Source organism: Cupriavidus sp. 05N38, from assembly GCF_056397345.1.
Window position 1 is genome coordinate 1 of record NZ_JBFTNF010000036.1, and the last position, 57,222, is coordinate 57,222.

Genomic DNA, 57,222 nt, shown 5'->3' on the forward strand with positions numbered 1-57,222 from the left:
CCACATGACCTTTGTAATTCCGCCCATTCCTGCCGTTACGATTCCCGTGGTTGGCGGCAACGACCAGTTTCCCGTTCGCCGCATCTACTGTGTTGGCCGCAACTACGCCGCGCACGTGCGCGAGATGGGCATGGACCCGAGCCGGGAGCCGCCGTTCTTCTTCTGCAAGCCTGCCGATGCCATTGTGGTCGCACCAGTGGGCGCCGGCGCGCAAATCGCCTATCCGCCGGCGACCGAGCAGTTCCACTTCGAGATTGAACTCGTGGTGGCGATCGGCCGCGCGGGCCGGAACATACCGGTCGAGCATGCCAATGCGCACATCTGGGGCTATGGGGTCGGTATCGACATGACGCGGCGCGACCTGCAGATCGCGGCGCGCGACCGAGGCCGCCCCTGGGAACTCGGCAAGGGCTTCGATCAGTCCGCGCCAGTTTCGCTGCTGCATCCCGCCAGCGCGGTCGGCCATCCCGCCGCCGGAGAGATCTGGCTGCAGGTCGATGGACAGGACCGCCAGCGCAGCGACCTGGAGAACCTGATCTGGTCGGTGCCTGAAATCATCGCCAACCTGTCGACGTTCTTTGAACTGCAGCCTGGCGACCTCGTCTTCACCGGCACGCCCGAAGGCGTCGGGCCGGTGCGCAGCGGCGATGTCATGCGCGGCGGCGTCGCCGGGCTCACCGATGTTGAAGTGCGCGTAGCCTGAAGGCGGCCTGAGCATGGATCTGCACAACTTCTTCAACAGTTCCGCGGCGTATCGGGTGCGCATCGCCATGGCGCTGAAGAACATCCCCTGGAACCATATCGGCGTGAACCTGCGCGCCGGCGAGCAGAACCGGCCTGAGTATCAGGCGCTCAATCCGAACCGGCTGGTTCCGACGATGCACGATGGCGAGCAGACCATCACGCAATCACTGGCGATCATCGACCATCTCGATCGCAAGTGGCCCGTGCCGCGGCTGATTCCCGCCGATGGTCCGGCTCGCATACGTGTAATGGAGTTCGCGTTGACCATCGCCTGTGACTTGCACCCGTTGAACAATATGCGCGTGCAGAAGTATCTCAGCGCCCGCCTTGGTATTGCCGACGCTGACAAGGCCGAGTGGGTCGCACACTGGCTCACGGCCGGCTTCAGCGCGTTGGAGCCGTGGCTGCCCGCGGACGGCGGCTGGTGCGTCGGCGACGCGCCCACCCTGGCCGACTGCTGCCTGGTTCCGCAAGTCGCCAATGCGCAGCGTGCAGCGTTCAGCCTCGACCCTTTCCCCCGTGTGCGCCGTGCCTACGAGCACTGCATGCGTCACGAGGCCTTTCGTGTGGCAGCGCCGAGTGCCCAGCCAGATTACGTAGTCGCCCACTGATATCGATGCAACATCCGATCATGACAATCAACCCCACTCCTGACCTGTTGACCCGGCGCGACGCGTTCTACCGCGAACTGGAACCGCATGCGATGGGTGCCCTCTGGACGCGGCTGCGCAAGCTGATTCCTTCGGAACCCACACCCGCTGGCGTGGCGCACCGCTGGTCCTACGCCACGGCCCGTCCCTACCTGATGGAATCGGCGACGCTGATTTCGGCCGAGGAAGCAGAACGGCGCGTGCTGCTGATGGAGAATCCGGGCCTGCCAGGCTCCTCGCGCATCACCAGCACGATGTATGCCGGACTTCAGCTGCTCCTGCCTGGTGAGGTCGCCCCCGCGCACCGCCATACCCAATCGGCATTGCGCTTTATCGTCGAAGGCTCGGGCGCCTACACTGCCGTGGACGGCGAGAAGACCTATATGGAACCCGGCGATTTCGTCATCACGCCGGCCTGGACATGGCACCATCATGGCCACGAGGGCAACGCGCCCATGGTCTGGCTGGATGGCCTCGATATTCCCATCGTGTCATTCTTCAACGGTGGCTTCCGCGAGGAGTTCGATTCGGGCGAAGCACCGGTCACGCGACCCGCGGGCGATGCACTCGCACGCTACGGCACAGGTCTGTTGCCGGTAGGCTACCAGGCGTCCACGTTGAATTCCCCGGTCTTCAACTATCCCTACGCGCGCACGCGGGAGGCGCTGTTCGCGTTGCCACACGCCGGCGCGCCCGATCCGCACACCGGTCATCTCATGCGCTACACAAATCCGGTGGACGGCGGCTGGGCCATGCCGACGATCGCCACCATGATCCGGCTGCTGCCATCCGGCTTCGCGACCTTGCCGTACCGCTCGACCGACAGCATGGTCTTCGTCTGCGTGGAAGGCAGCGGCCATGTGATGATCGGCGACCAGCGGCTCGAGCTCGCGCCGCACGATATCGCCGTGGTGCCGGGCTGGAGCCGTTACACGCTGCATGCCAGTCGGGACCTTGTGTTGTTCTCGTACTCGGATCGCGTCGCGCAGGAGAAGCTCGGCCTGTTCCGCGAGCAACGCTTCTGAAGCGGGGTGGCCGGCATCATGACCACCGTCGTTTCGTATGGAGACTTTGTCGACAGCATCGCCGCGGCCCTGCAGTTCATCAGTCACCATCATCCTCCCGACTATATCCGGCACCTCGCCGCCGCCTACGAACGCGAGGCCAGCGAGCCGGCGAAACAGGCGATTGCCCAGATCCTGATCAACTCGCGGATGTGCGCGGAAGGCAGGCGTCCGATCTGTCAGGATACGGGCATCGTCAACATCTTCATACGCGTCGGCATGGACGTCCGGCTCGACGGATTCCCGTCGRGCGTMGTTGACGCTGCCAATGCAGGCGTGCGTCGTGCGTACCTCGATCCCGACAATACGCTGCGTGCCAGCATCGTCGARGATCCGCTGTTCGCGCGGCGCAATACCGGCGACAACACACCGGCGGTCGTCCATGTCGAACTCGTACCCGGCAACACCGTAGTGGTCGACGTGATGGCCAAGGGCGGCGGCAGCGAGAACAAGAGCAAGTTCGCGGTGCTGATGCCTAGCGATTCGGTCGCGGACTGGATCGTCAGCATGGTGCCGTCGATGGGYGCCGGCTGGTGTCCGCCGGGCATGCTTGGCATCGGCGTCGGCGGCACGGCCGAGAAAGCCATGCTGCTGGCCAAGCAGAGCCTGACGGCGCCGCTCGACATGCTCGATCTCAAGGCYCGGGGCCCGCGCAATGCGTTGGAAGCGCTACGCATCGACATCCATGACCGCATCAATGCGCTYGGYATCGGGGCACAGGGCCTYGGCGGATTGACCACCGTGCTCGATGTCAAGATCGCTACCTACCCCACGCATGCGGCGAGCATGCCTGTCGCCGTCGTGCCGAATTGCGCGGCAACGCGGCATGCCCGCTTCGAACTCGATGGCAGCGGCCCGGTCATGCTGGCTCCACCGTCTCCCGAYCTCTGGCCGGACCTGCCCTTGCCCGACGGCACAGCGAGCCGCCGGGTCGATCTGAACACCCTGACCCGGGAGGAAACCTGCACCTGGCTAGCCGGCGAGACCCTGCTCCTGTCGGGGCGCATGCTGACCGGACGCGATGCCGCACACMAGCGTATCGACGRGATGCTCTCGCGTGGCGAGCGCCTGCCAGTGGACTTCCGCAATCGCATGATCTATTACGTCGGGCCCGTTGATCCTGTGCGTGATGAGGTAGTGGGTCCCTGCGGCCCGACCACATCAACACGAATGGACAAGTTYGCGGAGCGCATGCTTGCGTCCACCGGCTTGATCGGCATGATCGGCAAGGCCGAGCGCGGACCGGATGCGATCGGCGCGATCGTGAAAAACGGCTGCGTCTATCTGGCGGCGACCGGAGGCGCCGCCTATCTGATCTCCAAGGCGGTCCGGTCCTCTCGCGTCCTTGCGTTTGGCGATCTCGGCATGGAAGCCATCTACGAGTTCGATGTGGAGAACCTGCCCCTCGTCGTCGCCGTGGATGCCAGCGGCAATAGCGTCCACGAAAGCGGACCGCGGACCTGGCGCATTGCGGCGGCATGATACTGACGCTACCCCGCATGTTTAGCTGCGCTGCGCCCTTCGTGGCAGAGTGCTTTTCAAAGCCTGGTAACGTCCCATGCTGACAACTGTTGTTGTCAGCATGGGGGTTTCAGGCCGCAGAACGGACCGGTTTGAATCTGGGGATCCCGCAGCGCCTTTGGCTCGAAGGCGTTCACGCATCTACGTCGGAGCCGTGCGAACGGCCGTCGAGGGCGGGAGCCGCGGATCAGAATGACAGCGGGCCGGCGGGTGCTCTCGGCGTCACTCATCGAGCAATGTCCCTGCGCAACGAGGCGTGCCACTGTACGTCCGGCTCGGTCTGCAGGTTTCTCGCGATCTCCGTGGCCCCGTTCTACGGTGCCTTGCTTGCGCTCGAATACTTCGGTTCCGCACTTGGCGCGTTCGCCGCCCATGGCTCAAGCCACCTGCACAATGGCGCTTCCCGGCCCAAGAACCGTCATTCACCGCCATGTTCGCCGGCTTTTCAGCCGGAACGCCCGGTGCGCCAGCGCCTGCCTTGCTTTGTGGCCGGTGGGCGCTGCAAGGCGCAAGCGGCTCTTCAGGCGTGCGGCCAGAAAAGAGACGGGCCTGCACGTCCGGTCGGCTATGATGCCGATCTTCTCCGAAGTGGTTCCCTATGATTTCCGTCCGTAATGTCACGCTGCGCCGCGGCGTCAATGTCGTACTCGACAGCGCGTCCGCCACCTTCAACCCCGGCGAAAAGATTGGTCTTGTCGGCCGCAATGGCGCCGGCAAGTCGTCCTTCTTCGGTCTTCTCAACGGCACGCTGCACGAAGACAGCGGCGAGTTCTCGATTCCCGCTGCATGGAAGATGGGGCAGGTCGCACAGGATATGCCGGAGACCGAGCAGAGCGCGACCGACTTCGTGGTCGAGGGTGACACCGTGCTGCTGGCCGCGCAGGCCGAAGTAGCCGCCGCCGAGGCCAGCGACGACGGCATGCTCATGGCGCACGCCTACATGGCCCTGCACGACGCCGGTGCACACGACGCCCCCGCACGTGCCCAAGCGCTGATCCTGGGCCTTGGCTTCAGTGCCGAGCAGCTCAGCCACCCGGTCAACAGTTTCTCCGGCGGCTGGCGCATGCGACTGCAGCTGGCGCGCGCGCTCATGTGCCCGTCCGACCTGCTGCTGCTCGACGAGCCGACCAATCACCTTGACCTCGACGCGCTGGTCTGGCTGGAAGCGTGGCTCAAGCGCTATCAAGGCACCCTGGTAGTGATCAGCCACGACCGCGAATTCCTCGACGCGGTGACGCAGGTGACGGTGCACGTCGACAACGCCAAGCTCGTGCGTTATGGCGGCAACTACAGCAAGTTCGAAGACATGCGCGCCGAGCAGCTCGTGTTGCAGCAGGCCGCGGTGGCCAAGCAGGCGGACAAGATCGCCCACCTGCAGAAATTCATCGACCGTTTCAAGGCCAAGGCCTCGAAGGCGAAGCAGGCGCAGAGCCGGGTCAAGGCGCTCGAACGCATGGAGAAGATCGCACCGGTGCTTGCCGACGCAGAGTTCAACTTCGAGTTCAAGGAACCGCTCAACGTCCCGAACCCGCTGTTGTCGATGCTGGACGCGAGCTTCGGCTACCCGGCGCCGGCCGGCGCACTGCCGGGCACGCCGCCCACGGTCATCGTGCGGGGCATCAACCGTTCCGTGCTGGCCGGGCAGCGCATCGGCATTCTCGGTGCCAACGGCCAAGGCAAGTCCACGCTGGTGAAGACGGTGGCGCACGCGCTGGCGCCGATTGCCGGCGAAATCAGCGAAGGCAAAGGCCTGAACATCGGCTACTTCGCACAGCAGGAACTCGACGTGCTGCGCCCGCTCGACACGCCGATGGAACACATGATCCGCCTTGCCAAGGACACGCCGCCGCACATGCGCGCCCCCGGCCAGAGTGGCACCGAACAATCGCTTCGCACCTTCCTCGGCACCTTCAACTTCAGTGGCGACAGGGTCCATCAGGCGGTTAGCACGATGAGCGGCGGCGAAAAGGCACGGCTCGTGTTGTGCATGATCGTGTGGCAGCGCCCCAACTTGCTGCTGCTCGACGAGCCTACCAACCACCTCGACCTGGCCACGCGCGAAGCGCTAGGCATGGCGCTCAACGAATTCGAAGGCACGGTGATGCTGGTCAGTCACGACCGGGCCCTGCTGCGCGCCGTATGCGACGAGTTCTGGCTGGTCACCAAGGGCGGCGTCGAGCCCTTCGACGGCGATCTGGACGATTACCAGCAGTTCCTGCGTGAGGAAGCCCGTCGCATGCGCGAGCAGCCTGTCGCAGAGTAGAAGGTCATCGCCTGAGATAGCCCCTGGCGGCGACCCGCGCCGATGGGCCGCAGCTTGCCGCGTTGGGCGCGCTCCATGTGGATGTGGCCGCTTAGTGAGTGCCTACGTGCCGAAACGGACCGCCGGCGAGAGCGTGAACGACTCGCGCATGTCGCGCACTTCCTCGACCGGCGTCCGGCCAAACAAGCGCTTGAACTCCCTGCCGAACTGGGACGCGCTTTCGTAGCCGACGCGCCCCGCTGCCGCCGCGGCGGTCACGCCGTCGCGGATCATCATCAATCGCGCCTGATGAAGGCGGGTGGACTTGATGTACTGGATCGGGGATGTCTGCGTCACCGTGCGAAAGTTGGCGTGAAACGCCGGCACGCTCATGCCGGCTTCCTCGGCAAGACGCGCGACGTTGAGCGGCGTCGCGTAATCGGTGTGAATCCGCTTGAGTGCCCGCGCCACGCGTCCGAACCGGCCGTGATGCGCCAGCGCCGCACGCATCGACCCGCCTTGCTCGCCCGTCAGCACGCGATAGCAGATCTCTCGCACGATACCTGGCCCCAGCACCTGTGCATCGAGCGGCACCGTCAATACTTCCAGCAACCGTATCGTGGCGCCGGCAAGGTCGCCCTCCAGCCGCGTGGACACGATGCTTGTCGGCAGCGGCATTCGCGCCACGGTGGTCTATCCCGGTCCGGTCCGCACCGATTTCCTGTCGAGCGGTGCGCTTGCAGTGGCCAAGCGCCAGATCGACGACTACTCGGAGGCCAAGGCTTCGCTCGACTTGCATCTCGGCACGCTGCACGGCCACCAGGCTGGAGATCCTGACCAGCTGGCACGATTGATCATCCAGGCCGCCAGCGTCGAATCGCCGCCGCTGCATCTGTTTGCGGGCAAGATCGCCAACGAACTTGCGGCAGACAAGGCCAGGGCCGTCGCGAAGGACCTCGAAGTGTGGAGGGGTTCCTCCGAGGCCACCGATTTCGCGGATTGATTGAGAGGAATGCGGATGCCCCGGCGGCAACGCCGGGGCATCCGCTTGGAGGCTTCAGAGTGCATCGCGAAATGGCCGAAGCCGTGCTCAGAGCTGACGTCCCAGTCAAGCGCCGAATATGTCGCGCATCCATGAAACCATGTTCTCCGGAAGTCGAACTTCGGGAGGCCACAATGCAAAAACCCCTTCCTGCCTGTCGGCCGAAAGGGGTTTTCACATGATGCGTACTGCTTGCCAGCCTTCTCTGTCGCAAACGAAGAGAGAGCCAGAAATATGGTGGCGAATCAGGGATTCGAACCCCGGACCTGCGGATTATGATTCCGTCGCTCTAACCGACTGAGCTAATTCGCCGTTGAAGACCGAAATTATACCTTGGCTTTCGATCCTGTCAACACCTTCCGCAAAAAAGTTTCGAGGACCTCCGGAAGCCGCCTGCGCCAGCCGGAAAAAAGCCGGCGGACCTTGCGGCCCGCCGGCTGGAGCGACTGATTACCGGATCAGTCCTGTACAACCATCAGTCTCAGTCGTTCGCGTAGATATTCACGTCCTTGGTCTCGCGGACGAAGAGCGAGCCGATGACCAGGGTCACGCCGGCGATGATGATCGGGTACCAGAGGCCGTAGTAGATATTGCCGTTCTGCGCCACCAGGGCAAAGGAGATGGTGGGCAGCAGGCCGCCGAACCAGCCGTTGCCGATGTGRTACGGCAGCGACATGGAGGTGTAGCGGATGCGGGTCGGGAACAGTTCGACCAGCATGGCGGCGATCGGGCCGTACACCATGGTCACGTAGATGACCAGGATGACGAGGACCACCAGCACCATGATGGTGTTCATCTGCGCCGGGTCTGCCTTGGTCGGGTAGCCGGCCGAGGCCATCGAGCCGCCCACTTCCTTCTTGAACGCGGCGATCTGTTTCTTGCTGGCGTCGTCGAAGCTGTGGCCAGCGGAATCCAGCGAGGCGTTGAAGGCGTTGATCTGCTTGTCGCCGATCTTCACCGAGGCCACCGTGCCGGCCGGGGCTTCCACCACTTCATAGCTGGCGGAGGCTTGTGCCAGGGTCCGCTTGACGATGTCGCAGGAGCTGCGGAAATCGATCTCGCGGGCGATCGGGCTGCCCTGGAAGGAGCATTGCTTGGGATCGGCGGTGACGACGATCTGGGCGGTCTGCTGAGCGCGTTCCAGTGCCGGGTTGGCGTAGTGGGTGAGGGCCTTGAACAGCGGGAAGTAGGTCAGCATCGCCAGCGCGCAGCCGGCCATGATGATCCACTTGCGGCCGATCTTGTCGGACAGCGAGCCGAAGAAGATGAAGAACGGCGTGCCGATCACCAGGGCGCCCGCGATCAGCAGGTTGGCGGTGGTGGCGTCGACCTTGAGCACCTGGGTCAGGAAGAACAGCGAGTAGAACTGGCCCGTGTACCAGACCACGGCCTGGCCGGCGGTCAGGCCCACCAGCGCCAGGATCACGATCTTCATGTTGCGCCATTGGCCGAAGGCTTCGGTCAGCGGTGCCTTGGAGGTCTTGCCCTCGGCCTTCATCTTCTGGAAGGCGGGCGATTCGCTCATCGACAGGCGGATATACACCGACACGGCCAGCAGCAGGATCGAGACCAGGAACGGGATGCGCCAGCCCCACACGTCGAAGTTGGCTCCGGTCAGGTTGCGGCACAGCAGGATCACGATCAGCGACAGGAACAGGCCGAGCGTGGCGGTGGTCTGGATCCACGCCGTGTAGGCGCCGCGCTTGCCGTGCGGCGCGTGCTCTGCTACGTAGGTGGCGGCACCGCCGTACTCGCCGCCGAGCGCGAGGCCCTGCAGCATGCGCAGCGCGATCAGGATGATCGGCGCCGCCCAGCCGATGGTGGTGAAGCCCGGCAGCAGGCCCACGATGAAGGTCGACACACCCATGATCAGGATGGTCACCAGGAATGTGTACTTGCGCCCGATCATGTCGCCGAGGCGGCCGAACACCAGTGCGCCGAACGGCCGCACGATGAAGCCGGCGGCGAATGCCAGCAGCGCGAAGATGAAGGCCGCGGTGGGATCGAGCCCGGCGAAGAACTGCTTGGCGATGATGGCCGCCAGCGAACCGTACAGGTAAAAGTCGTACCACTCGAATACCGTGCCGAGCGAGGAGGCGAAAATCACCTTCCTCTCTTCGGCCGTCATCGCCGTGCCCTGGGCGCTGCCGCCAGGCATCGCCACGTTCTGCGCATTAGCCATTTGTCTCCTCCGTTTTGTCATCGGAATCTTTCGGGTGGACAGCCGGAACGCGCTTGCGGACACGGGACAGTCACCGAAGTTCAATGGATTGTGGGAGGCGAAACTTACTGAGTTCTGACAATTTCCGCCGAGTTCGCCACTAAACGCTCGGGGTATACGCTAGCGAAATGCGGGGTGCGGGATTGTTGCGGCGCGACGTCCGGGGTCCGGGTTGGGCGCGGGAGGGTTCATCGCGACGCGGCGCAGGCGCCTTCTTGCTATGCAGCATCCTCCCGCCGCGCGTCCATCCCGGGCCGGGCGGCGGCTTCGTCCTCGCCGGCTTCGTCGTCAGCCAGGTTCATGCGCCAGGCGTAGAGGGCTGCCATCAGTACGTAGATGATCAGCGCACCCTGCGCGCCTACCCAGAACGAGAAGGGCCAGCCGAAGAAGTCGAAACGCAGCTCGCGCGCGAACCAGCTGACCACGAAGGTGACCACGAACCAGATTGCCAGCAGCGCGGCGATCCAGCGCAGGTTGCGGCGCCACGCGTGCCGCGCGGCCGAACCGGGCTGGCCTGCCGCGGCGCGCGGGCCGGGCGGGCGGGCGGCGCCGCTCATGCCGTATCTCCGGCGACGGGCCGGCGCAGCGTGATGCGGAAGCAGGCGCCGGCCAGGCGCGGCTCGGACTGGTAGACGTTGTCGACGATGCTGACATCGCCGCCGTGCTGCTGCACGATCTCGCGCACGATGGCCAGGCCCAGGCCGCTGCCCTGGGTCTGCGTGCCCAGCACGCGGTAGAAGCGCTCCATCACGCGCTCGCGCTCGGCCACCGGGATGCCCGGGCCGGTGTCCTCCACCTCGAGGTAGGCGAACGGTTCGAAGGCGTCCGCCCTTGCGCGCACGGTGGCGTGGCCGCCCGCGGGGGTGTAGCGGATCGCGTTGTCGATCAGGTTGTTCAGCATTTCAGTGAGCATCAGGCGGTTGCCCTGCACCATGACGGGATGATCGTCGGCGTCGACGCCGAGATCGATGCTGCGGGCCCAGGCCTGCGGCAGCCAGTCCTTGACCACCTCGCGCGCCAGCGCGCCCAGGTCCAGCGGCGCCATGCTGCCGGCACCGGCCAGGTTCTCCGTGCGCGCCAGCGACAGCAGCTGCGTCACCAGGTGGGCCGTGCGTTCCGAGCTGCCGGCGATCTGCGCCAGCGACTTGCGCAATTCCTCGGGCGACTGTTCGCGCTGCGCCAGTTCGGCCTGCATGCGCAGCCCGGCCAGCGGGGTCTTCATCTGGTGCGCGGCATCGGCGATAAAGCGCTTCTGTGTCTGCACCGACATGTCCAGGCGCGCCAGCAGGTCGTTGAAGGACGCCACCAGCGGCGTGATCTCCTGCGGCGCGGCGTGCTCGTCGATGGGGCTGGTATCGCCGGGATTGCGCGCGCGGATGCGTTGCTGGATCGCGGTCAGCGGCGCCAGCCCGCGCGTCAGGCCGAACCACACCAGCACCACCGCGAGCGGCAGGATCACGAACTGCGGCAGGATCACGCCCTTGATGATCTCGTTGGCCAGGCGCGCGCGCTTGTCCAGGGTCTCGCCCACCTGCACCAGCACCGGCTGCGTGTCGCCGCCGTGCTTGAGATCGACATAGGTGTAGGCGACGCGCACGTCGTTGCCGGCCACCCGGTCGTCGCGCAGCGACACCAGCCCGGCGTGGCCGCGGTCGTCCTCGCTGGGCAGCGGCAGGTCGTTGTCGCCGGCCACGAACTCGCCGTGCGTGCCGACTACCTGGTAGTAGATGTTGTCGCTCTCGTCGGCACGCAGGATCTCGCGCGCGGACAGCGGCAGCTGCAGCGTGACGCGCCCGTTGACCTCGCGCACCTGCTGCGAGAGCACGATGGCGCTGGCTTCCAGCGAGCGGTCGAACGGGCCGTTGGCGATGGATTTGGCCACCAGGTAGGTCACCGCGATGCTCATCGGCCAGAGCAGCAGCAGCGGGGCCAGCATCCAGTCCAGGATCTCGCCGAACAGCGAGCGCGGGGACGGATGGCCGGCGCTGTCCTCAAGGTGCGGCAGGGCTTCGGCCAGCGCTTCGTCGGCGACGCCGGCATCCGGCGAGGCGGATCCGTCCGGGGACGATGCGGGCGGCGCGGGCCGTGCGGCCCGCGCGCGCCGCCGGGGCAGTCGCAGCAGGCTCATGAGACGGGAGTAGGGTGGTCCGGAGTGGCCGGAGTGGCGTAACCAGGGTAAGCAGGGGAAGGCAAGGCGCGGATGGTGTCTCCTAGCCGTGGACCGCGGCAGCCTGGAATTTCTCCAGGCAATAGCCCAGGCCGCGAACCGTGGCGATGCGGATGCCGCCCACCTCGATCTTCTTGCGCAGCCGGTGCACGTAGACTTCGATGGCGTTGTTGCTGACCTCCTCGCCCCATTCGCACAGGTGGTCCACCAGTTGCTCCTTCGATACCAGCCGCCCGGTGCGGGTCAGCAGGATTTCCAGCAGCCCCACCTCGCGCGCGGAAAGGTCCAGCATCTGTTCGTTCAGGTAGGCGATGCGGCCGACCTGGTCGAAGGCGAGCGGCCCGTGCCGCGTCAGCGTGGCACCGCCGCCGGACCCGCGCCGCACCAGCGCGCGCACGCGTGCCTCCAGCTCGGACAGGGCAAAGGGCTTGGCCATGTAGTCGTCGGCGCCCAGGTCCAGTCCCTTGACGCGCTCGTCCACGCCGTCGGCCGCGGTCAGGATCAGCACCGGCACCATGGCGCCGCGCGCGCGCAGGCGCTTGAGCACTTCCAGGCCGGGCATGCGCGGCAGGCCGAGGTCGAGGATCAGCAGGTCGAAGGTCTGGGTGGACAGCGCCGAATCGGCCTCCACCCCGCTGGCGACATGATCTACGGCATAGCCGGAGTGGCGCAGGGAGCGCGTGAGGCCGTCGGCCAGCACATCGTCATCTTCGGCGATCAGAATACGCATGGTTGTCTCCACCCAGGCTCGGCTTTGGCGCACCTTTTGTGACCCGTCGTTGCCAGGTGACGCGGGTGGGGCTTGCCAAGCATACTGTTTTTTTATACAGTACCCGCTTGTTCCGGTCGCGCTTTGCGCGGGCCGGCATTTACCGGATTACTAGCCGCCTCTTTTACGCGCAAGTCGCGTGGCGAGTTGCGCGGCGCGGGGCGGGCGCAAGCCCGCAAAAGCAGGCAGCGCGCCACATGCGGCCTATTTATACACCATTGATGGAAGGACGACCATGGATGACGGCAAGAAGGCGAGTGCTGGCGTGAACGCCGAAAAGCAGAAGGCGCTGGCGGCCGCGCTGGCCCAGATCGAGAAGCAGTTCGGCAAGGGCTCGATCATGAAACTGGGCGAAGCCGACATCGATCAGGATATCCAGGTCGTGTCCACCGGCTCGCTGGGCCTGGACATCGCGCTGGGCGTCGGCGGCCTGCCGCGCGGCCGCGTGGTGGAAATCTACGGTCCGGAATCCTCGGGCAAGACCACGCTGACGCTGCAGGTGGTGGCCGAGATGCAGAAGCTGGGCGGCACCTGCGCCTTTATCGACGCCGAGCACGCACTCGACGTCAACTATGCCGGCAAGCTGGGCGTGTCCGTGGGTGATCTGCTGATCTCCCAGCCCGACACCGGCGAGCAGGCGCTGGAAATCACCGACGCGCTGGTGCGCTCCGGCTCGGTCGACCTGATCGTCATCGACTCGGTGGCGGCACTGGTGCCCAAGGCCGAAATCGAAGGCGAGATGGGCGATTCGCTGCCCGGCCTGCAGGCCCGCCTGATGAGCCAGGCGCTGCGCAAGCTGACCGGCACCATCAAGCGCACCAACTGCCTGGTGATCTTCATCAACCAGATCCGCATGAAGATCGGTGTGATGTTCGGTTCGCCCGAAACCACCACCGGCGGTAACGCGCTGAAGTTCTACGCGTCGGTCCGCCTCGATATCCGCCGCATCGGCTCGATCAAGAAGGGCGACGACGTGATCGGCAACGAAACCAAGGTCAAGGTGGTCAAGAACAAGGTCTCGCCGCCGTTCCGCGAGGCGTTCTTCGACATCCTCTATGGCCAGGGCATCTCGCGCCAGGGCGAAATCATCGATCTCGGCGTGGATGCCAAGGTCGTCGAGAAGTCGGGCGCCTGGTACAGCTACAAGGGCGAGAAGATCGGCCAGGGCAAGGACAATGCGCGCGAATACCTGCGCGAGAATCCCGATATCGCCGACGAGATCGAGAACAAGGTGCGCGAATCGCTGGGCGTGGTGCTGATGAACGGCACGCCTGCCGCCGCGGTCACTGCCGCCGAGGCCTGAGCGCAGCCGGCCGGGGCAATCCCGGCCGCGATCCGAGCCTGACCGGGGCGGCACGTGCGACAGCGCGCGCCGCCCCGGTGTCATTTGGTGTGCATTCGCGACGTCTTTCTTCATGGCCACCCGTCCCCCTCTCTCCCTCAAGGCCCGCGCGGTCGGCTACCTGTCGCGCCGCGAGCACAGCCGCACGGAGCTGGCTCGCAAGCTGGCCCCGCACGCGGAGTCCCCGGAAGCCCTGGAGCAATTGCTGGACGCGCTCGAGCGCGAGAACTGGCTGTCCAATGCGCGCTTCGTCGACAGCCTGGTGCACCGCCGCGCCAGCCGCTACGGTGCCGCCCGCGTCATGCAGGAGGCTCGCACCCACCAGCTCGGCAGCGATCAGCTGGCCGACCTGCAGGAGCGCCTGCGCGATTCCGAGCTGGAGCGGGGCCGCGCGGTCTGGCAGAAGCGCTTCGGCGCCCCGCCGGCCACGCCGGAAGAGCGGGCAAGGCAGATCCGCTTCCTGGTGGCCCGCGGTTTCTCCCGCTCGGTGGTCAGCCGCATCATCAAGGGCGCGGACGAGTGGCTGGACGGCGGCGACTGAGGTGGGCCGCCGCGGGTCGTGGCGTGTCCCTGCGCGACGTGACGCACCCGCAATATCATGCACCGGCACGGGGCGCATACCTGCGTTGCAAGTAGGCGTATTCGCGCCGCGCGCAGCCTGGCCGCGCGGGCCGCATGACCGCCTCGGGGCGCGCTTTCCCGCACCGCAGCAGGCGATCCGCCGCCCGACAATCGCCTCCAACAGCACCGCGTGCAGTTAGTTCCCGGCCAAAGTTGTCCGTCATGTTAAAATCCTGCGGTTTTCCGGCCCAGCCGCCCCCAAAAGCAGTCCTTTGGTCGTTCGTAGCTGTTCATTAGCCGTCCGTTCCCCCCGCTCCAGCCTGCTGTCATGCCGCTTTCCCCGCCCGTCAACCGCTCCCTGCGCCATCGTCGTGCCATCACGGCCGAGGCCTATCTTAGGGACGATGGCCTGTGGGATATCGAAGCGCGCCTGACCGACACCAAGCCGCGTGCGATCCCGCTGGCCGGCGGCGGCGTGCGCCCGGTGGGCGAGCCCCTGCATGACCTGTGGCTGCGCGTCACGATCGACGTGCGCATGAATGTGGTGGACGCCGATGCCTGTTCTGACTGGGTGCCTTACCCCGGGCAGTGCGACACCATCGGCCCGGCCTACCGCAAGCTCATCGGCCTGAACCTGATGAAGGGCTTCCGCAAGGCGGTGCGCGAACGTCTGTCCGGCGTGGCCGGCTGCACCCACCTGACCGAGCTGGCCGGCGTGCTGCCGACCACCGCGATCCAGGCCTTTGCCGGCGACGTCATCAATATTCGCGACGCCGGCGCCGAAGACACCAATCCCGAACCCCCTTACCAGTTGCACGGCTGCCATGCCCTGCATTTCGAAGGTGAGGTGGTGCGCCAGTTTTACCCGCGCTGGTATGGTCACCAGCCGAAGCCGAGGATCAGGACCGAAGGGTCCCCGACCCCGGCGGCGCAGCCAGCGGAGGCGCTCGCCGCCGCCGAAGGCGGCGCCGTATCCCGCAGGCCTACCGGCACGTCCGGCTAAGTCGCACGGCCTGCAAAACGCCGAGATTCCATCTCTACACTTTTACGCCTACCCGAAAGGAAACACGCATGAATATCCATGAGTACCAAGGCAAGGAAATCCTGCGCAAATACAATGTGCCGGTTCCGCGCGGCATCCCCGCGTTCTCGGTCGAAGAGGCCCTGAAGGCTGCTGAGCAACTGGGCGGCCCGGTCTGGGTCGTCAAGGCGCAGATCCACGCGGGCGGCCGCGGCAAGGGTGGCGGCGTGAAGGTGGCCAAGAGCATCGACGATGTGAAGACCTACGCCAGCAACATCCTGGGCATGACCCTGGTCACGCACCAGACCGGCCCGGAAGGCAAGAAGGTCAACCGCCTGCTGGTCGAAGAAGGCGCTGACATCAAGAAGGAACTCTACGTCAGCCTGGTGGTGGACCGCGTTTCGCAGAAGGTGGCCCTGATGGCTTCCAGCGAAGGCGGCATGGACATCGAAGAAGTCGCTGCCCACAGCCCGGAAAAGATCCACACGCTGATCATCGATCCGGCAACCGGCCTGGCCGATGCCGACGCTGACGACATCGCCCGCAAGATCGGCGTGCCCGACGCGAGCGTGGCGCAAGCCCGCCAGGCCCTGCAAGGCCTGTACAAGGCATTCTGGGACACCGATGCTTCGCTGGCCGAAATCAACCCGCTGATCCTGACCGGCGACGGTAAGGTGATCGCGCTCGACGCCAAGTTCAACTTCGACTCCAACGCCCTGTTCCGTCACCCGGAAATCGTCGCCTATCGCGACCTGGACGAAGAAGATCCGGCTGAAATCGAAGCTTCGAAGTTCGACCTGGCCTACATCTCGCTGGACGGCAACATCGGCTGCCTGGTGAACGGCGCCGGCCTGGCCATGGCCACCATGGACACCATCAAGCTGTTCGGCGGCGAGCCGGCCAACTTCCTCGACGTGGGCGGCGGTGCCACCACCGAGAAGGTGACCGAAGCGTTCAAGCTGATGCTGAAGAACCCGAACCTGAAGGCCATCCTGGTCAACATCTTCGGCGGCATCATGCGTTGCGACGTGATTGCCGAAGGCGTGATCGCTGCGTCGAAGGCCGTGTCGCTGTCCGTGCCGCTGGTCGTGCGCATGAAGGGTACCAACGAGGAAATCGGCAAGAAGATGCTGGCCGACTCGGGCCTGCCCATCATTGCTGCCGACACCATGGAAGAAGCCGCCCAGAAGGTGGTGGCTGCGGCCGCGGGCAAGTAAGCCAAGACGCACGAACGCCAACAAAACGCGACGCGAGCAGCGCGCCGGGCCAGGCCCCGCGCTGCTTGGAGCCAAGCAAAGGATTACAGCATGTCGATTCTGATTAACAAAGACACCAAGGTCATCACCCAGGGCATCACCGGCAAGACCGGCCAGTTCCACACCCGTGGCTGCCGCGACTATGCCAACGGCAAGAACTGCTTCGTGGCCGGCGTGAACCCGAAGAAGGCCGGCGAAGACTTCGAAGGCATTCCCATCTACGCCAGCGTGAAGGACGCCAAGGACTCCACCGGCGCCACCGTTTCCGTGATCTACGTGCCGCCCGCAGGCGCCGCCGCCGCGATCTGGGAAGCCGTCGACGCTGACCTGGACCTGGTGGTCTGCATCACCGAAGGCATCCCCGTGCGCGACATGATGGAGCTCAAGGACAAGATGCGTAAGGGCAACAAGAAGACCTTGCTGCTCGGACCGAACTGCCCTGGCCTGATCACGCCGGACGAAATCAAGATCGGCATCATGCCGGGCCATATCCACCGCAAGGGCCGCATCGGCGTGGTGTCGCGCTCGGGCACGCTGACCTATGAAGCCGTGGGCCAGCTGACCGCGCTGGGCCTGGGCCAGTCGTCGGCAGTGGGCATCGGTGGCGACCCCATCAATGGCCTGAAGCACATCGACATCATGAAGATGTTCAACGACGATCCCGAAACGGACGCCGTGGTCATGATCGGCGAAATCGGCGGTCCGGACGAAGCCAACGCCGCCGAGTGGATCAAGGACAACATGAAGAAGCCGGTGGTTGGCTTCATCGCTGGCGTGACCGCGCCTCCGGGCAAGCGCATGGGCCACGCCGGCGCGCTGATCTCGGGCGGTGCCGACACGGCGCAAGCCAAGCTGGAAATCATGGAAGCCTGCGGTATCAAGGTCACCAAGAATCCGTCGGAAATGGGCCGCCTGCTGAAGTCGATCCTGTAATCGCCGCTTTCTGGTGATATCTGGCGGACCCCGCCCGAGGGCGGGAGATTTGCCGGTGCCGGGGTGGCCTGCCTGAACGCAGGTGCGCCGCCGGCCCTCGATGCCCCCGCCTTCGCGCGGGGGCGCGTCATTCTGGGACGCCAGGAACCTAGGGTATCTCCCGAGGCTGGCGAACTGGCGATTGAAACCGAATCGAAAGCTTGATACGGTAAATCTCATGTCTGAAGACTCAGACATCCGAATTCCGTCATCATCGGCTGGACGTCGTCGGTTGGATCGCCCGTCGCCATGCGGCGTTCGAATCATAATTTAAGAAAACTCGAGGAGCTTTACCGTGGAACTGCTGTCCTCCACCGCGTTCTGGATCGCGCTGGGATCCATCATCCTGACCAATATCGTGCTCTCCGGCGACAACGCCGTGGTGATCGCGCTCGCATCCCGCAACCTGCCGCCCGCCCAGCAGAAGAAAGCGATCTTCTGGGGCAGCGCCGCCGCCATCATCATGCGGGTGGTGCTCACGGTTGCCGCGGTCAAGCTGCTCAGCCTGCCTTACCTCAAGATCGTCGGCGCCTTGCTGCTGGTCTATATCGGCGTGCAACTGCTGACCGGCGAAGACGACGAAGACGGCCATTCGGCCAAGGACAATATCTGGGCCGCGATCCGCACCATCCTGATCGCCGACCTGGTGATGTCGCTCGATAACGTGGTGGCCGTGGCCGCCGCGGCGCAGAAGGGACCGGAAGGCAGCCAGCTGATGCTGCTGGTGCTCGGCCTGGGCCTGTCCATCCCCCTGATCGTGTTCGGCAGCACCATCCTGCTCAAGGTCATGGACCGCTTTCCCGTCATCATCGTGCTGGGCGCCGCGCTGCTGGGCTACCTGGCCGGCGAAATGCTGGTGAGCGATCCCGTGGACGCCGCCTGGTTCGAGATGCACGTGCCGCATGCGCACCTTGTGTTCGGCATCATCGGTGCGGCGCTGGTGGTGTTGGTCGGCAAGCTGCTGCAGAAACGCGCGGCGCAGCCAGCCTGACGGCATGACGTATTGAAGCGGAGCCGTCCGGATCGGACGGCTCCGTGAACGGACGGTGCACCTTGCTGCACTACCGGACGGGTGGCCCAGGGGCCACCCGTTTCGTTTTCCGCCGCACCGCCGCGGCCCGGGAATTCAGTGCGGTTTCGCACAGAGTTAAACAGGATTTTGTGTTTACTGACTGTCCGCGTCATCTTAAGTGACAAAATTTKCGCCGTATCAAGGCTCGGAACACTCCGAAGTGGCGAAAATTGTCACTCGCCGACGAAGCCACCGGGGTTTGCGGCGCTGGCACGCTAAGTGCTAAAGGATTTACAGCATCACATGAAACAAAATGTTTCTATCTGTATCCAAAATTCCTTCGAGGGGTCAATCATGCAAAAACGGGTTCAACTGAAGAAACTGGGCCGCCGTGTCCAGAAGGGTTTCACCCTGATCGAACTGATGATCGTTGTGGCGATCATCGGTATCCTGGCTGCGATTGCGATTCCGCAATATCAGCAATACACGCAAAAGGCGAAGTTCTCCGAAGTCATCAATACTGCGGAGTCGTACAAGACCGCTGTGGGTGTCTGCGTCCAGGAAACCAGCAGCGCGACGGGCTGCAGTGCTAACTCCAATGGTATTCCGCAGATTCCGACTACGCTGCCCGGTAACGTTCAGGCATTGACTGTTACAGACGGCGTCGTGACGGCGACTGGCACGGCCGCGGCCGGTGGTTATGTTTTTGCGGTTTCGCCGGTAATTGACAACGGTGTTCTCAAGTGGGCTCATGTCGCCGGTACCGATACCTGCTTCGCCGCGAATTATTGCAAGTAATTGCTGCATCTCCTGCCGCGCCGCGATTACGCAATGCGCGGCAGGTGAAGGAAAGGCGCCTCAGGGCGCCTTTTTTTATGGATCCAGGGAGTGTGCAAACTCTGCGCCTCAGTCTTCTCCGGTGCAGCCTGTGGCGCGCGTGAGAGCTGTTTTCCTGACATCGGAACCAATGCCGTGAAAGCCAGATCTGGGCCGCTGCGCCTCTCGATTACGCTGGTGATGACGTTCGCCCTGTGGACGGTCCCATACCTGATAGCGCCACATCCCCTTCCGATTCCATCCTTCTATGCCGAGTCGCTGGCCATTGCTGCGGCAATGACCATTTGTCTGCTTGCATTCTCTATGGAGGCAGGTCGTGGAGGGGCTTCCAGGGTGGCCGCTGTCGCCGTGGCACCAATTGCCTTTGCCGCCGTGTTGATTGTCCAACTGGCGGCGATTCGGCTCGAGCGGCCCGTGGCCTCTTATCTGGCGATCTTCTTTTGCATCGCTGCCGCACTGACGATCCAGGCCGGATGCTGGCTGTCCCTGGACCGGCGGCGAGCGGAACTGATCCTGCATGTCTGTGCAGTTGGGTGCGTGATTGGTGGCATCATCTCCAGCGGCATGGCTTGGATGCAGGCTTTTGGCCTGGAGCGGTACCTCGCGCCGTGGGTTGTCGCATTGCCCTTTGAAGAGGGGCGCAGGCCTTTCGCCAACCTCCTGCAGGCAAACCATCTTGCCACCCTCGCTGCGCTGGCCGTGGCCAGCGCGCTTTACCTGTGGTGCGGGCGCCTGATCGGCAGGGCCACCTTAGGGGCCTCGCTTGTCGTGCTGAGCATTGGCATCGCGCTGACCGTATCGCGCACCCCGATACTGCAGGCCGTCGTGGTTGGCGCAGGCGCCGCCGCAACGGCGCTTTCGGCCACGAGAGGCAGGCCGGGGAGAGCCGACTGGGTGCGTGCGGCGGTCCTGGGGGCCTTGCCGCTTCTGGTACTGATTGCGGCGATGGCGCTCGTGTCTTTGCTCAATCAATCCCTTGAACTTCATCTGGCCTCGACTACCGAACGCCTGGCGAGAGAGTTGCACGTGTCGCCGCGTCTCGCGCTATGGCGCTATGCGCTGGAAATTGCGCGCGAGCATCCGCTGCTTGGGGTTGGCTGGGGCGAGTATATGCGGGCGCAATATCTCATTGCTGATCGTCTCGGACCTGTCGTCGTTGCCGATAATGCGCACAATATCGTGCTGGATCTGCTTGCCAAGACAGGCATTGCGGGGGCGCTTGCCGTGCTGGTGCCATGCGTCCTGTGGGCCTGGCGTTGCGCGCAAGCCGTGCGCGCAGGCCGCGAGGCTTCGCAACGTATCTATTGCCTCACCATGGTTACGGTGGTCGCGGTGCATGCCATGCTGGAATTCCCGCAAACCTATGCCTTTTTCCTGTTGCCGGTTTGCCTGCTGCTTGGCATGGCGGAAACCTCGGTTTGGCAAAGCGCCTCCGGCAGGCTTCTGTCAGTCCTGAGTCTGTTTTCGCTCGGCGGCGTGCTGTTCGGGCTTGTCGCGGGTGGTTTCGACTATCAGAATGCGAGGGCTGTTTACGAGGGCCAGGCTGCCAGGAACTACACGCTGAATCCGTCACTGATCTTCGGCGACTGGGGACAGCGCGGGCTCGTTGGCGGAATTCCTCTGACCACAGATATGCTCCGGGAAAAGATCGCCCTTCACGAGAGCGCCTTGGACGTGGCTGCTTCACCCAAGTACATCCGCCGCTACACAGTCCTTCTCGCGCTGGACCGTCGGCCGGAGGAGGCGCTTCTACAGGTCAAGCGCCTCAGGAATCTTTCGGGCACGGAATTCGATGCGCACTATGCGTGGCTGATCGCCATGTGCGATAACCAAAAATCCCTGCTGAGTGGATTCAAGTCGCAGTTGCTCAGCCTCTATGGAGAGCCAAAAGTGCATGCCGAGGTGGTGGCCGCGGGCAGTTGAGCAAAACGGATCATTCCCCTGATTTGCATCCCCGCCCTACATCCTCAAGAAAAAGCGCCTCCGGGCGCTTTTTCTTTTCCCGCCCCCCAAGCTATCATCCGCCTTTTGCCAACCGGCATCACAAGGCATCCCGCATGCTGTCCTCCCGGTCAGCCATTCCCCTCAGCTTCCTCGCCGCCACGCTCGTCGTGCCGCTGCTGGTTTCCCGGCATACGCTTCCGCTCGCCACCTTCTACGGCGAATGGACTTCCGCGCTGCTGTTCGCCGTCGCCGTCATCATTCTGGGCGCCGTAACGCCCCGGCAAGCCGCCGGTTACGGCTATGGTTACCAGGCGGGGCCAGCCCAGCTTCCCTGGATCCTCCTCTTCCCCCTCTGGCTGATCGCTACCGGCATCGTGCAGGGGCTCGCCGGCATGGAAGATGTGTCCGGCAGCCGCCTGGTGACGGAACTGGTGCTCGCGCTTGCAGCGGCTGTGATGTGGGCGGCGTGGCGACAGGGGCGGACCGCATCATCGGCCGAGCGGCAGGCAATGGTCGATACGCTGGCCATCGCGTGGCTGGTGGCGGGACTGCTGGGCGCCGTGGCGCAGTGGGTCCAGGTGTTCGGGCTGGAGCCCGACACAGTGGGGCTGGTATCCACCTACTTCTATGACGACAACCGCCGCCTGTGGGGCAATCTGAACCAGCCCAATCACCAGGCCACGGTCGAGGGCCTGGCGCTGGCGGCGGCGGTGTGGCTGGCGGCGCGCGGCCGCTTGCGGGCGCCGGCCTGGCTGGCCGCGGCGGTGCTGCTGGTGAGTGGCATCGTGCTGTCCGGTTCGCGCACCGGGGTGCTGCACGTGGGGCTGGCCGCGGCTTACGCGCTGGTGATGGCGTGGATGGCGCGCGGGCAGGGCGCAGGCGGCGGCATGATGCGGCGTGCGCGTCCGGGCGGCAACAATCCGATGCGCCGTCCCGCGGGACTCGTGTTTGCCGCCGTGGCGATGGTGGTGACGCTGCTGATCCTCCAGCCCGCGATCAAGAGTGCGGGACAGGCAATGGGCTGGCGGCTGTTCGATACGGTGGCGCAACTGCAGGGCGCGGACCAGTTGTCGTGGCGGGGCGCGATGTGGACCCACGCGTGGGCCATGTTCCGCTCGCATCCGTGGCTGGGCGTGAGCTGGGGTGAGTTCGGCTGGGCGCAGTTTGCCCAGATGGAGCAGGTGGGCGTGAAGGTGGAGATGTCCCTCCATGCCCACAACGCCTTGCTGGACCTGCTGGCCAAGACCGGCCTGGTCGGGACGGCCGGCGTGATGTTGTCGCTGCTGGCCTGGCTATGGCGCGTTGCGTACCGTCGCCTTTGGCGCGGCGACGCGAAGGAGCGGGCGCAGACGGTCCTGGTGCTGACCTGGCTGGCGATGCTGTGCGCGCATTCCATGCTGGAGTATCCGCTGCATTACCTGTACTTCCTGCTGCCGTTCTGTTTCATGCTGGCCTGGCTGGAGCCGTCCGGCTTCGGCCGCATGCGTTTGCCGCGCGCGGCCGCCGTGCTGGCCGGGCTCGTGTATGCGGGCGTGGCGGCCGTTGTCCTCACGACCATGTGGCAGGACTTCCGCCGCGCCGAGGCGCGCGAATATGCCCGCGCCGAGCGCCGCGCCGCGCTGCCGATGCCGCAGCGCTGGTTCCGCCAGGCCGCCGCTTCCGACGCCGCCGAGGATGCGGTCATCACGCCGGCGAACGCGGCGCGGCTGCTCGGGCCGCATATCGCCGCCGTACACCTGCTGCCCACGCCGACGATGATCGCGCGCACCGCCTGGCTGCTGGCGCTGACCGGCGATCCCGCGCAGGGCCGCGCCTGGCTGGAGCGCCTGCGTTTCTACTATGCCGGTGACGAAGCGCACCAGTTTGCCGAACTGGCCCACGCCTGTTCCGAGGTGGACGCGGCCGCGCGGCCGCAGGCGTTCTGCGACTGGGTGCAGTCGCGCAGCCAGGCGATGCCCGGGCATGGGCAGGCGCACGATGCCCAGGACGATGCGGAGGACGACCCCGAATAGACACATCCCGCGCCGCGCGGCATCAGGCCTGCGCGGGCACGGGATGCGGGACTGGCTGGCCGGTCGCTACTGCGGAACGTAGCCCGGGGGCGGAGGCGGATAGTAGTAGGTCGGCGCTGCCGGCCGCGGGGCCGACGACACCATCTGGCCATAGACCGGCACGCGGTGGCCGCTGGCGTACATGCATTGCACATAGGCCGCGTCGTACTGGCGCTGGCTGCCATAGCCGGCATATTGCGCGTTGCCCGCACCAACCGCGGCGCCGGTCAGCAGGCCCACGCCCGCACCTACCGCCGCGCCCGCTCCGCCGTTGAAGGCCGCGCCCGCCGCCGCGCCCAGCGCCGTGCCCACCGCGGCGCTGCCGACCGCGCTGGTGGTGGCGGCCTGGTTGGCGGTCACGCCGCCGACCTGCCCGAAGGCGAACTGGCGGCAACCATAGTCGTCGGCGCGGAACTGGTCGAAGTTCTTGCCCGTGCCCGGCAGCACCATCACGCTGGGGCCACTGGGCATCACGGCGCAGCCGGCCAGCACCAGGGCGGCCAAAGGCAGGGCCAGCAAGACGGGGCGTTTGGCCAAAGCTGGACGGATCAACGTTTTCATCTCTGCACCTCGGTACCTCGGTCAGCAAATCGTCAGTCAAGAAAACCGTCGCACGCGGCCGCAAGGCGATGCCGCGAGCGCACGGGTACGCGTTCTCTGCGCGCGCTCAGGCCGGTGGCTGGGCCGGTACCTTCTCCCACCCGCCCGGGCAGGCCTTGATATACGGGTAATAGCCATCCGGCCGGCCGCAGTGATACCAGAACGCCTGCGCGGGAGCGGGCGCCGCGGCTGCCGGGCCGCCCATGTCGACCGGGCCATCCTGGCCCTGCTCGATATATTGCGGCGGCCCCGACGGTGCCGCGACTACGGGCGGATAGTAGTAGCCGGGCGCGTAGTACGGATAGGGGTAGCCCCAGCCATAACCATAGCCATAGCCGAAACCGGGACCGATCACGACGCCCACGCTGCCGTGCCATCCGCCATGCCATCCGCCGCCATGCCATCCACCGCCGCCGTGCCATCCACCGCCGCCGTGCCCGCCGCCGCCATGGCCGCCACCCCCTCCCGCCAGGGCGGTCCCGCTGACCGCCAGCGCTGCCACCACCAGCAGAAGCTGGCCAAACCTACGCCCGTTCATGTTGCTCACCCATGGATGATCGCGGGACGACACCCCGCCGGCGGCGCATTGGCGCCCCCTAAACTGCATTGAATACCAATTTGCCCCAGGCGGCGCGCGCCCCACGGCTGGCGAAATGCCGCGTTACGCTTGTTACAGCGGAATACGCATGGGCGCCAGATCATGTCGGTCGCGACACGAATCGCGGACGCTGGCGAGGGACGGCCTCGATACCCCGGCGGGCGGCGCGCTCCCGTGGCGCCCGCCGGGTGGGCTTGGGTTCCTGCCGCGCCCGGTCCGCCGAGTTGCCACCATGCTGATGGAACTTCACGCATTGCCGCGGGAATGTCCGACAGGCCACGGCGCTGCCGGACGGCACCGCGCAAATGGTTCCGGCCGGCTTCCTGCTACTTCCTCCTATTGCCTCCTATTCGGCGAACAGGTCTGGCCCAAACACTTCGTAGTGAATATGCGGCTCCTGGATTCCCAGCTCTTTCAGCGCGTCATGCTGCATGCGCATAAAGGGGATCGGCCCGCAGATGTAATAGTCGGCATCGGGCAGCAGGATCGCATCCTTGATCGCCTTGACATCGACAAGCCCTGCGTAATCGTAGTCCCGGCCAGCAACATCCTGCGGCAGCGGGTCGTCGTAGAACACGATCACATCGAGATTGGCATACGTCTTGGCGGTTTCACGCAGCCGGTCACGCATGGCGTGTACCCCGCTGTTGCGCGCGCCATGCACGAATACCACTTGCCGCTGCGGGTCTTGTATTGCCCTTTTGAGCATGCTGATCATGGGCGTCAGCCCCACGCCACCGCTGATCAGGACGATCGGGGTCCTGGCATCGACATCGATATGGAAGGTGCCATACGGCGCTGCCAGCTGAACCTCGTCTCCAACCTTGACATGATCATGCAAGAGGCACGACACATGCCCCGGAGGGTTCGTACCGCCGCCTTCACGCTTCACCGAGATTCGATAGCTGCGCCCGTTTGGCATATCCGACAGACTGTACTGGCGAATCTGCCGCACACCGAGCGCAGGCACGTCGACTGCGATGCTGATGTATTGACCGGGTTCGAAGTTCAACACGGGGCCGCCATCCTTGGGCTCGAGGATGAACGACGTGATCACGCTGCTTTCGGGCCGCTTCTCGCGAACGACAAAGGTACGCCCGCCGGTCCAGCCCCCGGGTTCCTCCGCGGACCGCTCGTACAGCTCGCTTTCCATGCCCATCAGCACGTCTGCAAGGTTCCCGTAAGCCTGTGCCCATGCGGAGATAATCTCTTCCGTCGCGGCGCCGCCTAGTACCTCCTTGATGGCCGCCAGCAGATGCTCCCCGACAATCGGATACTGCTCAGGCCTGACGCCCAGGCTCGCATGCTTGTTGGCAATGTTTTTCAGCACTGCCGCCAGGCTGCTCGGATCCTCGATATTCTCGGCATACGCGTAGACCGCGCGCGCGAGTGCTTCCTGCTGCTGCCCCTGCTCCTGATGCGCCATGTTGAACACATTCTTCAGCTCGGGATGCGCGCCGAGCATGCGTTCAGAGAAGCGCTTTACGATGGCGGAGCCATGTTCGGCCAGCACCGGCGCAGTTGCCTTCACGATGTCTTTTGTCTTCTGCGTCAACATAGCCGGTCTCCTTTGGGCGCGGTGGTGGACTCGTCAGCTGGATCAAGTCTAGACGGCGGCTTGCCTTGTGACTTCTGCTTTCGCGATTCGACGGTTCGCCTAAGTGAGGAGTCAACGCGAGGAGCCAATGCGGGGAGTCGCCGTTCGATACGCAGGCAGAAACGCAAACACTTCGGATTCCCCCAAGGCCGAAGACCATTTTTAGATCACGGGGTTGCCACCCAGTCCCCCGACTTCCCCCCATGCTTCTCCAGCAACTTCACATCCCCCATCACCATCCCCCGGTCCACTGCCTTGCACATGTCGTAGATGGTCAGCAGCGCGACCTGGACGCCGGTCAGCGCTTCCATTTCCACGCCGGTCTGGCCGTGGGTCTCGGCGCGCACGGTGCAGCGCACGGTGGCGGCGGCCTGGTCCAGCGCAAAGTCCACCGCAACCTTGGTGAGCGCCAGCGGATGGCACAGGGGGATCAGGTCGGAGGTGCGCTTGGTGGCCATGATGGCGGCCACGCGCGCAATGCCCAGCACGTCGCCCTTCTTGGCGGTGCCGTCGCGCACCAACGCGAAGGTTGCCGGCAGCATGGTGATGGCGCCAGTGGCGATGGCCACGCGGTGGCTGTGCGCCTTGGTGCCGACGTCGACCATATGGGCTTGTCCGGCGGAATCGAAATGGGTGAGCTGGCTCATGGCGTGGACGGGAATCGAGGGGAGTTGCGGAAAAAACGGCACGGCACGGATGCTTCGCCGCGCCCGCGGGCTCAACGTCTGGCAGGGCCCGGGCCAAGCCCGGGGATGCCCGATGGGAATGGCTTCCAGAGGCCGCTATCATAGCAAGATGCGCAAGAATTCAACGCTCCGCGGAGCGCTCTCCTCGCCCGCCCGACAGGCAAGCCCGGACTCGCCCGAGGCTCGCATGCGGCATGGCGGACCCGCCGCTTTCCTGGTCCCTCCGATGCTCGTGCGCCGCTCGCTTGCGGCGCTGCTGGCGCTGACCATGGCACTGCCCGCCTGGCCGCAGCAGCGCCAGTTGCTGAACGATCCCGCGCGCACCGCCGCGGATGCCGCGGGCGGCGCAGACGGCAGCGACCAGGTCTACGACAACCTGAACCGCAGCGTGAAGGCGGGCCAGAAATCCGAGTTCGGGTTGCGTACCAATAACACGGTGGTGGAAACCAGTGGCGTGCAGTTGCCGGATCTTGGCGATCCCTCCACCGCCTCGCTCACGCCCGACATGGAACGGCGCCTGGGCGAGCGCATCATGCGCGACATCCGGCGCGATCCGGACTATGTGGTGGACCCGCTGCTGGCCGACTACCTGAACGCGCTCGGCTACCGGCTGGTGCAGGCGGCGCGCCGGCAGAACATCTCGGGCTCGACGGGGTCGGGCACCTTTGCCACCGGCTTCGAGCTGTTCGCGGTGCGTGACCGCAGCATCAACGCCTTCGCGCTGCCGGGCGGGTATATCGGCGTGCATTCCGGCCTGCTGGTGCAGTCGGACACGGAGTCGGAACTGGCCTCGGTGCTCGGCCACGAAATCGGCCACGTGATGCAGCGCCATATCGCGCGCGGCATCACCTCGCAGGACCAGTCGATGTGGATCGCGCTGGCATCGATGGTGCTGGCGGGCCTGGCCGCCACCAAGAGCGGCGACGCGGCGTCGGCGCTGGCAGTGGGCGGGCAGGCCGCGGCGGTGGCCAACCAGCTGTCGTTCTCGCGCGGCGCCGAGCGCGAGGCCGACCGCGTCGGCTTCCAGATCATGACCGCGGCCGGCTTCGATCCGCAGGGCATGCCGGACTTCTTCAAGCGCCTGCAGCGGGTGATGGGCATCTCGGAAAGCTCGGTGCCTGCCTATGTGCGTACCCACCCGCTGACCTCGGAGCGTATCGCCGACATGCAGGACCGCGTCAGCCATGTGGCGGTGCGCCGCGTCGCCAGCACGCCAGAATACGAATTCGCGCGCATGCGCGCCCGCATCATCCAGGAAACCACGCCGAGCGACGTGCAGAACGCCCGCACCGCGCTGCAAGCGCAGCTGGCCGGGGCCTCGCCGGCGCGCACGCCGGCGCTGTACTACGGCATCGCCTTCGCCGAGCAGCGCCTGGGCCGCCTTGCCGCGGCCGAGCAGTCGCTGGCCGAAGCGCGCCGGCTCTACGGCAATATCCCCGGCGCGACCTCGGGCAGCCCCATGCTCGACGTGATGGCGATCGAACTGGCGCGCGGCCAGGGCCGGCCCCAGGAAGCGCTGAACCAGGCGGTGGCGTCGATGAAGGCCTTCCCGCTATCGCACGCGGTGGCGGTGAGCTACGCGGCGACCCTGCTGGGCGCGGGGCGCCTGGACCAGGCGGTGGCCTTCCTGCGCGAACGCACGCGCGAGGATCTCTCGCGCTCGGAATGGTGGGACATGCTGGCGCGGGCCTATGCGGCCCAGGGCCGGCGCGTGCAGCAGCACCAGGCGCTGGCCGAGAAGTACGCGGTCGACGGCGCCTACCAGGCCGCCATCGAACAATTGCAGATCGCGCGCAAGGCCGGCGACGGGGATTTCTACACGCTGTCGGAGGTCGATGCGCGCCTGCACCAGCTCGAACGCCAGTATCGCGAGGAAAAGCAGGACAACAAGGGCATGCCGAACTAGCGGCCCGCGCCCCTGGCTCAGGCTGCGTTTTCGCCTGCGGGCGGCGCGGGCTGCCGCACGAAACCGTAGCGCGACGGCACTTCGTCCTCGATGATCGGCTCGATCGGCACATCGGTGCCGTGGAAATGGGACACGCCGAGATTGCCGCCGCACGCCTCGCCATGCCAGGTGCAGGCGCTGCTAAACGCGTCGAGATCATGGTCGTGCAACAACGCGGCGGTGACGCCGCCACCTGCTTGCCCGTCGATCTCGCCTGCCAGGACCACGTTGCCGTGTTCGTCCGCATGGCAGCCGCGCAGGGTGAAGGCGCGCCCCGTGGTGGTGTGCAGCCGTCCTTCGTGCAGCCGCACGATCCATGGCGCGTAGGCCAGCGCAACGAATACGCGCTGCGGTCCGTTCTGGAAATGCCAGGCGCCGCGCTCGTCGTGCTGGTAGTTGCGCTCGATAAAGGCCACCAGCGCCGGGTGCCGGATCGGGTCGCCCGACAGGCCGTTCTGCTGGGCATACTCATTGCGCATGCGCCATTGCCCGCGCCGGTCCAGCGCCAGCCAGCCGTAGCAGTTAGGTACGTTGGGCCAGCGGGCCATGGCTTGCTTGACTGTCTCGTCCATTGTTGCTGTCTCCTGTGCGGGAAGCCCTGGAGCAGGCCTTCCCGCCGGTGAATCTCGCCGCGCCCGGCGCCGCCGCTAGCGCCGCTAGCGCCGATAGCCTATGCGACCGAGTCGAAATACTGCAGGATGCGCGCCGGCAGCCACTCGATATGGCCGGCATACGGCAGCACGGGCAACGCCCGCAGCAGATCTTCGCGCGGCGTCATGAAACCGACGTGACCGCCGTGTTCCGGCTGCTCCAGCCGGACTTGCGGGCTGACCTGGGCGGGGCCGGGCAGGTGGCGCGCCGGCAGGAAGGGATCGTTGCGCGCATTGAGCACCAGGGTCGGCACGGCGATGGCGCCGAGCACTGGCTTGCTGGAAGCGCGCTTCCAGTAATCGTCGGTATCGCGAAAGCCATGCAGCGGGGCCGTCACGATATTGTCGAAGGCGTACAGGTCGCGGCTGGCAAGCATGGCGGTGCGGTCGAACAGGCCGGGATACTGGCGCAGCTTCTCCTGCGACTTGCGCTTGAGCGTCTGCAGGAACATGCGCGTATAGAGCATGTTGAACCCCTGCGAGAGCGCCGCGCCGCCGCCGGCCAGGTCCAGCGGCGCCGAGACCGATGCCGCCGCGCTGACGAAGCGCGCACCGCCCCCTTCCTCGCCCAGGTAGCGCAGCAGCGCGTTGCCGCCCAGCGAGATGCCCACTACCAGCAGCTTGCGCCCGTGCGCGCAGTACTCCCGGTGCAGCCGCTCCAGGATCCAGCGGATCTCCTGCGCGTCACCGGAGTGGTAGAAGCGCGGCGCCAGGTTCAGCTCGCCAGAGCAGCCGCGGAAATGCGGGACCACGCCCTGCCAGCCGCGCGCGGCCAGCGCATGCATCATGGTCTGCGCGTAGTGGCTCTCCGAGTTGCCTTCCAGGCCGTGGAACATGACCAGCAGCGGCGTATCCGGCGTGACCGCGTGGGTGGTCCAGTCGAGGTCGATGAAGTCGCTGTCGGGCGCCGTCCAGCGTTCGCGCCTGAAGGCCGTGCGCGGGCGCCGGGTAAAGCGCGCGGGGATGATGGTCTGGGTGTGGCCGCCGGACAGCCACCAGGGCATGCGGCGACCGCTGCCGAATGCGGTCATGCTGCGTTGGGTATCTCGTGCGCCAGTCCGGCAATCCACTAATGCAGAGCCTGGCCCGGCGCCGTGCTGACGGCGGCGACCTGGGCGGCGTTGGCCGGGCTGCAGTGGATATGCGCGAGGCGCCAGCCCTCGTGGTTCTGCATCAGCACGTAGGTGGTGTGCACGTAGAGGTCCGCCTCGACGCGGTCGTCGCCGAAGCGCAGCGCCTCGGTCACGTCGAAGATGGCCACGCCGAGCGAGGCATGGCTGCTGGTCTCGATCACGTCGATCAGCACCGGCTGCAGCTCGAGCAGCTGGGCGAAGGCCTGGCGCAACTGCTCGTGGCCGATCAGGCGCTGGCCGTCCGGCATCACGCAGGTGACCGAGTCCTCATCCAGCCACAGGCGCAGCGAGCCATCCGCATCGCGCAGTTTCATGGCTTCGCGAAAGGCTTCGACAATGTCTTCGGCGGAATCGAACAGGCGGGCAAAACGAGGCATGGTGACTGGACTCAGGATTCGTTGGCCGGATTGACACGAACTGCGGGCCGGCGCTTGGTGCGTCAGGCGCGGTGCAGGAGCTTGCGCAGCTCCACGAACACCATTTCGGGTTCGATATCTTTCAGGCAGCGCAGGTGACCCAGGGGGCACTCGCGTTTGAAGCACGGACTGCATTCGAGCTGCAGCCACATGATACTAGCAGCCTGCGACAGCGGGGGGGTATGGCGCGGGTCACTGGAGCCGAACACCGCCACCTGGGGCCGGTTCAGCGCCGCGGTGACGTGCATCAGGCCGGAATCGTTGCACACCGCGCCTTCGGAAAGCGCGAGCAGGTCCACGGCATCGTCCAGCGAGGTCTGGCCGCACAGGTTGCGCACGAAGGGCGCGCCCTTGACGATCTCGGCGGCGATCTCCGCGTCCTTGGGCGAGCCCAGCGTGATCATCTGCGCGTACGGGAACGAGCGCTTGAGCATCTGCGCCAGCTCCGCGAAATGCGCCGCCGGCCAGCGCTTGGCCGGGCCGAACTCCGCGCCCGGGCAGAAGGCGATCAGGCGCGTCTGCGGCGGGATGCCGAAACGCTCGGCGGTCTTGGCCATGCGCGCGGGATCGGTGCGCAGGCGCGGCTCGGGCAGGTGCTCGGGCAGGCGCGCGCCGGGCTTGAGCGCCAGCCGCGCATAGTGCTCGACCATTGGCGGGCGCTGGTCGCGCGGCGGGTTGGCGTGGCGGATATTGAGCATGCCGAAGCGCGCTTCGCCGCGGTAGCCGATGCGCAGCGGGATGCCGGCCAGCCAGGGGATCAATGCCGACTTGAGCGAGTTGGGCAGCACGTAGGCTGCGTCATAGCCTTCGTTCTTGAGCTGCTGCGCGAACATCAGCCGCGCCGACAGCTGCAGCTTGCCGTGCGCCAGTTCGCTGGGGAAAACCTGGTTGATCTCGGGCATGCGCGCCAGCACCGGCGCCACCCACTTGGGGGCGAGGGCGTCGATGAGCAGGCGCGGATGGCGCGCTTTCATGAGCGAGAAGAGCGGCTGCGCCATCAGGGCGTCGCCGATCCAGTTGGGGGCGATGACGAGGGCTTTTTTCATGGATGGAGCGCTGCCGGATAAAGGGGCGTGATACGGGTGGTGCGGACGGTGCGGGCCTTGCGTTCCACGCGCGCCGCGCACGCCGACGCTCCGGCGCGCCTGCTGGCGGGCCGGAGCGTCGAGTCGGCGCGGTCAGGCGTGGCGCGTGTCAGTGGTGACCCTTGATGACGGTGCCTGCCTTGAGCTTGTAGACGGTGCCGCAATACGGGCACTTCACTTCGCCGGTGTCCGTCACGTCGAGGAAGACGCGCGGATGGTAGTTCCACGCGGGCGTGTTGCCGGTGGGGCAGTGCAGCGGAAGGTCTTCTGCGCCGATTTCGATTACGGAGGCGGTTTGCGTCATGGTGTTGCGGGGATGGTTTTGGTCTTGTGTGGAACTGGAATCCGTTTCCCCGTCCGGTCCGTTGCGTGGACCGGACGGGAGCCCGGTGAACAGGTCAGCTTCGGTAATTCGGTGACTGGGTGATTCGACTCAGTGTTGCGCCTCGGCGTGGTCACGTTCAGACCAGCGTCAGCCAGTGCTTGTACTGCTCGCTGGTGCCGCCCACGGCGGCGAAGAACGCGTCCTGCACGCGCTTGGTCACCGGGCCGCGGCGGCCTTCGCCGATGAGGCGGTCGTCCAGCTCGCGGATCGGCGTGACCTCGGCGGCGGTGCCGGTGAAGAACGCTTCGTCGGCGCAGTAGACCTCGTCGCGCGTGATGCGCTTTTCGCGCACCGGGATGCCCAGGTCGCCGGCGATGGTGAGGATGGCGTCGCGCGTGATGCCGTCCAGGCAGGAAGCCAGGTCGGGGGTGTAGATCACGCCGTCGCGCACCACGAACACGTTCTCGCCGGAGCCTTCGCTGACGTAGCCTTCGGTGTCTAGCAGCAGCGCTTCGTCATAGCCGAGGCTGGTGGCTTCCTGGTTGGCCAGGATCGAGTTGATGTAGTAGCCGCTGGCCTTGGCCCTCACCATCGACACATTGACGTGGTGGCGGGTGAACGAAGACGTCTTGACGCGGATGCCGCGCTCCAGGCCTTCTTCGCCCAGGTATGCGCCCCACGGCCACGCGGCGATCGCCACGTGGATGGTGTTGCCCCTGGCCGAGACGCCCAGCTTTTCCGAGCCGATCCACACCAGCGGGCGGATATAGCAGGACTCGAGCTGGTTGGCCTTGACCACTTCGAGCTGCGCCGCTTCCAGCGTGGCCGCGTCGAAAGGCATCGCCATCTGGAAGATCTTGGCCGAGTTGAACAGGCGGCGGGTATGTTCCTTGAGACGGAAGATCGCGGTGCCGGCCGGCGTCTTGTAGGCGCGCACGCCCTCGAACACGCCCATGCCGTAGTGCAGGGTATGGGTGAGCACGTGGATCTTGGCGTCACGCCATTCGATCAACTTGCCGTCCATCCAGATTTTTCCGTCGCGATCCGCCATCGACATGGTTTGCTCCGTGTGCGCCGTCAGCCATGCAAAAGCGACATTGTAAACCCCGGGACCCCACGTGCCAACGCGGGCACGGGGCCGGCGGGGCTTAAAATCGTCACATTGTGTCCGCCGCCGCCCCGCCCGTGCCCCTGCCGCCTACGTCCCGCTTTGCCGACCTACGCACCAGCCCGCTTGCCGGCCAGCTGCGCGAGGCCCTCTTTTCCGGCGCGGCGCAGTCCGTGATCGAGCCGTTGCTGGCGCGGTTCGGCGACAGCGCCGGCCAGGCCGAAGCGCTGGTGGACGCCATGCTGGACGCCGGCGACGCGCAGTTGCTCGACCGCGTGGCGCCGGACTACCGCTGGCGCATCGTGTTGCATGCGCTGGCGTCCCTCCACCACGACTGGGACCCACGGATGCGGCCCTGCCTGGACTACGCGCTGTCCCGCGCACGCGCGGATGCGCCGGCGGTGCCGGCCCCTGTCCGCGGCGCGCTGGCCATGGGGCAACTCTACGCGGGCGATGTCACGGGGGCGCTGGCGCTGCTGCAGGCCGGCAACGCGGGCGGGGACGAGACGGCACGGCGCGCGCTTGCCCGCGTGCAGGAAGGCGACTGGCCCGCTGCCCAGGCCGGTTTCGAGGCTGCGCTCAAGCAGCTGCGGGCCGGATCCGGGGAACGCACGGGCCTGATGGATGCCACGCTGGCACCGTTCTACCCGCTGTCCCTGCTGGCGCAGCGCTCGCCCGCGCATCTCGAGCGGGCCCGCAAGTTCTGCCAGGCGGAATCGGGCGCGCGCGCGCCCACGGCGGCAGGGCGCTGGGGCTTGTGGGTGCACGCCCTGGACGCGCAGCGCGGCGACGCGCGGCTGGACGAAGCCGCCTTCGTCCTGCATCCGGACGTCCCGCCACTGGCGCAGTTCTGGCGCGTGCTGCTGCGCGCCTGGCTGGGCGATGGGGTGCCGGCCAGCGGGCGCCGCCAGCCCGAAGCCGCCCGCGCCGAGGCCATCGCAGGCCTGCGGGGCCGCCTGCAGGCCTGTGGCCTGCATTGGCTGGATGGGCAACTGGAGGGCGCGGTGGCACTGGCGGCCGGCGAACCCGTGCCTGAGCACTTCTTCGCCGGCCAGCGACGCGAAAGCTGGCGGCTGGCGCTCGACGCGCTGCAGGCGCTGGCCGGCGACACGCGCGCGCCCGACGGCGCCAGCGCCAGCCGGCTGCTGTGGGCGGTCACGCTGGACGCCGACGGCGCCGTCGGCGCGATCGAGCCGCTCGAGCAGCTGCGCGGGCCGCGCGGCTGGAACAAGCCGCGCCCGCTGCCGCTGGCCAAGCTGGCGGAAGACGACCGGCTCGAACCGTGGGACGCCCGCGTGGCGCGCGCGATCCGGCGCGACCAGTCCTACCGCCGCCGCCATGTGCTCGACCGCGCCGCCGCCATGCTGGCCCTGGTCGGCCATCCGGGCGTGGTGCTGGCGCAGGCCCCCGAGCAGACGCTGGAAGTGGTGGAAGGCGCCCCCACGCTGGAGGTGGTGCGCGAAGGCGCGCGCTACGTGCTGCGCATCTCTCCGCCGTTGCGCGAGGCGCCGGCCATGGACAGCTTCCTGCCCGCCGGCAGCCGCGCCGATGCCCAAGCGCTGCGCCAGGTCACCGTGCTGCGCGAAGGCTCGCAGCGCCTGCGCGTGATCCGCCTGACGCCGGCGCAGCAAGGCGCGGCGCAGCTGATCGCCGGCGGACTGGCAGTGCCGGCCGAGGCGCAAGGCCAGCTCGATGCCACGCTGCGCGCGCTGTCGGGCCATTTCCAGGTGCATTCCGACCATGGCGGCGGCACGCGCGAGCTCGAGACCGAGAGCCGCCTGCGCGCCGAACTGGCGCCGCTGGGCGAAGGCCTGGCGCTGCGCCTGGCGGTGACGCCGCTCGGGCCGCTCGGCCCGCGGCTGGCGCCGGGCAGCGGACGCGAACGTCTCATGGCCGCGGTCCAGGGCGAGACGCTCGCCACCCAGCGCGACCTGGCCGCGGAGCTTGCCAACGTGGCCGAGGTGTTCGATGCGCTGCCGTTCCTGGTGCCGCGCGCGCCGGAGAGCGGCGAGTACGACTGGGCCCTGGCCGATCCCGAGGAGGCGTTGTCCGTGGTGGAGGCGCTGCCCGGCCTGGCCGGCGTGCTGGCCCTGGAGTGGCCCCGGGGCAAGGAGCTGAAGGTGGCCAGCGCGGACATCGCCCGGCTGGCGGTGCATATCGAAACCGAAAGCGAATGGTTCAAGCTGGTCGGCGAGCTCAAGGTGGCCGAGGGGCTGGTGGCGCAGCTGGGCGAACTGCTGGCCTGGGCCGGCAGCCACGCCGGGCGCTTCATGCCGATGGGGCAGGGGGTCTACGTGGCGCTCACGCGCAGCCTGCACGCCCGGCTGCGCGACCTCGCCAGCGTGGCGCACGGCGCGCCCGACGGCATCCGCGTGCCGCTCATGGCCGCGCCCTGGCTGGATGATGTGCTGGCCGGCGCCGGGGTCGACCCCGACAGCCATTTCCGCGAGCGCGTGCGGCGCCTGCGCGGCGCGCGCGCCAGCCGGGCCGCGCTGCCCGCCAACCTGGCGGCCGAGCTGCGGCCCTACCAGGAAGACGGCTATCGCTGGGCCATGTCGCTGGCCGAGGCTGGCTTCGGCGCCTGCCTGGCCGACGACATGGGCCTGGGCAAGACCCTGCAGGCGCTGGCGGTGATGCTGGCGCGCGCGCCCGGCGGCGCGGCGCTGGTGATCGCCCCGACCTCCGTGTGCGGCAACTGGGCCGAGGAGGCGCGCCGCTTCGCGCCGACGCTGCGCGTGCATATCTATGCCGAAGGCGAGCGCGCGGCGCTGCTCGGGCAGGCGGGCGCCTTCGATGTGGTGATCGTGTCCTACACCCTGCTGCTGCAGGCGCGCGAAGCGTTCTGCGAGCGCGAGTGGCACACGATCGTCGCCGACGAGGCGCAGTCCTTCAAGAACGCCGCCACCAAGCGCTCGCAGGCGATCTTCGAGCTCAAGGCCGGGTTCCGCATGGCGCTGTCCGGCACGCCGGTCGAGAACCGGCTGGCCGAGCTGTGGTCGATCATGCGGTTCTGCAACCCGGGGCTGCTCGGCTCGCTGGTCCGCTTCAACGAACACTTCGCCGTGCCCATCGAGCGCAACGGCGTGCGCGAAGCCGCCCAGCGCCTGCGCCGCATGATCGCGCCCTTCGTGCTGCGCCGGACCAAGGCCCAGGTGCTCGACGAACTGCCGCCGCGCACCGAGCTGGTCCTGCGCGTCGAGCCCGACGCGGTGGAAGCCGCGCACTACGAAGCGCTGCGCCGCCAGGCGCTGGCCGCAGCCGAGGCCGCCGTGGCCGCGCCGGCACGCCGGACCAGGCAAGGCCAGCCCGCCCCCGAGGCTCGCATCCACGTGCTGGCGCAGCTCATGCGGCTGCGCCGCGCGGCCTGCGACGCGCGCCTGGTCACGCCCGAGCTGGATCCCGGGCAGGAGGGCGCCAAGCTGCGCGCCTTCGTGCAGCTGGCCGGCGAGCTGGCCGCCAACGGCCACAAGACGCTGGTGTTCAGCCAGTTCGTCGATTTCCTGCAGGTGCTGCGCCGCGGCCTGGACCAGGCCGGGCTGGCCTGGCAATACCTCGACGGCGCGACCCCCGCGGCGGAGCGCACCCGGCGCGTGGCCGCCTTCCAGGCCGGCGAGGGCGATGTCTTCCTGATCAGCCTGAAAGCCGGCGGCTTCGGCCTCAACCTGACCGCGGCCGACTACGTGATCATCGCCGACCCGTGGTGGAACCCGGCCGCCGAAGACCAGGCCATGGGCCGCGCCCACCGCATCGGCCAGCAGCGCCCGGTCACGGTGTACCGCCTGATCAGCGCCGGCACCATCGAGGAGCGCATCCTCGCGCTGCATCACGGCAAGCGCGCGCTGGCCGACGGCATCCTGGAGGCGGGGGAAGACGGCGGGGCAGGCCTGGCCGGGACCGCGGCGCCGCTGCCCGACATCGACGAGCTGGTGGGGCTGCTGCGCAGCTAGCTGCCCGCGGGCGGCGCGCCATGTCTGCTTATACCAACATGGCATACCGTCAAGCGAACTGGATCGTTGGTGATGCGGCGGATCATTGGTATCTTGCTGGCTTGGCCCGGGGCGGCAGACCCCGGCCGGCACGCCCCATTTGCCGTAGCTCCACATTCATTTCCACTTCCGACGGTGCCCCCCATGTTCCGCATTGCTTCCCGCCGCATTTCCTTCCGTACCCGCCCTTCGCGCCTGGCCGCCGGCCTTGGCGCGCTGGCGGCGATCTGCGCGCTCTCGGCGCCGGCCCGCGCCCAGGACCCGGCATGGCCGGCCCAGCCCATCACCATCCTGATGGGCTTCACCGCGGGCTCGGGCGTGGACATGGTGGGCCGGACGCTGCAGGAATCGCTGCAGAAGTCGCTCAAGACCACCATCATCTACGACTACCGGCCCGGCGCCGGCGGCAACGTGGCCTCCGAAGTGGTGGCCCACGCCAAGCCCGACGGCTACACCCTGCTGCTCGGCACCGCTGCCACGCACGGCATCAACCCGGCCTTGTACAAGAGCCTGCCGTTCGACGCCGAAGCCGATTTCACGCCGGTGGCGCCGCTGGTCGAAGTGTCCAACGTGCTGACCGTGAATCCCGCCGTGCTCGACGTGAAGTCGGTCAAGGAGTTCATCGAGAAGGTCAAGGCCAGCCCGGGCAAGTACAACTACGCCTCCACCGGCAATGGCACCGGCACCCACCTGGCCTTCGCCGAATTCAACGCGCGCGCCGGCCTGGACATGGTCCACGTGCCATACAAGGGCGGCCCCGACGCGCTGCAGGCCGTGCTCAAGGGCGAAGTCTGCTGCATCTTCAACCAGGTGCAGAGCGTGCTGCCGCAGTACCGTGCCGGCAAGGTGCGCTTGCTGGGTGTGACCACCAAGAGCCGCGTGGCGGTGATCCCCGAAGTGCCGACCATCGGCGAGAGCGGCCTGCCGGGCTTCAACAGCACGATCTGGTTCGGCTTCTTCGGGCCCAAGGGGCTGGATCCGAATATCAGCAAGAAGCTCAACGACGCGGTCAAGGTGGCGCTGGAAACGCCCGCCATCCGGCAGAAGCTGATCGAAGCGGGGAATTCGCCGCGCGTCGAGACGGTCGACCAGTTCCGCAACACGGTGAAGGCGGACCGGCAGAAGTGGGCGGGGGTAGTGAAGAGCGTGGGGGCTTCGATTGACTGATTGATCCGCTGATCCGCTGATCCGTTGATTGCTTGAGGTTGTGCTGGCGTTGGCGTTGGCGAGCGCTCTCGCGCTTTGAAGACGAGACCAGCCAAGACCGGGAGATCTGGTTCCCGGCACGCAAAATTCGAGTTAAGCGGATGCTTACGATGGCGCGGGCAGGGCCTATAATGGCCGCTTGCCCGCGCGCCGGGAGTGCCAGCATCTGTGCTGGCTTCGTTTTTCCCCGGTGCCGCCCCATCCCGATCCCTTGAGTCATGACTTTCCAGTCCCCCCAGGCCCTGCAGCGCGCCTGGCAGCGTTTTGATCCGGCCGAACGCTCGGGTTTTATCGAAGGTGCGCGCTATTTCGCGCCGTCGCTGCCGGCGGTGTTTTCCTGGGGGCTGGTGACCGGCGTGGCCATGAGCAAGTCGGTCATGAACGTGCCTGAGGCCATCGGCATGTCGCTGCTGGTCTACGCGGGTTCGGCGCAACTGGCCGTGCTGCCGCTGTTTGCGGCGGGTTTGCCGCTGTGGACGATCTGRCTCACCGCGGCCATCGTCAACCTGCGCTTCGTGATCTTCAGCGCGGGGCTGCAGCCGCATTTCAGCTACCTGCCGCTGTGGCGCCGCACCGTGCTGGGTTCGTTCAACGGCGACCTGCACTTCGTCTATTTCATGCAGCGCTATGCCACGCCGGACCGCGAGCCCGGCAAGGAAGGCTACTTCTGGGGCATGGCGCTGACCAATTTCGCCATGTGGCAGGTGTCGTCCATCATCGGCATCGTGCTGGCGAGCGCCTTTCCGGATAGCTGGGGCCTGGGGCTGGCCGGCACCATGGCGCTGATTCCGGTGATGGTGACCACCATCCGTTCGCGCTCGACATTGCTGGCGGTCGCGGTGGCGGCCACGCTGGCGCTGCTGTGCTTCGATCTGCCGTACCGGCTTGGCCTGGTGGCGGCGGTGGTGGGCGCGATCGCCGCGGGCATGGCCAGCGATGAGCTGGCGGCGCGCGCCACCCTGCGCGGTATCCGCCGCCGCAAGGCGGAGCATGCGATCGCGTCCGCGCAGTCGTCGGCGCAATCGTCGGCGCAGTCGTCCGCACAATCGTCGGCGCCATCGCGGGAGGACCGCGCATGAGCCATCTCGAGATCTGGATCGCACTGTTCGGCATGGCGGTGGTGACCATCGTCACGCGCGCCCTGTTCCTGATGGCGGGCGAGCACGTGAGCGTGCCCGACCGCATCCAGCGCGCGCTGCGCTATGCGCCGGCGGCCGCGCTGGCCGCGATCATCCTGCCGGACCTGATGACCTGGCAAGGGCACTTCTCGGCGGCGCCGACCAACTACAAGCTGGTGGCCGGCGCCGTGGCGCTGTTGTTCTACCTGCTGACGCGGCGCATGGTCGGCATGATCGTGGCGGGCATGGCGGTGTACACCGGGCTGCGCTTGTTCGCGTAGGCCTTGCCTGCGGCGCGTCAGGCCGGGGTGTCGCCTTCGCTGGCCGGGGCCAGCGCCGCGCCCAGCTGGGTCAGCAGCCGAGCCAGCCGCGCCTGCGTGCTGGTGCCGGTCTTCAGGAATATCGCCTTGAGCTGGCTGCGGGCGGTTTCATGCCGCACGCGCAGGCGCTCGCTGGCTTCGGGCAGTCCCATGCCGGTGGCCAGCAGGCTCGCCAGCCGGATCTCGGCCGGCGTCAGGGCGTAGATGTCGCGCAGCAGCAGCGGCAGGTGCTGCGCCGACGGTGCCTCTTCGTGGATCACCACCAGCGCGGCCGGCTTTTGCCACGGCAGCGCGAACAAGTGCGAAGGCGGCAGCGGCAGCACGACCACCTGCGCCGTGTTGCCGTCGGCGTGGCGCGCCTGCGCGGCCTGGGCCGGCAGCAGGCTGCCGGGCTCGCAGGCGGCGGCCACCATGTCGGCCAGCGCACGCGAGAGCTGCCAATCGCTGGTCTTGCCGGCGGGGTCCAGGCGCCGCACCCAGCGCTCGCCGATGCCGTTGCTCAGGAGCACGCGGCGCTCGGGCGAGAACGCAATCACGCCGAACGACATCTGCTCCAGGACCTGCGCCGACAACTGCGCCTGCACCGACAGCCCGATGGTGCGGTCGCGCAGGGCCATGGCGCTGCGTATATGGGGCAGGGCCCAGTCAAGCGCGCGCGTGTCGGCCTCGGTGAACACACCTTGCGAGAACGAGCGCTGCAGGGCGAAATACACTTCGTAGTGCGGTTGCCGCTCGACCAGGCAGGCAGCGTACGAGCACAGGTCGAACCGGTGGAAGAAATCGCGGTAGAACGGGCTGCGCCGCATCGAGCCTTCGCCGAAATCGCGCGCGTCGATATACCACTGGCCGGGCGACAGCTTGTGCGCGAACAGCTTGCCTGGATCGATCTCGTGGAACTCGTTCTCGTAGGCGGCGAACAGTTCCTGTACCGGGCGCACCATCTCGTTGACCGTCATCAGGTCACGATCGGTGTCGCGCACGATCATCGAAGCGTGCGCGCTGCCGGCCATGCTGCTCAGCGTGTGCAGGCTGCGCTGCCAGGCCTGCGCGTCAAGAATCCCCTCGTACAAGCCACGGATCGCCCGGTGCATGTCCTCATTCATGATTACCCCTCGCTTCGCGACAACGGCGTATGCCGTGTGGCGCCGGCGCCCTTTCCCGAAAGTGCATCCCGGCACAGTGCCGTGGGTCCCGTCTGAATGCAGGCCTCTGGCTATGTTCGTGCAAGCATAACTTCTCTGCCCATTGCACGCTTTTGCGCAGAGTACGAGACAGGCGCGGATTGTTTCACCCCACTTAGCGGGGGTGCGTTGCAAGGAAGCGGCAGCTTTGGGGCCAAATGTGCCGGATGACTAACCCGGAGCATGGCGCGCAAGGTGGGCAAACGCGCAAATCGGCTGTTGCGATCAGGTAAAATGCCGAATTTCCCCGATTTCTGCTCTCTTCCTCTTCGCCATGACCTCTGTGCTGCGTCTCTCCGACCTCATCTCCGAAGGCAAAATTGCCGGCAAGCGTGTCTTTATCCGCGCCGACCTGAACGTGCCGCAGGACGACGCAGGCAATATCACCGAAGACACCCGCATCCGCGCCTCGGTGCCGGCCATCGAGGCCTGCCTCGCGGCGGGCGCCGCCGTGATGGTGACCTCGCACCTGGGCCGCCCGACCGAGGGCGAGTTCAAGCCCGAGGATTCGCTGGCGCCGGTGGCCGTGCGCTTGTCCGAGCTGCTCGGCAAGCCGGTCAGGCTGGTGCAGAACTGGGTCGACGGCACCGGCGAGGTGAGCCAGGTCAAGCCCGGCGAAGTGGTGCTGCTGGAAAACTGCCGCGTCAACAAGGGCGAGAAGAAGAACAGCGACGAGCTGGCGCAGAAGATGGCCAAGCTGTGCGATGTCTATGTGAACGACGCCTTCGGCACCGCGCACCGCGCCGAAGCCACCACCCACGGCATCGCCAAGTACGCGCCCATCGCCTGCGCCGGCCCGCTGCTGGCCGCCGAGATCGACGCGCTGGGCAAGGCGCTGGGCCAGCCGGCGCGTCCGCTGGTGGCCATCGTCGCCGGTTCCAAGGTGTCSACCAAGCTGACCATCCTSAAGWCGCTGGCKGMCAAGGTCGACMAMCTGRTCGTCGGCGGSGGCATYGCCAAYACSTTCATGCTGGCSGCCGGSCTSAAGATCGGCAAGTCGCTGGCSGAGGCCGACCTGGTCGGCGACGCGCGCGCCATCATCGACATCATGGCTGCCCGCGGCGCCTCGGTGCCCATCCCCGTGGACGTGGTCTGCGCGAAGGAATTCAGCGCGACCGCCGCTGCCACCGTCAAGGATGCGAATGACGTGGCCGACGACGACATGATCCTCGACATCGGCCCCAAGACCGCGCAGATGCTGGCCGACCAGCTCAAGGCCGCCGGCACCATCGTGTGGAATGGCCCGGTCGGCGTGTTCGAGTTCGACCAGTTCAGCAATGGCACGCAGGTGCTGGCGCAAGCCATCGCCGAGTCCAAGGCGTTTTCCATCGCCGGCGGCGGCGACACGCTGGCTGCCATCGCCAAGTACGGCATCGCCGACCGCGTGGGCTATATCTCTACCGGCGGCGGCGCATTCCTGGAATTCCTCGAAGGCAAGAAGCTGCCCGCCTTCGAAGTGCTGGAACAGCGCGCAGCGGGCTGAGATGCAGGCTTCGCGCGGCATGGCCGGCGGCGCATGCTGTCCGGGATGAGCGGTCCGCCGCGGGCCGTCGCGGCGCAAGGCACCGGCCTGGCGCCGGCGCTACCGGGCTCGCAGGATGCAGGCCGCGCCGGCTTCGCCGGACGGCGGCGCACAACCACAAGGAAAACGTGTTCATGACCCGCTCGACAAAGATCGTCGCCACCATCGGTCCCGCCTCCAGCACGCTGGAGGTCCTCACGCGCATGATCTCGGCCGGGGTCGATGTAGTGCGCCTGAACTTCTCCCACGGCAAGGCCGAGGACCATATCGAGCGCGCGCAGCTGGTGCGCCAGGCGGCCCAGGCCTGCGGCCGCGAGGTGGCCATCATGGCGGACCTGCAAGGCCCCAAGATCCGCGTGGGCAAGTTCGAGCACGGCAAGGTCACGCTCAAGCCCGGCGACCCCTTCATCCTCGACGCGACCTGCTCGCTGGGCAACCAAGAGCGCGCCGGCCTCGACTACGAAGACCTGCCGCGCGACGTGGGCCCGGGCGACCTGCTGCTGCTCAACGACGGACTGATCGTGCTGGTGGTGGTCCGCGTGTTCGGCCACGAGATCTTCACCACGGTGAAGATCGGCGGCGAGCTGTCCAACAACAAGGGCATCAACCGCCAGGGCGGCGGGCTGTCGGCGCCGGCGCTGACCGCCAAGGACATGGAGGACATCAAGACCGCCATGGCGCTGGGCGCGGACTATGTCGCGGTGAGCTTCCCGAAGAACGCCACCGACATGGAAATGGCGCGCCAGCTGGCCGCCGTGGCCGGCCAGCCGCACCAGCACAAGACCCGCATGATCGCCAAGATCGAGCGCGCAGAGGCGATCCGCCCGGGCGTGCTGGAAGAGATCCTGCAGGCCTCCGACGGCATCATGGTGGCGCGCGGCGACCTGGCCGTGGAAGTGGGCAATGCCGCCGTGCCGGCGCTGCAGAAGCGCATGATCCGGCTGGCGCGCGAAGCCAACAAGCTGACCATCACCGCCACCCAGATGATGGAGAGCATGATCGTCAACCCGGTGCCGACGCGCGCCGAGGTGTCCGACGTGGCCAACGCCGTGCTGGACGGCACCGACGCCGTGATGCTGTCGGCCGAGACCGCCGCCGGTCGCTATCCCGTGGAAACCGTCGAAGCCATGGCCGCGGTGTGCGTGGAGGCCGAGAAATCCGAGGTGGTCCAGCTCGACACCGATTTCCTGAACCAGACCTTCGCCCGCATCGACCAGTCGATCGCCATGGGCGCGTTGTTCACGGCCTATCATTTGCAGGTGAAGGCCATCGCCGCGCTGACCGATTCCGGCGCCACCGCGCTCTGGATGAGCCGGCACCGCATTCACGTGCCGATCTACGCCATGACGCCCAACCTGGCGTCGCAGCGCAAGATGCAGCTCTACCGCAACGTCGTGGCGCTGCCGCTGGAAGCCAGCACCGACCGCGACACCGCGCTGGAGCAGGCCGAGGAACTGCTGCTGGCGCGCGGCGTGGTGCAGCGCGGTGACTTCATCGTGCTCACCATCGGCGAGCCGATGGGGCAGCCCGGTGGCACCAATACGCTGAAGATCGTCAGGGTTGGCGCCTGATGCCGGGATGTGTGCCTTGCCGTCCAGAGCTGCAGGCGCGTGCCAGCGACAATTCGAAAGACATAAAGAAATACCGAGACACCCCATTCTTTCTTTAGGAGTTTGACATGCCACTCGTATCGATGCGCCAGCTGCTCGACCACGCCGCCGAAAACGGCTACGGTCTGCCTGCCTTCAACGTCAACAACCTGGAACAGGTTCAGGCCATCATGCAGGCCGCCGACGAAGTCAACGCGCCGGTGATCATGCAGGCCTCGGCGGGCGCGCGCAAGTATGCGGGCGAGCACTTCCTGCGCCACCTGATCGAAGCCGCAGTGGAAGCCTACCCGCATATCCCGGTGGTGATGCACCAGGACCACGGCCAGTCGCCGGCGATCTGCCAGGCCGCCATCGACCTGGGCTTCTCCTCGGTGATGATGGACGGCTCGCTGCGCGAAGACGGCAAGACCCCGTCGGACTATGAGTACAACATCGACGTGACCCGCAAGGTGGTGCAGCTCTCGCACGCCATCGGCGTCACCGTGGAAGGCGAACTCGGCTGCCTGGGCTCGCTCGAGACCGGCGAAGCCGGCGAGGAAGACGGCATCGGCGCCGAAGGCAAGCTGGACCACTCCATGCTGCTGACCGACCCCGAGCAGGCCGCCGACTTCGTCAAGGCCACCCAGCTCGACGCGCTGGCCATCGCCATCGGCACCTCGCACGGCGCCTACAAGTTCACCCGCAAGCCCACCGGCGACATCCTGGCGATCGGCCGCATCAAGGAAATCCACGCCCGCATCCCCAACACCCACCTGGTGATGCACGGCTCGTCCTCGGTGCCGCAGGAACTGCTCGAGGAAATCCGCCAGTTCGGCGGCGACATGAAGGAAACCTACGGCGTGCCCGTCGAGGAAATCCAGGAAGCCATCAAGTTCGGCGTGCGCAAGATCAATATCGACACCGATATCCGCCTGGCCATGACCGGCGCGATCCGCCGCTTCTTCGCCGAGAACCCGGGCAAGTTCGACCCGCGCGAATACCTCAAGCCGGCCCGCGAAGCCGCCAAGCTGGTCTGCAAGGCGCGCTACATCGCCTTCGGCTGCGAAGGCCAGGCTTCGAAGATCAAGCCGGTCGCGCTCGAAGCGATCGCCCAGCAGTACAAGTCGGGCGCGCTGGCGCAGGTCGTGCAGTGACCTTGCAGTAAATCGCAGTCCGTGCCGCCGGCCCGCCGGCGGCACCACCGTATGCCCCTGAGTCCCTGCCCAGGCCCCCGTAGCGGGGGCCGGCGGGGACGACGCTTTTCCAGGCCGTGCGCCTAGCTCCGCGTTTTTTCGGAACCACCATGTCCAACGCCCTTTACCAGTCCTCCATCACCTCGCTGCCGCTGCTCGGCCACGGCAAGGTCCGCGACAACTACGCCGTCGGCGAAGACAAGTTGCTGATCGTCACCTCCGACCGCCTGTCGGCCTTCGACGTCATCCTGGGCGAGCCGATTCCCGGCAAGGGCCGCGTGCTCAACCAGATGGCCAATTTCTGGTTCAAGAAGCTGGCCCATATCGTGCCGAACCACGAGACCGACGTCAGCGCAGAAAGCGTGGTGAGCCCGGCCGAAGTCGAACAGGTGAAGGGCCGCGCCGTGGTGGTCAAGCGTCTCAAGCCGATCCTGGTGGAGGCCGTGGTGCGCGGCTACCTGGCCGGCAGCGGCTGGAAGGACTACCAGGCCACCGGCAGCGTGTGCGGCATCAAGCTGCCCGCCGGCCTGCAGAACGCGCAGAAGCTGCCCGAGCCGATCTTCACCCCGGCCGCCAAGGCCGAGATGGGCGAGCACGACGAGAACATCTCCTTCGGCGAAGTCGAGACCCGCATCGGCGTGGACCTGGCGCGCCGGATGCGCGAGATCTCCATCCGCCTGTACAAGGAAGCGGCCGAGTACGCTGCCACGCGCGGCATCATCATCGCCGACACCAAGTTCGAGTTCGGCCTGGACGAAGACGGCACGCTGACGCTGATGGACGAAGTGCTGACGGCCGATTCCTCGCGCTTCTGGCCGGCGGATTCGTACCAGGTCGGCACCAACCCGCCGTCGTTCGACAAGCAGTTCGTGCGCGACTGGCTCGAGTCCGTGCGCATCGACGGCAAGCCCTGGCCCAAGACCGCCCCGGCGCCCAAGCTGCCCGACGACGTGATCGAGAAGACCGCCGCCAAGTACCGCGAGGCGCTGACGCGCCTAACCGGCGAGGAACTGCAGTAATGACCCGCGCGGGTCCCGCCTGCGTGGGCCGGACTTGCAAGATGTTGGCTCCGCCCGCCCCCGTAGCGGGAGAGCGGAGGCCACCGCCGCGGGGCGCAAGCCGGCGGCGGGGATTCATAAGGATTTGAACGTGAGCAATACAGTCAAGCCGCTGGTCGGCGTCGTGATGGGCAGCAGTTCCGACTGGGACGTGATGCAGAACGCAGTGGCCATGCTGAAGGATTTCGGCGTGGCCTTCGAGGCGCGCGTGGTGTCCGCCCACCGCATGGCCGACGAGATGTTCGAGTACGCCGCCACCGCGCGCGCGCGCGGCCTGCGTGCCATCATCGCCGGCGCCGGTGGCGCCGCGCACCTGCCAGGCATGATCGCCGCCAAGACCATCGTGCCGGTGTTCGGCGTGCCGGTGCCCTCCAAGTACCTGCGCGGCGAGGATTCGCTGCTGTCGATCGTGCAGATGCCCAAGGGCGTGCCGGTCGCCACCTTCGCCATCGGCGAGGCCGGTGCCGCCAATGCCGCGCTGCACGCCATCGCCACGCTGGCCACCACCGACGACGCGCTGGCCGCCGCGCTCGAAGCGTTCCGCGCGAAGCAGACCGAAGCCGCGCGCGCCATGACGCTGCCGGTGTAAGCGCCGCACGTCCACGCTGCCCGAGCCAGCCCAGCCCCGTTTTACCGCAAAAGAGCGCCATGCCTACCGACATCCATCCCTACCTGGTCGAAGCCCACACGCCCGAGTCGCGTGCCGAGTTCGGCCTCGACAATCCCGGTGCGCCGGTACTGCCCGGCGCCTGGCTCGGCGTGCTCGGCGGCGGCCAGCTCGGCCGCATGTTCGCGCAGGCCGCGCAGTCCATGGGCTACAAGGTCTGCGTGCTCGACCCGGACCAGGACAGCCCGGCCGGCACCATCGCCGAGAAGCACATCTGCGCGCCTTATACCGACGAGGCGGCGCTGGCCGAGATGGCTCGCCTGTGCCCGGCGGTGACCACCGAGTTCGAGAACGTGCCCTCGCTCTCGCTGGACCGGCTCGAGCAGCTCGGTGCCTTCGTCGCGCCGCGCGGCTACTGCGTGTCGATCGCGCAGAACCGCATCGGCGAGAAGAAGTTCTTCGCGTTGTGCGCCGAGCGCACCGGCGTGCCCACCGCGCCGCACTGGGTGATCCAGCACGATGCCGACGTCGACCAGCTGCCCGAGGAACTGCTGCCCGGCATCCTCAAGACCGCGCGCATGGGCTACGACGGCAAGGGCCAGGCCCGCGTGAAGACCCGCGAAGACGTGCGTGCCGCGTGGCGCGCCATGCAGCACGTGCCCTGCGTGCTGGAGAAGATGCTGCCGCTGGCCTACGAAGTCTCCGTGCTGGCCGCGCGCGCCGCCGACGGCAGCACCGCTACCTGGCCGCTGGCCGAGAACGTGCACCGCGACGGCATCCTGTTCGCCACCACCATGCCGTCGACCAGCGTCTCCGACGAGATCGCCGATCGCGCGCGTGCCGCTGCCGCCACCATCGCCACCGAGATGGGCTATGTGGGCGTGCTGTGCATCGAGTTCTTCGTGCTGACGGACGGCTCGCTGGTCGCCAACGAAATGGCGCCGCGCCCGCACAACTCCGGCCACATCACCATGGATGCGTGCGAGACCAGCCAGTTCGAGCAGCAGGTGCGCGCCATGGCACGCCTGCCGCTGGGCAGCACGCGCCAGCACTCCGCCGGCAAGATGCTCAACCTGCTCGGCGACGCCTGGTTCGAGTTCGGCCTGGAGCGTACGCCGGCCTGGGACGAAGTGCTGGGCCAGGCAGGCGCCAAGCTCCACCTCTACGGCAAGAACGACGCCCGCCCCTCGCGCAAGATGGGCCACGTCAACTGCGTGGGSGGCGAGGCTGCCGATGCCGCGCGCGCCTTCGACACCGCCTTGAAGGCGCTCCATATCGAGCCCTGACCGGCCCCCGGCGCGCCCGCCGTCGCGCCTCACCCCCGCCCCAGAGATCCATCGATGTCGCGCATGCCTACCCCCGCCGAACTTGACCAGGCGGTCCAACTGCTGGAAGCCGGCCAGCTGGTCGCCTTTCCCACCGAGACCGTCTACGGCCTCGGCGCCGACGCGGAGAACCCCGAGGCCATCGCCCGCATCTTCGCCGCCAAGGGGCGCCCGTCCAACCATCCCATCATCGTGCACGTGGTGGACGGCGGCGACATCAGCTACTGGGTGGACGACGTGCCGCCGGCCGCGCAGGACCTGATCGACGCGTTCTGGCCCGGCCCGCTCACGCTGATCCTCAAGCGTGCCGCCCATATCCCCGCGGCGGTGGCGGGCGGCCAGGACAGCATCGGCCTGCGCTGCCCCTCGCATCCGGTCGCGCAGGCGCTGCTGTCGCGCTTCAAGCGCGGCCGCGGCGGCATCGCCGCACCGTCGGCCAACAAGTTCGGCCAGGTCAGCCCGACCACGGCCCAGCACGTGCGCGACGAATTCGGCGACAGCGTCTTCGTGCTCGAAGGCGACGGCGTGGAAGTCGGCATCGAATCCACCATCGTCGACCTGTCGCGGCTGGAGCAGGGCATCGGACCGGTATTGCTGCGCCCCGGCGCGATCACGCCGGCGATGATGGCAGGCGTCCTGGGTGCGACGCCCTTGCCGCCGGACGCCGCCGCGCCGCGCGCCTCGGGGACGCTGAAAGCGCATTACGCACCGCATACGCCGCTGGTGTTGTCGTCGATGGCGGACCTGCCCGCGCAACTGGCGAACCTGCCTGCCGGTGCGAAAGTGGCCTGGGTGGGGCGCGAGGCTGCCACCGATCCGCGCTGTACCTGGGTGCCGGCGCCCGCGGATGCCGAGGCCTTTGCGCGCGAGCTGTACCGCCTGTTGCGCAGGCTGGATCGGGAGGGGTACGGACTGCTGGCGGTTGAGGCCCTGCCGGCCGGGCACGAGTGGGATGGGGTGAGGGACCGGTTGCAGCGGGCCGCCGCGGCGTTCAACTGATCCCGGGCACTTGAGCTGACTTTCCGCCCGGCGCCGCAAGCCTCACCGTCACCGCCTGGCTTGAAAGCCAGGACAGCTTCAAAGGCAGCGATGCCTTGAAGCTGTCTTTGACTTCAGCCCGGAAGCGCGAAACCTCAGGGCGCTCCCTGATAGACCCACTGCAACAACGCATCGTGCGCCTGCTGCCCGGCAGAAGCATTCGCATGATTGATATAGCTCACCACCACATACCGGTCGCCATTCAAGGCATCCACATACCCCGCCAGCGCACGCACGTCCGCCAGCGTGCCGGTCTTCATGTAGGCATTGCCGGCAGCGCCCGCGCGGGTGAGGCGGTTGCGCAGGGTGCCGTCCACGCCCAGGATCGGCAGTGAATCGATCAGCACCGGCCCCACATCGCTGGCCAGCGCCTGCTGCAACAGCCGCGACATATCGTAGGCGCTGATGCGCTCTTCGCGCGACAGGCCCGAGCCGTTGTCCAGCACCAGGCCTGGCATGTCCAGGCCCTGCCGGCCCAGCCAGCGCTGCACTACCTTGGCCGAGCGCGCGGTGCTGGCGGGACCGCTGCGGTCGATCTCGGCGCCGATGGTCAGGTACAGCTGGCGCGCCATCACGTTGTTCGAATACTTGTTGATGTCGCGCACGATCTCCGACAGCGGCTGGCCGTAGTGGCGCGCCAGCAGGAAGGACCCGCGCGGCGCGCGGCCCATGCGTAGGGCGGGCTGGTGGGTGAAGCGGCCGCCCGCGAGCTGCCATTCGGCGACAAAGCCGCCCCAGGCGAACTCGTTGTGCGAGAGCGTGGCGATATTGACCACGTGCTCGCCGCAGTCGGCTGCATAGCTGCCGTCGAAGGAGGCCAGCACGGTACCGTCCGGCTGCGGCGTGACCATCGGGTTGGCGTGCGCGCGCCAGTCGCCGCATTTGCCGTGCGACAGCGCGAGGCGGTTGTCGAGCTTGAGCTGGGCCAGCGCCGGCGTGACCGAAACCGCCACGGTCTGGCTGGCGGCATCGGGGGTGAGGGTGAAGGACAGCGTCTTGAACGCATACAGCAGCGCATCGGGGCTGACGTTGTAGGCGCGCTGGGTTTCGCCGTCGATGGTGTTGCCGTTGTCGATGGCCGCGTCGAAGAAGCTGCGGTCCAGCACCAGGTCGCCGTTGATGGTGGTGGCGCCCGCGGTGCGCGCCGAGGCGACCAGCTTGGCCATCTCCTCGGGCACCAGCTTGGGATCGCCCTGGCCGCGCAGGTAGACGTTGCCGTTGACGGTGCCGTCGGCGCCGGGCTGGCTGTCGGCGTAGAGCGAAGTCTGCCAGCGGTAGGCGGGCCCCAGCAACTGCAGCCCGGCGAAGGTGGTGACCAGCTTCATGGTCGACGCGGGGTTCATCGGCGCCTGCGCGTTCCAGCTCGCGCGCGGTGCCTGCGCCCCGACCTTGATCACATAGAAGCTGGTGGATGCCGCGGGGATATGGGCGCGCTTGAGCGCGGCCATCACGCCGGCCGGCAGGCCCGAGCGCGCGGCGGCGGGCTCGGCGGCTTCACTGCCGGCGTGCCTGGTGGTTGCGGCGGCAGCGTGGGCGGCCTTGGCCTTGGCGGTCTTTGCCGTGGCGGCCGGCAGGCCGTTGACGAATAGCAGCGCCGCGGCGCAAAGCGGCAGCAGGCGGCGAAGAAGTGGGGAGGGGCGTTTCTGCATGGTGCCCATGTTAACGCATGGACATGGCGCCGCGGATGACGCCGTTTTCAGATTTCCGCGAGGCCGCCCGCTTGCGCGGCGGCGGCGCCACCGGGCGGCGCCAGCTGGCCGAGCAGCGCACGCAGCGTGTCTTGCTGCTCCGCGCTCAGGGCCGCCGCCACGCGCGCATCGTGCTCGCACACGGCCGCGGTGGCGGCTTCCAGCGTGCGACGCCCGCCCGGGGTCAGCACCAGGCTGTAGGCGCGGCGGTCGTGCGGGGCCGGGCGGCGCGCCACCAGCTTCATGTCTTCCAGCGCATCGACCAGCAGTACCGCGCCGGAGCGCGCGATGCCGAGTATGCGTGCCAGCTCGGTCAGCTTGAGATGGGGGTTGCGCGCGATGATCACCAGCGCGGAAAAGCGCGGCGGCGTGATGTTCCACTGCGCCAGCGACTGCACGAAGTCTTCGTAGATGCGGATCTGCGCGCGGCGGATGGCGTAGCCCACCAGTCTATCGAGCACGCCGTAGTCGATGTCGGCCACGTGCGGGTCGAAGCCGGCGGCGGCATCGGTGCCGCCACCCGGGCTGGCGGGATCAGGGGCGAGGGCTTCGCGGCTGCGGCGCGGGCGCGCCTTGGCTGTGTTCATGGGGCTGCGTCGGTGTGGAAGTCCAGGATTGCGGCCGGCATCTCATACCACGCGAAAATACCGCATTTCGACCCGGTCGGGGTAGCGTGCGCCGGTGGCGACGAACAGGTGCTGCATCAGCCAGCCGTAGCCCGGCGCCGCCGTTTCGAAGCGCGGCGCGGTGCGGAAGTAGACCAGGCCAGGATCGATGAGCTCGCCGGCAGCCAGGCGCGCGATCAGCCCGGCGGGGCCGCTGCGCACGCCGGCATTGACGATGTAGATGCGGGCGCCGTCGTCGGTCTCCAGCACATAGCGCGCTTCGATATCGGCCACGCTGACGGCGTCGCCATTGTCGCCTTTGTCGCCTTTGTCGCCATCATGGCGGACCAGCTGGAAGTCCGCGCCGCCGGGCAGGATGCGGCCTTGCAGGCGCGGCCCGGTGACGACGCCGTCGAGGATGGGGATCACGCGGCGGTTGCCGAGCGCGCTGACGCCGACCTCGGTGGCCGGGGCCAGCCGGAAGCGGAAATCCGCGACATGTTCGAGCGTGGGGGCCGGCAGCGCCAGCGCGCCGGCGGCAGCAGCGGGCGCCGTCATTTCAGCAGCTTCCAGTTGCCGTTGTCGGTGGTCAGCATGACGCGCCCGCGCGTGTCGAAGCCGAAGTGGTCCTGTGCCGTGTAGTTCAGCACGCCGTGCGAGACCACGATATCGCGCTCGCTTTCCAGCGCCGTCTTGAGCGCGCGGCGGAACTCGGGCGTGCCCGGCCTGGCCCGCTTGAGCGCCGCCGGCACGATCCGCTGCAGCACCAGGCCCGCATCGTAGGGATGGGCGCCGAACTGGGTGCGGCTGTCCGGCCCGAACTGCTTTTCGTAGCGGCCCACATAGTCGAGGCCCGGCTTCTTGACCGCCGCGCTGTCCGCCAGCTGCTCGGCGACGATGACCGGGCCGGCCGGCAGGATGGAGCCGTTGACGGCCTTGCCGCCGATGCGGATCAGGTCCTTGGTGGCCGCGCCATGCGTGTGATAGACCGGCCCGGTGTAGCCGCGCTCGCGCAGCGCGGTATGCGGCAGCGCCGCGCCGGTGCCCGCGCCGGCGATCAGCACGGCATCGGGGCGCGCGGCAATCAGCTTGAGCGTCTGCGCCGTGACGCTGGTGTCCGAGCGGGCATAGCGCTCGGTAGCGACGAGGCGGATGCCGCGCGCGGTGGCGGCCGTGGTGAATTCCTTGAGCCAGGTTTCGCCGTAGGCGTCGGCAAAGCCGATGAAGGCGACGGTCTTGACGCCCCTGGCATGCGCCGCATCCGCCACGGCTTCGGCCATCAGCCTGACGGGCTGCGCCAGGCGATAAGTCCATTCGCCGTGTCCGGGCTTGAGTTCGATCGGCGAGAAGGCCAGCTGCACGGTCTGGCTTTCGTCGGCGACCTCGGCGATGGCGATGGACGGCGCCACCGCGGACGAGCCGAGGATGATGTCGACCTTGTCCTCGCTGACGAAGCGGCGCGCCACCTTGGTGGCCTGGGTAGGGTCGGAGGCGTCGTCCAGCACCACGTAGCGGATCTTCTCGCCGCCGATGGCGTCCGGCAGCAAGGGCATGCTGTTCTTCTGCGGGATGCCAAGCGACGCCGACGGCCCGGTCGACGAAATGCTGACGCCGACGGTCACCTCGGCCAGCGCGGGCGCCGCGCCAAGCGTGGCGAGGGTGGCGAGGGTGGCGGCAAGGCTTGCAGCCGCCACGCTATGGCGGCGGAACGCGGTTGCATTGGCGAAGCGGCAAAAGCTGGGGCGCGGCACGGTGTCTCCCTCTCTCATTTTCTCTGGCGATGGCGCCGGCTGTTCACGGCCGGTCGCGGGTGGGCATGATTTGACGAACGACGATGCCGGCGGACCGGCGGCGAGCGGACGCGCTAGCGCGGCGGCAGCTGCAGCGACTGGCGGTCGAAGCCGGCCAGCTGCTTGTAGCGCTGCGCGATGCCTTCGAGCTCCGCGCGCGGGATCACCGTCTCGATATCGCTGAAGCCTTGCGGCGCGCGCTGCTCGGCCAGCTGCATGACCTGCTCGGGGCCGTTGAGGCGGTTGCGCAGCACGATGGCGGCGGTGCGCGGCAGCCGTTCGGCCTCGTACTCGCGCAGCGCGTAGCCGGCGCCGGACTTGTCGTGCGGCGCGCCGTTGGCCAGCAGGCAGTCGGTCAGGTAGCGCGCATCGAGGATGGCCTGCGCGCTGCCGTTGGAGCCGATCGGATACATCGGGTGCGCGGCATCGCCCAGCAAGGTCACGCGGTCGAAGGTCCAGCGCGGCAGCGGATCCTTGTCCACCATCGGAAATTCATAGATGGCCTGCGCGCCGTCGATCAGCGCGGGAATGTCGATCCAGTCCCAGCGCCAGCCGGCAAAGGCGGCGGCGAACACGGACTTGTCCACCTGCTTGTTCCAGTCGCTGCGCGGTGGCGTATCGGAGACGTGGTCGGGCACGCGCAGCTCGGCGATCCAGTTGACCAGCGAGCGGCCTTCGCGGCGCAGCGGCCCGGAGATCGGGTAGGCCACGAACTTCTGGTCCTGGTGGCCGGCCATGAACATCGCGCTGCCGTCGAGATACGGTGGCGCCTCGCTCACGGCGCGCCACAGCGTGCGGCGCGAGAAGCGTGGCGCGTCGCCGTGCGGGTAGAAATGGCGGCGTACCGCGGAATGGATGCCGTCGGCGCCCACCAGCACATCGGCCTGCGCGGCGATCACGGCGTTGTCGCTGCGGCGGCGCAGCGTGAAGGTGACCGGTTCGCCGGCGGCGGCGCCGGTGCTGGTCACCGTTTCGAAGGCGTGGCCCGCATGCACGCGATGCGCGCCCAGGCGCTCGATCGCGGTACGGTAGAGCAGCATCTGGAACTCGCCGCGATGGATGGAAAACTGCGGCAGCTCGTAGCCGGCGGCGAGGCCGCGCGGCTCGTGCCAGATGCGCTGGCCGAGCTTGTTGTAGTAGGACAGCGACGAAGTCGGTACGGCGAGCTCCGCGATGGCGTCGCGCAGGCCGAGCTCGGCCAGCTCGCGCACCGCGTGCGGCAGCAGGTTGATGCCCACGCCGAGCGGGCGCATGGTCTCGCTGGCTTCCCAGACCTCGGCCTCGATGCCGTGGCGGTGGCACAGCAGTGCCAGCGTCAGGCCGCCGATGCCGCCGCCGGCTATCGCGATCTTCATGGTGTTGTCTCCATCGCTTTTGTCGTGGCTTGCCGCGTGTCCGTGCACGGCGGAGGGCAAGCCGCAGATTTGTTATGGAGTATAACTAAATGGCGGCGCGCTTCAAGCATGCGGCGATGGGGGATAACCCGTGAGAGCAGGGCGCACGCCGTCCCGCCCCATCCTCGGCCGGGTCACTTGTGGGAATCGTCCGACAGGAGGTTCGGCCTGGGCCCGCTCCCGAAGTGCTTTGCGCGACGCCATACTTGGTGCATGAGACGCGCCCGGCTCCCTTGCCCGGCGCCCACGCAAATCCAGAAAGGAGCCCCACCATGCGTACCCTGACCCTGACACTTGTGCTGGCCACCCTGCTGAGCGCGGCGGGTTGTGCCGACATCACCCCCAAGCAGCGCAATACGGCAATCGGTGCAGGCGTCGGCGGCGTAGCCGGCGCGGCGCTGATCGGCGGCCCGGCCGCGACCCTCGGCGGTGCCGCGCTGGGCGGCGTGGTGGGTAACGTGGCGACGCCGGAGCGCCACTGAGCCTCCCCGGCCTTGCATGCCGGGTGCATACCGGCTGCGTGCCGGACAATAAAAAACGGATGCCGCCGGCATCCGTTTTTCTTGTCGTGCCGCGCCTGGCCTTAGCGGCTGCACGGCTCCGCCAGCACCGCCGGCTTTTGGCTTGCCGCGGTCTTGCCGACCGGGAACACGGTGTCGTAGGCCCAGTTGTAGATAAACGCATAGACCACATAGAACGCCGCCACGGCGATATCCATGACGAAGGCGTCGAACAGGCTCATGTCGAGGTACCACGACACCAGCGGCAGGAACACCACGAGCAGGCCTGCCTCGAACAGGATCGCGTGAAGCACGCGCACCGCCACGGGTTTGCGCAGCTGTCCGGTGAACCGCAGCATGGCCTTGTCGAACAGCAGGTTGTAGAGATAGTTCCAGCCGGCGGCGATGACCGAGGCGACCACGGCGATGACGCCCATCTGGTGCAGGGCGAAGCCGAACACCAGGCTGGCGAGCGGCGCGAAGATAAACAGGCCGATGACTTCGAAGCCGATGGTGTGGCGAATCCGGTCCTTTGTCGTACGCATGATCCTTCCTGTGTGACAACACGATGGAGGCCATTCTATCTGGATTACGATGATGGTAAAGTTGGTATCCATCGCTTTAACAGATAGATTGTCGCCCTCCGGTCTGGTGGCGGCCGGGAGCATCACATGAGCCTTTCCCTCGAACAGTTGCAGGCCTTCGCCGCCGCCGCCGAATGCGGCTCTTTCTCGGCCGCCGCGCGCCGGCTCGGCAAGGCGCAGTCGGTGGTCAGCGCGGCCGTCTCCAATCTGGAGATCGACCTCGGCAACCAGCTGTTCGACCGCAGCGCGCGCTATCCCGTGCTGACCGCCGCCGGCGAGCGCCTGCTGGCCGAGGCGCGCGTGATCCTGGAGCGCTGCGAGCACTTCCGCGGGGTGGCCAAGAGCCTGGGCGAGGGTGTGGAAAGCCGTCTGGTGCTGGCGGTGGACGAGCTGTATCCGGAGGAGACGCTGGGCGTGATGCTCGAAGAGTTCTCGACGCGCTTCCCGGCGGTCGAGCTGGAACTGCTGTTCCCGCTGATGGAGGATGTCAGCCGCCTGGTGCTGGAAGGCAGCGCGGACCTCGGCCTGATGTGGCGCCAGGAAGTGCTGCCGCCCGAGCTGGGCTTTCGCGCGCTGGGCTGGGTGCCGATGCAGATCATCTGCGCGCCGGATCATCCGCTGGCCGACCAGCGCGTGGGCTGGGAGGAGCTCAAGCGCTACCGCCAGCTCATGGTGGCCGTGCGCAGCAGCGACAGCGAGGAGAAAAAGCGCCTGCGCGTGGCGGCCGAGGTGTGGTGGGTGGAAAGCCAGTGGGTGATCGTAGAACTGGTCAAGCGGCGCCTTGGCTGGGCCTTCGTGCCGTGGCACGTGGCGGCCAATTCGCCGGCGGCGGCGCAACTGGTGTCCCCGGTGCTGGAATTCGACGACCAGGACTGGCCGGTGGCGATGGAACTGGTGTGGCACAAGCAGCGGCCGCTCGGCAAGGCCGCCACCTGGCTCAAGGAACGCGTGAGCAAGCA

Annotated in this window: 50 protein-coding genes, 1 tRNA gene and 1 pseudogene (1 of these 52 only partly in view); 29 read left to right on the forward strand and 23 right to left on the reverse strand. The window is 67.2% G+C overall.

Annotation, left to right across the window (positions count from 1 at the left end; all coding sequences use genetic code 11):
• Positions 1–4 precede the first annotated feature (4 nt).
• The 5 genes from AC1DK4_RS24395 to AC1DK4_RS24415 all read left to right on the forward strand — a co-directional run bounded on the left by AC1DK4_RS24395 (position 5) and on the right by AC1DK4_RS24415 (position 6,242).
• Positions 5–703: a fumarylacetoacetate hydrolase family protein gene (locus AC1DK4_RS24395; RefSeq protein WP_441624448.1), complete on the forward strand. Its 699-nt coding sequence runs from the start codon at positions 5–7 to the stop codon at positions 701–703.
• A gap of 13 nt (positions 704–716) precedes the next feature.
• Positions 717–1,355, forward strand: coding sequence for a maleylacetoacetate isomerase (gene maiA, locus AC1DK4_RS24400; RefSeq protein WP_441624447.1), 639 nt, complete (start codon positions 717–719; stop codon positions 1,353–1,355).
• 20 nt (positions 1,356–1,375) lie between these two features.
• Complete coding sequence (gtdA, locus tag AC1DK4_RS24405; RefSeq protein WP_441624445.1) at positions 1,376–2,419, forward strand: gentisate 1,2-dioxygenase; 1,044 nt, start codon at positions 1,376–1,378, stop codon at positions 2,417–2,419.
• Positions 2,420–2,437: 18 nt separating this feature from the next.
• Positions 2,438–3,940, forward strand: a complete 1,503-nt coding sequence (locus AC1DK4_RS24410) for a fumarate hydratase (protein WP_477131833.1) — start codon at positions 2,438–2,440, stop codon at positions 3,938–3,940.
• A gap of 637 nt (positions 3,941–4,577) precedes the next feature.
• The gene (locus AC1DK4_RS24415; protein WP_441621449.1) at positions 4,578–6,242 is read left to right on the forward strand and encodes an ABC-F family ATP-binding cassette domain-containing protein; all 1,665 of its coding nucleotides are present in this window, start codon (positions 4,578–4,580) and stop codon (positions 6,240–6,242) included.
• Positions 6,243–6,344: 102 nt separating this feature from the next.
• On the opposite strand, the pseudogene AC1DK4_RS24420 reads toward AC1DK4_RS24415, so the two are convergent.
• A pseudogene (locus AC1DK4_RS24420) lies at positions 6,345–6,890 on the reverse strand (AraC family transcriptional regulator); the annotation flags it as partial.
• On the opposite strand from AC1DK4_RS24420, the gene AC1DK4_RS24425 reads away from it, so the two are divergent.
• Entirely contained in the window at positions 6,880–7,224 is a 345-nt protein-coding gene (locus tag AC1DK4_RS24425) for a Rossmann-fold NAD(P)-binding domain-containing protein (RefSeq protein ID WP_477131834.1), read from the forward strand. The pseudogene AC1DK4_RS24420 and the gene AC1DK4_RS24425 sit on opposite strands and share 11 nt — an antisense overlap.
• A 274-nt stretch (positions 7,225–7,498) precedes the next feature.
• Here the strand turns inward: AC1DK4_RS24425 and AC1DK4_RS24430 are convergent.
• From AC1DK4_RS24430 to AC1DK4_RS24450, 5 genes are all read right to left on the reverse strand, one after another.
• Positions 7,499–7,575, reverse strand: a tRNA-Met gene (locus AC1DK4_RS24430).
• Between the two features lie 169 nt (positions 7,576–7,744).
• Complete coding sequence (locus AC1DK4_RS24435; RefSeq protein ID WP_441643539.1) at positions 7,745–9,445, reverse strand: MFS transporter; 1,701 nt, start codon at positions 9,443–9,445, stop codon at positions 7,745–7,747.
• A 257-nt stretch (positions 9,446–9,702) separates the two neighbouring features.
• Positions 9,703–10,041, reverse strand: a complete 339-nt coding sequence (locus AC1DK4_RS24440; protein ID WP_441621453.1) for a DUF4212 domain-containing protein — start codon at positions 10,039–10,041, stop codon at positions 9,703–9,705.
• Positions 10,038–11,612 carry a sensor histidine kinase gene (locus AC1DK4_RS24445; RefSeq protein WP_441621455.1) on the reverse strand — a complete coding sequence of 525 codons (1,575 nt, stop codon included), beginning with the start codon at positions 11,610–11,612 and terminating at the stop codon, positions 10,038–10,040. The genes AC1DK4_RS24440 and AC1DK4_RS24445 overlap by 4 nt, the downstream gene beginning before the upstream one ends.
• An 82-nt stretch (positions 11,613–11,694) precedes the next feature.
• Positions 11,695–12,381, reverse strand: a complete 687-nt coding sequence (locus tag AC1DK4_RS24450; protein ID WP_441621457.1) for a response regulator — start codon at positions 12,379–12,381, stop codon at positions 11,695–11,697.
• A 274-nt stretch (positions 12,382–12,655) separates the two neighbouring features.
• On the opposite strand from AC1DK4_RS24450, the gene recA reads away from it, so the two are divergent.
• The 9 genes from recA to AC1DK4_RS24495 all read left to right on the forward strand — a co-directional run bounded on the left by recA (position 12,656) and on the right by AC1DK4_RS24495 (position 23,377).
• Complete coding sequence (gene recA, locus AC1DK4_RS24455) at positions 12,656–13,723, forward strand: recombinase RecA (protein ID WP_441643541.1); 1,068 nt, start codon at positions 12,656–12,658, stop codon at positions 13,721–13,723.
• Positions 13,724–13,835: 112 nt separating this feature from the next.
• Positions 13,836–14,303, forward strand: a complete 468-nt coding sequence (recX, locus tag AC1DK4_RS24460; protein ID WP_441621461.1) for a recombination regulator RecX — start codon at positions 13,836–13,838, stop codon at positions 14,301–14,303.
• A 348-nt stretch (positions 14,304–14,651) separates the two neighbouring features.
• On the forward strand, positions 14,652–15,326 hold the full coding sequence (locus AC1DK4_RS24465) for a DUF2889 domain-containing protein (protein WP_441621463.1): 675 nt from the start codon (positions 14,652–14,654) through the stop codon (positions 15,324–15,326).
• 68 nt (positions 15,327–15,394) lie between these two features.
• Positions 15,395–16,561 (forward strand): ADP-forming succinate--CoA ligase subunit beta, encoded by a 1,167-nt coding sequence (gene sucC, locus AC1DK4_RS24470; protein ID WP_441621464.1) that lies wholly within the window; start codon positions 15,395–15,397, stop codon positions 16,559–16,561.
• 90 nt (positions 16,562–16,651) lie between these two features.
• The gene (sucD, locus tag AC1DK4_RS24475) at positions 16,652–17,533 is read left to right on the forward strand and encodes a succinate--CoA ligase subunit alpha (RefSeq protein WP_441621466.1); all 882 of its coding nucleotides are present in this window, start codon (positions 16,652–16,654) and stop codon (positions 17,531–17,533) included.
• 334 nt (positions 17,534–17,867) lie between these two features.
• A complete protein-coding gene (locus tag AC1DK4_RS24480; protein WP_441621468.1) occupies positions 17,868–18,563 on the forward strand; it encodes a TerC family protein in 696 nt (231 codons plus the stop codon).
• Between the two features lie 375 nt (positions 18,564–18,938).
• A complete protein-coding gene (locus AC1DK4_RS24485; protein ID WP_441621535.1) occupies positions 18,939–19,382 on the forward strand; it encodes a pilin in 444 nt (147 codons plus the stop codon).
• A 174-nt stretch (positions 19,383–19,556) separates the two neighbouring features.
• The gene (locus tag AC1DK4_RS24490; protein ID WP_441621470.1) at positions 19,557–21,344 is read left to right on the forward strand and encodes a PglL family O-oligosaccharyltransferase; all 1,788 of its coding nucleotides are present in this window, start codon (positions 19,557–19,559) and stop codon (positions 21,342–21,344) included.
• Between the two features lie 134 nt (positions 21,345–21,478).
• Positions 21,479–23,377 carry a PglL family O-oligosaccharyltransferase gene (locus AC1DK4_RS24495; RefSeq protein ID WP_441621472.1) on the forward strand — a complete coding sequence of 633 codons (1,899 nt, stop codon included), beginning with the start codon at positions 21,479–21,481 and terminating at the stop codon, positions 23,375–23,377.
• A gap of 66 nt (positions 23,378–23,443) precedes the next feature.
• Here the strand turns inward: AC1DK4_RS24495 and AC1DK4_RS24500 are convergent, their stop codons facing one another.
• The 4 genes from AC1DK4_RS24500 to moaC form a co-directional block, all read right to left on the reverse strand.
• Positions 23,444–23,977: a hypothetical protein gene (locus AC1DK4_RS24500; protein ID WP_441621473.1), complete on the reverse strand. Its 534-nt coding sequence runs from the start codon at positions 23,975–23,977 to the stop codon at positions 23,444–23,446.
• Between the two features lie 106 nt (positions 23,978–24,083).
• Positions 24,084–24,554, reverse strand: a complete 471-nt coding sequence (locus tag AC1DK4_RS24505) for a hypothetical protein (protein WP_441621474.1) — start codon at positions 24,552–24,554, stop codon at positions 24,084–24,086.
• 406 nt (positions 24,555–24,960) lie between these two features.
• Complete coding sequence (gene hmpA / locus AC1DK4_RS24510; protein ID WP_477131835.1) at positions 24,961–26,172, reverse strand: NO-inducible flavohemoprotein; 1,212 nt, start codon at positions 26,170–26,172, stop codon at positions 24,961–24,963.
• Between the two features lie 206 nt (positions 26,173–26,378).
• Positions 26,379–26,858, reverse strand: coding sequence for a cyclic pyranopterin monophosphate synthase MoaC (gene moaC / locus AC1DK4_RS24515; RefSeq protein WP_441621477.1), 480 nt, complete (start codon positions 26,856–26,858; stop codon positions 26,379–26,381).
• A gap of 265 nt (positions 26,859–27,123) precedes the next feature.
• On the opposite strand from moaC, the gene AC1DK4_RS24520 reads away from it, so the two are divergent.
• The gene (locus AC1DK4_RS24520; protein WP_441621479.1) at positions 27,124–28,803 is read left to right on the forward strand and encodes a M48 family metallopeptidase; all 1,680 of its coding nucleotides are present in this window, start codon (positions 27,124–27,126) and stop codon (positions 28,801–28,803) included.
• Positions 28,804–28,820: 17 nt separating this feature from the next.
• Here the strand turns inward: AC1DK4_RS24520 and AC1DK4_RS24525 are convergent, their stop codons facing one another.
• The 6 genes from AC1DK4_RS24525 to AC1DK4_RS24550 all read right to left on the reverse strand — a co-directional run bounded on the left by AC1DK4_RS24525 (position 28,821) and on the right by AC1DK4_RS24550 (position 33,508).
• Positions 28,821–29,414: a DUF2946 family protein gene (locus AC1DK4_RS24525; RefSeq protein ID WP_441621481.1), complete on the reverse strand. Its 594-nt coding sequence runs from the start codon at positions 29,412–29,414 to the stop codon at positions 28,821–28,823.
• A gap of 98 nt (positions 29,415–29,512) precedes the next feature.
• Entirely contained in the window at positions 29,513–30,523 is a 1,011-nt protein-coding gene (locus tag AC1DK4_RS24530) for a YheT family hydrolase (protein WP_441621483.1), read from the reverse strand.
• 38 nt (positions 30,524–30,561) lie between these two features.
• Complete coding sequence (locus AC1DK4_RS24535) at positions 30,562–31,002, reverse strand: YybH family protein (RefSeq protein ID WP_441621485.1); 441 nt, start codon at positions 31,000–31,002, stop codon at positions 30,562–30,564.
• A 62-nt stretch (positions 31,003–31,064) separates the two neighbouring features.
• Entirely contained in the window at positions 31,065–32,087 is a 1,023-nt protein-coding gene (waaF, locus tag AC1DK4_RS24540; RefSeq protein WP_441621487.1) for a lipopolysaccharide heptosyltransferase II, read from the reverse strand.
• Between the two features lie 148 nt (positions 32,088–32,235).
• The gene (locus tag AC1DK4_RS24545; protein WP_017228539.1) at positions 32,236–32,430 is read right to left on the reverse strand and encodes a zinc-finger domain-containing protein; all 195 of its coding nucleotides are present in this window, start codon (positions 32,428–32,430) and stop codon (positions 32,236–32,238) included.
• A 157-nt stretch (positions 32,431–32,587) separates the two neighbouring features.
• Positions 32,588–33,508: a branched-chain amino acid transaminase gene (locus AC1DK4_RS24550; protein ID WP_441621489.1), complete on the reverse strand. Its 921-nt coding sequence runs from the start codon at positions 33,506–33,508 to the stop codon at positions 32,588–32,590.
• 1,079 nt (positions 33,509–34,587) lie between these two features.
• On the opposite strand from AC1DK4_RS24550, the gene AC1DK4_RS24555 reads away from it, so the two are divergent.
• The 4 genes from AC1DK4_RS24555 (at position 34,588) to AC1DK4_RS24570 (ending at position 40,150) form a co-directional block, all read left to right on the forward strand.
• Entirely contained in the window at positions 34,588–37,506 is a 2,919-nt protein-coding gene (locus AC1DK4_RS24555) for a DEAD/DEAH box helicase (RefSeq protein WP_477115931.1), read from the forward strand.
• Between the two features lie 183 nt (positions 37,507–37,689).
• A complete protein-coding gene (locus AC1DK4_RS24560; RefSeq protein WP_441621491.1) occupies positions 37,690–38,712 on the forward strand; it encodes a Bug family tripartite tricarboxylate transporter substrate binding protein in 1,023 nt (340 codons plus the stop codon).
• A gap of 257 nt (positions 38,713–38,969) precedes the next feature.
• On the forward strand, positions 38,970–39,830 hold the full coding sequence (locus AC1DK4_RS24565; protein WP_477131836.1) for an AzlC family ABC transporter permease: 861 nt from the start codon (positions 38,970–38,972) through the stop codon (positions 39,828–39,830).
• Positions 39,827–40,150 (forward strand): AzlD domain-containing protein, encoded by a 324-nt coding sequence (locus AC1DK4_RS24570; RefSeq protein ID WP_441621495.1) that lies wholly within the window; start codon positions 39,827–39,829, stop codon positions 40,148–40,150. The genes AC1DK4_RS24565 and AC1DK4_RS24570 overlap by 4 nt, the downstream gene beginning before the upstream one ends.
• Before the next feature lie 17 nt (positions 40,151–40,167).
• Here the strand turns inward: AC1DK4_RS24570 and AC1DK4_RS24575 are convergent, their stop codons facing one another.
• On the reverse strand, positions 40,168–41,292 hold the full coding sequence (locus AC1DK4_RS24575) for a helix-turn-helix transcriptional regulator (protein WP_441621497.1): 1,125 nt from the start codon (positions 41,290–41,292) through the stop codon (positions 40,168–40,170).
• A 352-nt stretch (positions 41,293–41,644) separates the two neighbouring features.
• Here AC1DK4_RS24575 and AC1DK4_RS24580 point away from each other — a divergent pair, with 352 nt between their 5' ends.
• The 7 genes from AC1DK4_RS24580 (at position 41,645) to AC1DK4_RS24610 (ending at position 49,663) form a co-directional block, all read left to right on the forward strand.
• Entirely contained in the window at positions 41,645–42,853 is a 1,209-nt protein-coding gene (locus AC1DK4_RS24580; RefSeq protein WP_477131837.1) for a phosphoglycerate kinase, read from the forward strand.
• Positions 42,854–43,026: 173 nt separating this feature from the next.
• Complete coding sequence (gene pyk / locus AC1DK4_RS24585; RefSeq protein ID WP_441621501.1) at positions 43,027–44,463, forward strand: pyruvate kinase; 1,437 nt, start codon at positions 43,027–43,029, stop codon at positions 44,461–44,463.
• A gap of 107 nt (positions 44,464–44,570) precedes the next feature.
• Positions 44,571–45,635 (forward strand): class II fructose-bisphosphate aldolase, encoded by a 1,065-nt coding sequence (gene fba / locus AC1DK4_RS24590; protein WP_441621503.1) that lies wholly within the window; start codon positions 44,571–44,573, stop codon positions 45,633–45,635.
• Positions 45,636–45,784: 149 nt separating this feature from the next.
• Positions 45,785–46,693, forward strand: coding sequence for a phosphoribosylaminoimidazolesuccinocarboxamide synthase (locus tag AC1DK4_RS24595; protein WP_441621505.1), 909 nt, complete (start codon positions 45,785–45,787; stop codon positions 46,691–46,693).
• A 130-nt stretch (positions 46,694–46,823) separates the two neighbouring features.
• Positions 46,824–47,321, forward strand: a complete 498-nt coding sequence (gene purE / locus AC1DK4_RS24600) for a 5-(carboxyamino)imidazole ribonucleotide mutase (protein WP_441643544.1) — start codon at positions 46,824–46,826, stop codon at positions 47,319–47,321.
• 59 nt (positions 47,322–47,380) lie between these two features.
• Positions 47,381–48,625, forward strand: a complete 1,245-nt coding sequence (locus AC1DK4_RS24605; RefSeq protein WP_441643545.1) for a 5-(carboxyamino)imidazole ribonucleotide synthase — start codon at positions 47,381–47,383, stop codon at positions 48,623–48,625.
• Between the two features lie 54 nt (positions 48,626–48,679).
• Entirely contained in the window at positions 48,680–49,663 is a 984-nt protein-coding gene (locus AC1DK4_RS24610; protein ID WP_441621511.1) for an L-threonylcarbamoyladenylate synthase, read from the forward strand.
• Between the two features lie 134 nt (positions 49,664–49,797).
• On the opposite strand, the gene dacB is transcribed toward AC1DK4_RS24610, so the two are convergent.
• The 5 genes from dacB to AC1DK4_RS24635 all read right to left on the reverse strand — a co-directional run bounded on the left by dacB (position 49,798) and on the right by AC1DK4_RS24635 (position 55,140).
• Positions 49,798–51,360: a D-alanyl-D-alanine carboxypeptidase/D-alanyl-D-alanine endopeptidase gene (dacB, locus tag AC1DK4_RS24615; RefSeq protein WP_441621513.1), complete on the reverse strand. Its 1,563-nt coding sequence runs from the start codon at positions 51,358–51,360 to the stop codon at positions 49,798–49,800.
• A gap of 38 nt (positions 51,361–51,398) precedes the next feature.
• Complete coding sequence (locus tag AC1DK4_RS24620) at positions 51,399–51,977, reverse strand: MarR family winged helix-turn-helix transcriptional regulator (RefSeq protein ID WP_441621514.1); 579 nt, start codon at positions 51,975–51,977, stop codon at positions 51,399–51,401.
• A 42-nt stretch (positions 51,978–52,019) separates the two neighbouring features.
• Positions 52,020–52,553, reverse strand: coding sequence for a DUF3237 domain-containing protein (locus AC1DK4_RS24625; RefSeq protein WP_441621516.1), 534 nt, complete (start codon positions 52,551–52,553; stop codon positions 52,020–52,022).
• Positions 52,550–53,689: an ABC transporter substrate-binding protein gene (locus AC1DK4_RS24630; RefSeq protein ID WP_441621538.1), complete on the reverse strand. Its 1,140-nt coding sequence runs from the start codon at positions 53,687–53,689 to the stop codon at positions 52,550–52,552. The genes AC1DK4_RS24625 and AC1DK4_RS24630 overlap by 4 nt, the downstream gene beginning before the upstream one ends.
• A gap of 170 nt (positions 53,690–53,859) precedes the next feature.
• Positions 53,860–55,140 carry a flavin-dependent oxidoreductase gene (locus AC1DK4_RS24635; RefSeq protein WP_441621518.1) on the reverse strand — a complete coding sequence of 427 codons (1,281 nt, stop codon included), beginning with the start codon at positions 55,138–55,140 and terminating at the stop codon, positions 53,860–53,862.
• A 311-nt stretch (positions 55,141–55,451) separates the two neighbouring features.
• Between AC1DK4_RS24635 and AC1DK4_RS24640 the strand changes: the two genes are divergently transcribed.
• Positions 55,452–55,661 carry a hypothetical protein gene (locus tag AC1DK4_RS24640; protein WP_441621520.1) on the forward strand — a complete coding sequence of 70 codons (210 nt, stop codon included), beginning with the start codon at positions 55,452–55,454 and terminating at the stop codon, positions 55,659–55,661.
• Between the two features lie 101 nt (positions 55,662–55,762).
• On the opposite strand, the gene AC1DK4_RS24645 is transcribed toward AC1DK4_RS24640, so the two are convergent.
• Positions 55,763–56,224, reverse strand: coding sequence for a PACE efflux transporter (locus AC1DK4_RS24645; protein WP_441621522.1), 462 nt, complete (start codon positions 56,222–56,224; stop codon positions 55,763–55,765).
• A gap of 126 nt (positions 56,225–56,350) precedes the next feature.
• Here AC1DK4_RS24645 and AC1DK4_RS24650 point away from each other — a divergent pair, with 126 nt between their 5' ends.
• Positions 56,351–57,222: the 5' portion of a LysR family transcriptional regulator gene (locus AC1DK4_RS24650; RefSeq protein WP_441621524.1), read on the forward strand. 73 nt of this gene lie beyond the right edge of the window; 872 of the gene's 945 nt are visible here — the first part of the coding sequence; it begins with the start codon at positions 56,351–56,353; its stop codon lies beyond the right edge, outside the window.

Coding starts and splice junctions, on each gene's coding strand:
- AC1DK4_RS24395 (WP_441624448.1), top strand. CDS start 5: ATGACCTTTGTAATTCCGCCCATTCCTGCCGTTACGATTCCCGTGGTT.
- maiA (WP_441624447.1), top strand. CDS start 717: ATGGATCTGCACAACTTCTTCAACAGTTCCGCGGCGTATCGGGTGCGC.
- gtdA (WP_441624445.1), top strand. CDS start 1,376: ATGACAATCAACCCCACTCCTGACCTGTTGACCCGGCGCGACGCGTTC.
- AC1DK4_RS24415 (WP_441621449.1), top strand. CDS start 4,578: ATGATTTCCGTCCGTAATGTCACGCTGCGCCGCGGCGTCAATGTCGTA.
- AC1DK4_RS24425 (WP_477131834.1), top strand. CDS start 6,880: ATGCTTGTCGGCAGCGGCATTCGCGCCACGGTGGTCTATCCCGGTCCG.
- AC1DK4_RS24440 (WP_441621453.1), bottom strand. CDS start 10,041: ATGAGCGGCGCCGCCCGCCCGCCCGGCCCGCGCGCCGCGGCAGGCCAG.
- AC1DK4_RS24445 (WP_441621455.1), bottom strand. CDS start 11,612: ATGAGCCTGCTGCGACTGCCCCGGCGGCGCGCGCGGGCCGCACGGCCC.
- AC1DK4_RS24450 (WP_441621457.1), bottom strand. CDS start 12,381: ATGCGTATTCTGATCGCCGAAGATGACGATGTGCTGGCCGACGGCCTC.
- recA (WP_441643541.1), top strand. CDS start 12,656: ATGGATGACGGCAAGAAGGCGAGTGCTGGCGTGAACGCCGAAAAGCAG.
- recX (WP_441621461.1), top strand. CDS start 13,836: ATGGCCACCCGTCCCCCTCTCTCCCTCAAGGCCCGCGCGGTCGGCTAC.
- AC1DK4_RS24465 (WP_441621463.1), top strand. CDS start 14,652: ATGCCGCTTTCCCCGCCCGTCAACCGCTCCCTGCGCCATCGTCGTGCC.
- sucC (WP_441621464.1), top strand. CDS start 15,395: ATGAATATCCATGAGTACCAAGGCAAGGAAATCCTGCGCAAATACAAT.
- sucD (WP_441621466.1), top strand. CDS start 16,652: ATGTCGATTCTGATTAACAAAGACACCAAGGTCATCACCCAGGGCATC.
- AC1DK4_RS24485 (WP_441621535.1), top strand. CDS start 18,939: ATGCAAAAACGGGTTCAACTGAAGAAACTGGGCCGCCGTGTCCAGAAG.
- AC1DK4_RS24495 (WP_441621472.1), top strand. CDS start 21,479: ATGCTGTCCTCCCGGTCAGCCATTCCCCTCAGCTTCCTCGCCGCCACG.
- AC1DK4_RS24500 (WP_441621473.1), bottom strand. CDS start 23,977: ATGAAAACGTTGATCCGTCCAGCTTTGGCCAAACGCCCCGTCTTGCTG.
- AC1DK4_RS24505 (WP_441621474.1), bottom strand. CDS start 24,554: ATGAACGGGCGTAGGTTTGGCCAGCTTCTGCTGGTGGTGGCAGCGCTG.
- hmpA (WP_477131835.1), bottom strand. CDS start 26,172: ATGTTGACGCAGAAGACAAAAGACATCGTGAAGGCAACTGCGCCGGTG.
- moaC (WP_441621477.1), bottom strand. CDS start 26,858: ATGAGCCAGCTCACCCATTTCGATTCCGCCGGACAAGCCCATATGGTC.
- AC1DK4_RS24520 (WP_441621479.1), top strand. CDS start 27,124: ATGCTCGTGCGCCGCTCGCTTGCGGCGCTGCTGGCGCTGACCATGGCA.
- AC1DK4_RS24525 (WP_441621481.1), bottom strand. CDS start 29,414: ATGGACGAGACAGTCAAGCAAGCCATGGCCCGCTGGCCCAACGTACCT.
- AC1DK4_RS24530 (WP_441621483.1), bottom strand. CDS start 30,523: ATGACCGCATTCGGCAGCGGTCGCCGCATGCCCTGGTGGCTGTCCGGC.
- AC1DK4_RS24535 (WP_441621485.1), bottom strand. CDS start 31,002: ATGCCTCGTTTTGCCCGCCTGTTCGATTCCGCCGAAGACATTGTCGAA.
- waaF (WP_441621487.1), bottom strand. CDS start 32,087: ATGAAAAAAGCCCTCGTCATCGCCCCCAACTGGATCGGCGACGCCCTG.
- AC1DK4_RS24545 (WP_017228539.1), bottom strand. CDS start 32,430: ATGACGCAAACCGCCTCCGTAATCGAAATCGGCGCAGAAGACCTTCCG.
- AC1DK4_RS24550 (WP_441621489.1), bottom strand. CDS start 33,508: ATGTCGATGGCGGATCGCGACGGAAAAATCTGGATGGACGGCAAGTTG.
- AC1DK4_RS24560 (WP_441621491.1), top strand. CDS start 37,690: ATGTTCCGCATTGCTTCCCGCCGCATTTCCTTCCGTACCCGCCCTTCG.
- AC1DK4_RS24570 (WP_441621495.1), top strand. CDS start 39,827: ATGAGCCATCTCGAGATCTGGATCGCACTGTTCGGCATGGCGGTGGTG.
- AC1DK4_RS24575 (WP_441621497.1), bottom strand. CDS start 41,292: ATGAATGAGGACATGCACCGGGCGATCCGTGGCTTGTACGAGGGGATT.
- pyk (WP_441621501.1), top strand. CDS start 43,027: ATGACCCGCTCGACAAAGATCGTCGCCACCATCGGTCCCGCCTCCAGC.
- fba (WP_441621503.1), top strand. CDS start 44,571: ATGCCACTCGTATCGATGCGCCAGCTGCTCGACCACGCCGCCGAAAAC.
- AC1DK4_RS24595 (WP_441621505.1), top strand. CDS start 45,785: ATGTCCAACGCCCTTTACCAGTCCTCCATCACCTCGCTGCCGCTGCTC.
- AC1DK4_RS24610 (WP_441621511.1), top strand. CDS start 48,680: ATGTCGCGCATGCCTACCCCCGCCGAACTTGACCAGGCGGTCCAACTG.
- dacB (WP_441621513.1), bottom strand. CDS start 51,360: ATGGGCACCATGCAGAAACGCCCCTCCCCACTTCTTCGCCGCCTGCTG.
- AC1DK4_RS24620 (WP_441621514.1), bottom strand. CDS start 51,977: ATGAACACAGCCAAGGCGCGCCCGCGCCGCAGCCGCGAAGCCCTCGCC.
- AC1DK4_RS24625 (WP_441621516.1), bottom strand. CDS start 52,553: ATGACGGCGCCCGCTGCTGCCGCCGGCGCGCTGGCGCTGCCGGCCCCC.
- AC1DK4_RS24635 (WP_441621518.1), bottom strand. CDS start 55,140: ATGAAGATCGCGATAGCCGGCGGCGGCATCGGCGGCCTGACGCTGGCA.
- AC1DK4_RS24640 (WP_441621520.1), top strand. CDS start 55,452: ATGCGTACCCTGACCCTGACACTTGTGCTGGCCACCCTGCTGAGCGCG.
- AC1DK4_RS24645 (WP_441621522.1), bottom strand. CDS start 56,224: ATGCGTACGACAAAGGACCGGATTCGCCACACCATCGGCTTCGAAGTC.